Source organism: Variovorax saccharolyticus (assembly GCF_030316765.1).
Taxonomy (GTDB): domain Bacteria; phylum Pseudomonadota; class Gammaproteobacteria; order Burkholderiales; family Burkholderiaceae_C; genus Variovorax; species Variovorax saccharolyticus.
Genome location: NZ_JASZYT010000018.1, coordinates 1 through 53796 on the forward strand (window position 1 = coordinate 1; position 53796 = coordinate 53796).

The following is a 53796-nucleotide window of genomic DNA, read 5'->3' on the forward strand; positions in this document are numbered from 1 at the left end:
AGGGCATACCGCCCACCACCGCTGAGACGTCGGGGTTGCATCGGCGTTGGAGACGTTGCGGATCTTTGAACACCCCCGCACCGCTTGCGGGGCGCCCCTCCAGCGACAACGACAACGACAACGGAACTCATGCCGCAGCCCTCTGCCCGAACCGCCGCCCCAGCCGATCGAACGCGAGATAGATGACCGGCGTGGTGAACAGGGTCAGCACCTGGCTCACCACCAGCCCGCCGAAGATCGCCAGCCCCAGCGGCCGGCGCAGTTCCGCACCCTCGCCCCATCCCAGCATCAGCGGCAGCGCCGCGAACAGCGCCGCCAGCGTGGTCATCAGGATCGGCCGGAAGCGCAGCAGCGCCGCCTGGTGAATCGCCTCCAGCGGCCCCTTGCCCTGGTTGCGCTCGGCGTCGATCGCGAAGTCGATCATCATGATCGCGTTCTTCTTCACGATGCCGATCAACAGGATGATGCCGATGATCCCGATCACGCCGAGGTCGTTGCCGGTCAGCATCAGCGCCAGCAGCGCGCCGACGCCGGCCGAAGGCAAGGTCGACAGGATGGTCAGCGGATGGATGTAGCTCTCGTAGAGCACGCCCAGCACGATGTACACGCACACCACCGCGGCCAGGATCAGCCACAGCTGGTTGGTCAGCGACTTCTCGTAGGCCCCGGCCGCGCCGAGGAAGGTCATGCTCACGCCCGCCGGCAGCGCGATCTCCTTGGCCGCGGCGCGGATCGCCGACACCGACTTGCCGAGCGACACGCCCGGCGGCGTGTCGAAGCCGACCGTCGCGGCCGGATACTGCGCCACCCGTGTCACTTGCAGCGGCGCGAACTGCTCGCGCACCGTGGCCAGCGCCGACAGCGGCGTCGCGGTGCCAGCACCGGTGCGCAGCTGCAGGTTGCCGAGGCCCTCGGGCGAGGACAAGGCCTCGCGCTGGGCCTCGAGGATCACTCGGTACTGGTTGGTCTCGGTGAAGATGGTCGAGACGATGCGCTGGCCGAAGGCACTGTAGAGCGCGTCGTCGACCGAGCTCGCCGTCACCGACAGCCGCGACGCCGTGTTGCGGTCGATGTCGACGTAGGCCGACAGGCCCTTGGCGCCTGCATCGGTGGTCGGATTGCGAACCTGCGGCACGCTGCGCAGGCGCTCGACCAGCTTCTGCGCCCACTCGTTCACCGTGGTCGTGTCGGCGCCTTCGAGCGAGACGCGGAACTCGGTCGGCCCGGTCTCGGCGTCGATGGTCAGGTCCTGCGTCGGCTGCAGGTAGAGCGACACGCCCGCGGCGCCCTCGCGCACCCGGTCGCGCAGCCGCTGCATCACCACGGCCTGGTCGTCGTGCCCCGGGCGCAGGTTGATCAGGATGCTGCCGGTGTTGAGCGCCATGTTGTTGGCGGCGTCGACGCCGACCACCGAACTCAGGCTGCGCACGTCCGGATCGGCCAGGATGATGTTGGCCGCGGACTGCTGCAGTTCGGCCATCCGCAGATAGGACACATCCTGCGCGGCCAGCACGCGGGCCTTGAGCTGCCCCGTGTCCTGGGTCGGGAACAGGCCCTTGGGAATCACGACGTAGAGGGCCACCGTTAGCGCCAGCGTCAGCAGCGCCACCAGCAGCGTCAAGGGCTGATGGCGGAACACCCACTGCAGCCAGATGTCGTAGCGCGCGATCACGCGGTCGAAGAAGCGCTGCACCGCGGCACCGAAGCGCCCGCCCTCCTCGGCCTGCGGCCTGAGCCAGCGCGCCGACATCATCGGCACCAGCGTCAGCGAGACCACGGCCGAGATCAGGATCGTGATCGCCAGCGTCACCGCGAACTCGCGGAACAGGCGGCCCACCACGTCGCCCATGAACAGCAGCGGAATCAGCACCGCGACCAGCGAGACCGTCAGCGAGATGATGGTGAAGCCGATCTGCGTCGCGCCCTTGAGCGCGGCCTGGAACGGCGGCTCGCCCTTCTCGAGGTAGCGCGCGATGTTCTCGATCATCACGATCGCGTCGTCGACCACGAAGCCGGTCGCGATGGTCAGCGCCATCAGGCTCAGGTTGTTGAGGCTGTAGCCCAGCAGGTACATCAGGCCGCAGGTGCCGATCAGCGAGATCGGCACCGCGATGCTGGCGATCACCGTGGCGCGCACGCTGTGCAGGAAGAAGAAGATCACCAGCACCACCATCACCACCGCCAGCGCGAGCTCGAGCTGCACGTGGCGCACGGAGGCGCGGATGCCGGTCGTGCGGTCGCTCAGCACCTCGACCTTCAGCGCCCCCGGCAGCGAGGCCTCCAGCTCGGGCAGCAGCTTCTTGATGCCGTCGACCGTGCCGATCACGTTGGCGCCGGGCTGGCGCTGCACGTTGAGGATGATGGCCGGATAGAGCTTGCCGTCCTGCTCGCCCTGCTGGGCGCTCGAATGGCTGCCGGCCCAGGCGCCGAGCTGGGTGTTCTCGGCGCCGTCGATGACGCGCGCGACGTCGGTCATGCGCACCGGCGCGCCGTTCTTCCAGGCGACGATCAGGTTCTTGTAGTCGGCCGCGGTCACCAGCTGGTCGTTGGCATTGATCGTGTAGGCCCGCTTCGGGCCGTCGAAGCCGCCCTTGGCGCTGTTGGCGTTGGCCGCCGTGATCGCGGTGCGCAGCGTGTCCAGGCCGATGCCGACCGCGGCCAGCGCATTGGTGTTGGCCTGGATCCGCACCGCCGGACGCTGGCCGCCCGACAGCGACACCAGCCCGACGCCGCCGACCTGGCTGATCTTCTGCGCCAGCCGCGTGTTGACCAGGTTCTGCACCTCGGTCAGCGGCATGGTCTCGGAGCTCACGGCCAGGGTCAGGATCGGCGCGTCGGCCGGGTTGACCTTGGCATACACCGGCGGCGCCGGCAGGTCGGCCGGCAGCAGCGAGCCGCCGGCATTGATGGCCGCCTGCACCTGCTGCTCGGCGACGTCCAGCGTCTGGTCGAGAGCGAACTGCAGCGTCACGATCGAGACGCCGGTGGCGCTGGTCGAGCTCATGCGGTCGAGGCCGGCCATCTGGCCGAACTGGCGCTCCAGCGGCGCGGTCACGGTGCGGCTCATGACCTCGGGGCTGGCGCCCGGGTAGAGCGTCTGCACCTGGATCGTCGGGTAATCGACCTGCGGCAGCGCTGCCAGCGGCAGAAAGCGGAAACCGACCAGGCCCGCGAGCACGATCGCGAGCATGAGCAGCGCGGTCGCGACCGGCCGCTCGATGAAGGGACGCGAAGGACTCACCACGCCCCCTTACTGCGGGGCAGGCCGCTGCCGGCGGCCCTCGCCGCGCGGGCCGGAGGCGCCGGGGCGCGGCGCGGCGGCCGGCTTGTCGCCCTGCAACTGCACGCGGGCGCCGTCCTTCAGGCGGTCGCCGCCTTCGGTGACCACGTCCTCGCCGGCCTTCAGGCCTTCGGTGATCGCCACCACGTCGACCGTGGCCTCGCCGCGCTTCACCGGACGCACCGACACCGTCCGGTCTTCATTCACCACGTACACGAAGGTGCCGTTGGGGCCGATGCGCACCGCGGTCACCGGCACCACGATCGCGTTCACGGTGCGCAGCACCATCTGCACATTGACGAACTGGTTCGGGAACAGCGGCGTGCCGGCGTTGGCGAAGCGCGCCTTGGCGCGGACCGTGCCGGTGCTGGTGTCGACCACGTTGTCGAGCGTCGAGAAGGTGCCGGTGTCGAGCACCGCGCTGCGCACCCGGTCGAGCGCCTTGACCGGCAGCGGCTCGCCCTTGGCGAGCTGGGCCTGGATGTCGGGCACGCGGTCCTGCGGCACCGCGAACTGGACGTCGATCGGGTTCATCTGCGTGATCACCGCGATGCCGGTGGTGGCGTTGGCGGTCACCGTGTTGCCCGGGTCGACCGTGCGCAGCCCGATGCGCCCGGTCACCGGCGCCGTCACGCGGGTGTAGTCCAGGTTGAGCTTGGCGGCCGCTTCGGCCGCGCGATCGGTGGTCACCGTGCCTTCGAGCTGCTTGACCAGCGCGGCCTGGGTGTCGACGTCCTGGCGCGCGATCGAATCCTGCGTCAGCAGCGTGCGGTAGCGCGACAGCGTGACACGCGCCGCCTCGAGCTGCGCCTCGTCGCGCACCCGGTTGCCCTGGGCCTGCATCAGCGCCTGCTCGTAGGGGCGCGGGTCGATGCGGGCCAGCAGCTGGCCCTTGCTGACGGTCTGGCCTTCGGTGTAGAGCACCTCGGTCAGCACGCCGCCGACTTGCGGCCTGAGCGTGATGGTGGTCAGCGGCGTGACGGTTCCGAGGGCGTCGATCAGGATCGGCATGTCCATGCGCCGGGCCGCCGCATGACCGACCGTGGAGCTGGCGCCACCGAAGTTCGGCCGGCCGCCGACCGGCTCGCCCGAGCGCTTGATCAGCCACCAGGCTCCGCCGCCCAGCCCCAGCACCACCGCCAGCGCCACCAGGCTGCCGATCCAGCGCCGCCGTCGAGAGGGAGCAGGAAGGGTCGCTGGGAGGTTTTCGGGGGCGGCTTCGGGATGGGGGGACGACATCGGTGAATGGGCTTGTATGCGGCAGCCCGTAGTGGAGCGCCGAATCGTAGCGCCCAGCCCTTACGAACCGTAAAGCCTCGGTAAAGCCGAGGTTGCCGCCTTGCGTCCGGCGATCTCCGGATGCAACTGGCGCCGCCCGGGAGCAGTTCGTCGCATGGCCGTGGCGGGCGCGGCGGGCGCTCGGCACAGTCCGCCCATCGTCCTTCAGGAGCACGTCATGCTGACCCAGGTCTTCCAGCACACCCCGAAGTGGGTCTACATCCTTTTTGCCACCCTGCTGTGGCTCGGCGCCAAGCAGTTGCTGGCCGGCAGCGTGAGCCTGGTCCGAGTGACGCTGCTCCCGATCGCCATGACCGGCCTCGCGGTGTCCGGCATCGCCACGGCCTTCGGCGACGCACCGCTGGCCCTGCTGGTCTGGTGCTGCGCCGCGCTCGTGTCGCTGGGCCTCGTGATGCAGCGCGGCGTCGCGGCGACCACGCGCTACGACGCGGCCGCGCGCCGATTCCAGGTTGCCGGCAGCGCGGTGCCGCTGCTGTTGATGATGGGCATCTTCTTCACCAAGTACACCGTCGGCGTGCTGCTCGCGATGCACCCCGAACTGGCCCGCCAGCCAGGCTTCGCCCTTGGCATCAGCGCGCTGTACGGCCTCTTCACCGGCGTCTTCACGGGCCGCGCGATGCGCCTCTGGAAACTCGCGATCGGCACGGTCCGCGCAGCCAGCGTCGCGCGCGGCGCGGCGGCCTGATAGGGTCGACCCGCATCGCCCGCGCCTGTTCCTTCGCAACAATTCCGATCCAGGACCTCCACCATGAAGAACCCCTCCGATCCCCAAGCCGTCGAGCGCCTGGCCCGCCGCCGCGCCGGCGCCAAGATGGGCTGGTACGTCCACGCCGTGGCCTACCTGCTGGTCAACCTGCTGCTGGTCGGCCTCGCCGCCTCCCTCGGACAGCGCTGGGCCGTATTCCCGCTGCTCGGCTGGGGCCTGGGCCTGCTGATCCATGGCGCCGTCGTGTTCCTGGTCGCGCCGGGCGGCAATCTCTACGAGCGGCTGCTGGCGCACGAACGCAAGGCGCTCGGCGCCGGAGACCCCTGGTGAGCACGACCCGGCGCCACAATTTCACGCGCAAGAACCTCAGGGACGTGCTGCGGCACGGCCTCAACACCGCGATCTTCTGCTGCGTGATCGCGATCGCCCTGGCGCTGTCGGGGCGCGGTGGATGGGGCTACCAGTTCGTCTATTCGCTGTCGATCGGACTCATCAGCTGGCTCATCATCGACCTCGGCCGGCTGGCGCTCAGCACCGACCCCGACAAGCCCTGGCCGGGCCCCGCCAGGGCCGTGCCGCTGATCGCCGTGGGCATCACCGCCGGCTTCCTCGGGGGCAATGTCATCGGCGACGCCTGGAGCGGCGCACCGCTGCTGGAGTTCTGGAGCTTCGCGCCCCACAAGTTCGCCTCCACCCTGATCATCACCGCGCTGGCCAGCGTCGTCATGTGCTACTACTACTACAGCCGCGGCAAGAGCAAGTACCTCGAGGGCGCGATCGCGCTGGCACAGCGCGACGCCGCCGATGCGCGGCTCAAGCTGCTCGAAACGCAGCTCGAGCCGCACATGCTGTTCAACACGCTGGCCAATCTGCGGGCGCTGATCACGACCGATCCGGCCCGCGCCGTCGAGATGCTCGACCGCCTCAACGCCTATCTGCGGGTCACGCTCAGCGGCTCGCGGGCGCTGTCGCATCCGCTGGCGGCTGAATTCGATCGCCTGTCCGACTACCTGAGCCTGATGTCGGTGCGCATGGGCAACCGCCTGCGCTACACGCTCGACCTCCCCGAAGACTTGCGCGAGGTGCCGGTGCCGCCGCTGATGCTGCAGCCGCTGGTCGAGAACAGCATCCGCCATGGGCTCGAGCCCCAGGTGGAAGGCGGCGAGATCCGCGTCCAGGCACGGCGCGACGGCAAAAAGCTGTGCATCGAGGTGCGCGACACCGGTGCCGGCATGGACACCGCAGCACTCACGGCCGACGGCGGCGGCTTCGGGCTGGCGCAGGTGCGTGAGCGGCTGGCGACGGTCTACGGCGCCGAGGGCCGGCTCGCCCTGACATCCCCGGAAAGCGGTGGCGTCTGTGCCACCATCCTCCTGCCCCTTGCGAAACCATGAACCCGACCGCCCTGATCGCCGAAGACGAGCCCCTGCTGGCACAGGCCCTCTGCGCCGAACTCGCCGCCGCCTGGCCCGAACTGGAGCTGGTGGCGACTGTAGGCGACGGCCGCAGCGCCGTGCGCGAGGCCCTGGCCAGACTGCCGCAGGTGCTGTTCCTCGACATCCGCATGCCCGGGCTCGACGGGCTCGGGGTGGCCGCCGAACTCGCCGATGCCTGGCCGGCCGACGAAGCGCCCATGCCGCAGCTGGTCTTCGTGACCGCCTACGACGAATACGCGGCCAAGGCTTTCGACGCCCAGGCCATCGACTACGTGCTGAAGCCGGTGCAGCCCGAGCGGCTGCGGCGCACGGTGGCGCGCCTGCGGCAGGCGCTCGAGGCCCGCGAGCCTGCCGCCGCCAGCGCCGAAGAAGCGCTCGCCAGCACGCTGGCGCAATGGCAGAAGGCGCTGGCCGCCGCCGGCGCTCCCGGCCCGGGCGGCACCGGCGCGCCGCTCAAGTTCATCACCGCCAGCGAGGCCGGCGGTTCCACGGTGCGCATGGTTCCCATCGACGAAGTGCTGTACTTCGAAGCCGCCGACAAGTACGTCCGCGTGTTGACCGCCACGCACGAGTACCTGATCCGCACGCCGCTGAAGCAATTGCTGCCGCAACTCGACCCGGAGGCCTTCTGGCAGGTGCATCGGGCCGTGGTGGTGCGCAGCAGCGCCATCGAGGCGGTGCATCGCGACGAGGCCGGCCGCCAGCACCTGAGCCTGCGCGGCCGCGCCGACAGGATTCCGGTCAGCCGGCTCTACGCCCATCTGTTCCGCGCCATGTGAGCAGCCCGGCGCCAACAGTGGCGGGCAGAAAAAAACCGGCCTCCAGGGCCGGTTTTTTCATGATGTGACAGCAAGAAGATTCGGTGTCGCTGTCGCTCAGCGGTAGTAGCGAACGTGGCCTCGGCCGTGACCGTGTCCACGGTAGTAGCCGGGTGCCGGACGGTAGTAGGCCGGCGGCGGTGCGTAGTACACGGGAGCCGGACGGTAGTAGACGCGCGGCGCCGGACGGTAGTAGACCGGCGGCGGCGGATAGTAGACCGGCGCCGGCGCCACGTACACCGGGGCGGGTGCGTAGTAGGGCTGCGGCGTGGCAACCCCGATCGCCACGCCCGGGACATTGACGCCGACCGACCAGCCGACCGCGGCATTGGCCGAAGCGGCGGCGAACAGCGCGCCGGCGGCAACGGCCCCGGCAGCGGCCCACTTGAAGAATTTGGTGCGAATGACGCTCATCATGGAACTCCTGTTGGGGCGGGTGTTGGCCGCCCATGTGTGTATTCAACGCTTGAGGTGTGAAGGCCGTGCACGTCGCTCTGTGAAGAAGGTTGCCAAAGGTAACGCCCCCGGAGCCCCACCTAGAATGGGGAGATATGACTTCCCCTGCAGACAACGACAGCACCAAGCCGAGCAATTTCCTGCGCCACGTGATCGAAAACGACCTCGGTCAGGGCCATTATTCCACTCGCAAATGGGGCGGCTCCCCCGGGGACGCCGCCCACCACGCCCAGGGCATGCAAGACCCGGCCAAGGTCCGCATGCGCTTCCCGCCCGAACCGAACGGCTACCTGCACATCGGGCACGCCAAGAGCATCTGGCTCAATTTCGAGCTGGCGAAGGAGTACGGGGGCGTCTGCCACCTGCGTTTCGACGACACCAATCCCGAGAAGGAAGAGCAGGAATACGTCGACGCCATCCGCGATGCCGTGCAATGGCTGGGTTACGACACCCGCTTGGCCGACAACCCGAGGCAGCCGGGCGCGGTCGATGAGCATGTGTACTTTGCAAGTAACTACTTCGACTTCATGTACCGCGCGGCGGAATACCTGATCGGCGCCGGCCTGGCCTATGTCGACGAGCAGAGCGCCGAGCAGATCCGCGCCACCCGCGGCGACTTCAACACGCCCGGCACCGACAGCCCGTTCCGCAGCCGCACGCCCGAAGAGAACCTGGCGCGCTTCCGCGCCATGCGCGACGGCCAGCTCGACGATGGCGCCGCCGTGCTGCGGGCCCGCATCGACATGGCGAGCCCCAACATCAACATGCGCGATCCGGCGCTCTACCGCATTCGCCGCGCGACCCACCACAACACTGGCGACACCTGGTGCATCTACCCGATGTACACCTTCGCCCATCCGATCGAGGACGCGCTGGAGCAGATCACGCACAGCTTCTGCACGCTCGAGTTCGAGGACCAGCGGCCCTTCTACGACTGGCTGCTCGACCGTCTGGCCGAGGGTGGCCTGATCGCCTCGCCGCACCCGCGCCAGTACGAGTTCGCGCGGCTCAACGTGACCCATGTCATCACCAGCAAGCGAAAGCTGCGCCAACTGGTCGAAGAGGGGCACGTCGACGGCTGGGACGACCCGCGCATGCCGACGCTGGCCGGCCTGCGCCGCCGCGGCTACACGCCCGAGGCGCTGAAGCTGTTCTGCGAGCGTTCGGGCGTCACCAAGTCGGGCGGCTGGATCGACTACGCGAGCCTCGAGGCCGCGCTGCGCGACACGCTCGATCCGATCGCGCCGCGCGCGATGGCGGTGCTCGACCCGGTCAGGCTGGTCATCAGCAACTGGGACGAGCTCATGGGCGCCGCCTTCCTCGACGACTGCACGGCGCCGGTGCACCCGCATCACCCGGAGCGCGGCCAGCGCCGCTTCAAGATCGGCCGCGAGGTCTGGATCGAGCGCACCGACTACGAGGACGTGCAGCCCAAGGGCTTCTTCCGCCTGTTCCCGGGCAACAAGGTGCGCCTGAAGTACGGTCACACGATCGTCTGCACGGGTGCCACCCGCGACGCCTCGGGCAGGCTGCAGGAAGTGCAGGCCACGCTGGTGCCCGACTCCAAGAGCGGCACGCCGGGCGCCGATGCGATCAAGGTCAAGGGCAACATCACCTGGGTGGCGGTCGCGGATGCGCTGCCGGCCGAGGTGCGCCTGTACGAGCGGCTGTTCGCGGCCGCGCAGCCGGGCAGCGGCGAATTGCTCGACGAGCTGAACCGCGACAGCCTGCAGACCAGCCAGGCCTTCGTCGAGCCCTCGCTGGCCCAGGCGGCGCCGGGCGGCGCCGGCTTCCAGTTCGAGCGCCACGGCTATTTCGTGGTCGATGCCAAGGCGGCGACCGCGGGCCAGCGCGTCTTCAATCGCGCGGCCGGCATGCGCGACAGCTGGGGCAAATGAGCCGCACCATGCACCGCCGCTCCTTCGTGCTGGGCTCGGTGGGCCTGCTGGCGCTGCCGGCGCCCGGCGCCGGTGCCGCGCCCTCTTCCGCCAAGGCGGCCACGGTCTGGCCGCACGACGCGCAGGTGCCGGGCGGCGTGGCGCGCCTGTCGCTCGGGCCCTCCGCGACCCGGCCGGAGGCCCGCACCGAAGCCGGCATCCCGCTGCTGGTGCTGGGCGACCCGATCGCGTGGACGGCGCTGGTCGGCATCCCGCTCGCGGCCATGCCCGGCAAGGCCCGCATCACGGTGCGCGCCGGCGATGGCGCCGAGCGGCAGATCGCCTATGCGATCGCGTCCAAGCAGTACAGCGAACAGCGCCTCAAGGTGGCGCCGGGCACGGTCGATCTCTCGCCCGCCGACCAGGCGCGCTACGAACGCGAGCGCGCCCACCTCGCGGGCGTGATGGCCACCTTCAGCGATGCTTCGCTGCAGGACCTGGAGATGCGGGTTCCGGTGCCGGGCCGGCGCTCCAGCTCCTTCGGCCTGCGCCGCGTCTTCAACGGCCAGTCGCGCAATCCGCACAGCGGCATGGACATCGCAGCCGCCACCGGCACGCCGGTGCTGGCGCCGCTGCCGGGCAAGGTCATCGATACCGGCGACTACTTCTTCAATGGCGGCACGGTCTGGCTCGACCATGGCGGCGGCCTGCTCACGATGTACTGCCATCTGAGCCGCATCGATGCGAAGGCCGGCGAACTGCTGCAGACCGGCGAGCGCCTGGGCGCGGTCGGCGCCACCGGCCGCGTGACCGGGCCGCACCTGCACTGGTCCGTGATGCTGAACCGGGCGATGGTGGACCCGGCGCTGTTCATTGCGGGTTGAGGCTCACAACGGCCGTGTCAGGTAAACCGCCTCGCGCCCCACGATCACCCTTTGCGCCGGCATGAAGATCGTGCAGTCGTCGCATGGCGCACGGATCTCGTCCGGGCCCTGCGTGGCGATCAGCTCGCCCTTGGCGAAGGTCTCGAAGCCGATCAGCGGCCGCACGAAGCGGAAGTCCTCGAACTTGATCATGTGCGTCTGCAGCAGCTCGAAGCGGCGCTGCGCTTCGAGCTCGGGCGTTGCCCCTTCCCGGTCGATCAAGCCGAAATGCGCCAGGAAGCGCAGCGTCACCTCGGTCGCGAGATCGGCCGCACTCTGCTTGAAATGCTGGCCGCACTCGACCACCATCGCAGCGCCCGGCGCATCGGCGCCCGCGTGCAGGCCATGCTGGATCAAGGGCGTGCCCGATCCCAGCCCGCTCGGCATCACCAGGTGCACCGGCGGCAGGCCGATCGCCATCGCCACCCGGGCATTGCGTTCGAAGTCGGGATAGACCCAGAACGGCACCACGTCCTGGCTGGTCGAATGGATGTCGAGGATGTGGTCGGCGGCGGCCACCACCGGCCGCAGCTCACGCGCGCGGCGCAGTTCGGGACTGTCCTCGGGGCCATCGAGCCACTCGTCGGACCAGACGCGGTTGAGGTTGTGCACGATCTGCCGGTTGTCGAAAGGCTTCTCGGGATCGAAGGCGTTGTAGGCCTCGACATGGGCGAAGCTGACGGTCAGCGTGCCGATCTTCGGCCGCACGCCGCTGTCGAGCAGGTGCGCGGCGGCCACCATGCCGCAGATCTCGTTGCCGTGGGTCAGCGCGTTGACCAGCACGTGCGGACCGGGCTTGCCGGATTCGAAACGGTGCACGTAGTCGATGCCGGTGTTGCCCTCGCGGTAGGCGGAGATGTCGCGTGGAAGGACTTCGAGAGCGGCTTGGGTCTGGATCATGTGAAAGTTCTTTGGCTGCGGGATGACGGGCCTCAGCGAACGCTGTCGGCCATCTGCTGGCGTCGATTCTCACCCTGGCGCGCGAACATCCAGCCGGGATACTCGGGCGGCAGCCGGCTCGCCTGGTCGAGCTGCGCGAGCTCGCCTGCGCTCAAGCGCACCTGCGTCGCGCCCAGGTTGTCGGCCAGCTGCTCGGGGCGCCGGGCGCCGACGATCACGCTGGTGACCTGCTTCTGGTGCAGCAGCCACGCCAGCGCGACCTGTGCCACCGAGACCCCGTGCGCCTCGGCGATCGGCCGCATGGCGTCGACGCAGTCCCAGGCTCGGTCCTTGTCGACCGGCGGGAAATCGAAGGTGGCGCGGCGGCTGCCTTGCCCGCCCTGCGGCTCGCGCCCGTACTTGCCGCTCAGCAGTCCGCCGGCGAGCGGGCTCCAGACCATCAGGCCGACGCCTTCGCTCTGGAGCATCGGGACCAGTTCGCGCTCGAGGTCGCGGCCGGCGACCGTGTAGTAGGCCTGCAGCGATTCGAAGCGCGCCAGTCCCCAGCGTTCGGCAATGCCCAGCGCCTTGACGATCTGCCAGGCCGCCCAGTTGGAGACGCCCACATAGCGCACATGGCCGTCGCGCACCAGCTGGTCGAGCGCCCGCACGGTCTGCTCGATCGGCGTGGCGGGATCGAAGCCGTGGATCTGGTAGAGGTCGATGTGCTCGAGCTGCAGGCGCTTCAGGCTGGCCTTGACGCCGTCCATGATGTGACCGCGCGAGGCGCCGCGCGCGTTCGGGCCCGACCCGGTCTCGCCGAAGACCTTGGTGGCGACCACCACGCTGTCGCGCGGCACCTGCAGGTTCTTCAGCGCCTGGCCGGTGATCTGCTCCGACAGGCCGCCCGCGTAGATGTCCGCGGTGTCGATGAAGTTGATGCCGGCGTCCAGCGCCTGGCCCACCAGCCGCTCGGCATCGGCCTGCTGCAGGTCGCCGATCTGGCTCCAGATGCCCTCGCTGCCGCCGAAGGTCATGGTGCCGAGGCAGAGCTCGGAGACGAAGAGGCCGGTGCGGCCGAGAGGGTTGTGACGCATGCTGGAACTCCTGGACGATCGATGAGAGCGCGGGCGGGCCGCGCCGGACAAGCCCGCCAGCATAGGGGCCCGCGCGAATTCCTGCAGGCGGACGCTACGGCGCGTCGGCTTCCTCCGCAGGCCCGTCCTCGCGCCGGCCCGACCCCTTCTTGCGCGCCCGCGCCGCTTTCTTCGCCGCCCGCTCGGCATCGATCAGCTGCCCCGCGGCCAGCCATTGGGCGAACTCCTCGGGCGTCTCGAGCGTGATGCGGCCGATGTTGCCGCTGCGGAATTCGTTCATCACGATCTCGGCCGTCTTCTGCAGATTGACCCGGCCCTTGCCGAGCAGTGCGCCGCGCTTGCGGCCGATGGCTTCGAGCACCTGCTCGTCGCTCAGCGCACCGATCGGATCGATCTTGAAGCGGGCCTCGACCAGGCCCGCATAGTGCCCCTTGAGGTAGTCGAGCAGTTCGAGCGCGACCTCTTCCTCGTCGAAGGCGTTGCGTCCGATGGCGCCGCTGGCCGCAAGGTTGTAGCCGCTCTTGGCGACGATGATGCGCGGCCACAGCATGCCGGGCGTGTCCCAGAGGTAGAAGTCGTCGGCCAGCGTGATGCGCTGCTCGAGCTTGGTGATGCCGGCTTCGTCACCGGTCTTGGCCTTTCGGCTGCCGGTGAGCGTGTTGATCAATGTCGACTTGCCGACGTTCGGAATGCCGCAGATCAGCACCCGCATCGGCTTGGCCATGCCGCCGCGCGAAGGCGCCAGCGCATGGCAGGCGTCGATGAGCTGGCGCGCCGGCGTGGTCTGGCTGGCGTCCAGCCCGATCGCCCGGGTGTCCGGCCGGGCGTTGTAGTGGGCCAGCCACAGCGCGGTGCACGCCGGGTCGGCCAGGTCCTGCTTGTTGAGCACCTTGAGCCCCGGCTTGTGGCCGGTGAGTTCGGCCAGCATCGGATTGGCGCTGGAGCCGGGCAGGCGCGCGTCGAGCAGCTCGATGACGACGTCGATGTCCTTGATCCGTTCGGCGATGGCCTTCTGGGTCAGGTGCATGTGACCGGGGAACCACTGGATGGCCATCGGGGAACTTCTTTCTCTTGCTGCGGATTCGAGGCGCCATTGTCGCCGGGCCGCGCGTGTGGTCGTTCGGCCCTCGGCCGCGTTGCCCAAATGCTTACGTACGCCGGCTCCCGATGGGCGCAAAGTAGAGGCTTGCAGAAAGGACACCGCATATGCAGATTCAAGTCAACACCGGCAACGGCATCGAGAACAAGGACACCCTGGAACGCTGGGCCGACGGCGAGATGCGGCAGGCCCTGGCCCGCTTCGCCGCCGACGTGACGCGCGTCGAGATCCACCTGAGCGACGAGAACCATGCGGCCAGCGGCAGCGCCGACAAGCGCTGCACCATGGAGGCCCGCCTGGCCGGCCACCAGCCGCTGGCTGTGAGCCACCATGCCAGCGGTCTCGACGAGGCCTTCCGCGGCGCCGCCGACAAGCTCAAGCGCACCCTGGAAAGCACCCTCGGCCGGCTGTACGGGCACCGTGACCGCGACTCGATCCGCAAGGACGGCGACGCGGTGGTCGAATAAGGGTCGCCGGACGATGCAGGAACCACATCGCTGGCAGTTCTTTCGCGCCGGGGGCGTCGACCAGGTGGCCTTTCGCAGCGGGGCCGACATCGCCCGCATCGGCGAACTCGACCAGAAGCTCTGGGTGGCCCTGGCCTGCCCCACGCGCGGCATCGAGTTCGACACCCGGACGCTCGACCTGATCGACACCGACCACGATGGCCGCATCCGGCCGCCCGAGCTGATCGCCGCCTGCCGTTGGGCCTGTGCGCAGCTGCGCGACGCCGATGGGCTGCTTGCCGGCAGCGACACGCTGGCCCTCGATGCCTTGGCCGACGACCCGGCCGCATCGATCCCGCTCGCCGAAGAAGCCCGGCGCGTGCTCGCGCTCGCAGGCAAGGAGGGCGCGACCCACATCTGCCTGGACGACGTGACCCGCCGCGCCGAGCTGCTGGCCGCGATGCGCTTCAACGGCGATGGCGTCGTCACGCCGGACACCGCCCAGGACGACGAGGCGCTGCAGCGAACGCTGCTGCGCATCATGCAGACCCATGGCAGCCTCAAGGACCGCAACGGCCGCGAAGGCATCGACAGGGCCCGCGCCGAGGCCTTCTACGCCGAGGCCGAGGCGATGCATGCCTGGCAGGCCGGCGATGGCGCATCGACCTGCCAGGGCGGCGGCATGCTCGAAGCGGCCGAGGCGGTCGCCGCGGTTCGCGACAAGGTCGACGACTTCTTCGCCCGCTGCCGCGTGGCCGCCTACGACATCCAGGCGGTGCCGGCGCTCAATGCATCGAGCGAAACCTACGAGGCGCTGGCGACCCAGGAGCTCAGCCTGCAGGCCGACGGCATCGCGGCGCTGCCCTTGGCGCCGATCAGCCCCGGCCGCAGCCTGCCCTTGCGGGAGGGCGCGAATCCGGCCTGGGCCGCGGCGCTCGACGCGCTGCGCGCCAAGGCCCTGGTTCCGTTGATGGGCGAAGAGGTCGCCGCACTCGATGAAGCCTCGTGGATCGAGTTGCAGCGCGTCCTGGCGCCCTGCCGCGACTGGCTGGCCCGCAAGCCCGTCAACACGCTGTCCGCGGAGGACGGCGCCGGCATCGCACGCCTGCTCGACAGCCGCGCCGCGGTGATGGCGCTGATCGACGAGGACGCCAGCGTCGAGCGCCACAACGCGCGCCTGGTCGACCTCGAGAAGCTGCTGCGCCTGCAGCGCGACCTGCTGCGGCTGCTGAACAATTTCGTCTCCTTCAAGGAGTTCTATCGCCGCGAGGGCGCGATCTTCCAGGCCGGCACGCTCTACCTCGACGGCCGCAGCTGCGACCTCACGGTGCAGGTGGCCGACGCCAAGCAGCACGCGGTGCTGGCCGGCCTCGCCAAGACCTGCCTGGCCTACTGCGACTGCACCCGCGAAGGGCAGAAGATGGGCATCGTCGCGGCCTTCACCGCCGGCGATGTCGATTTCCTGTTCGTCGGCCGCAACGGCATCTTCTACGACCGCCAGGGCCGCGACTGGGATGCCACCATCACGCGCCTGATCGAGAACCCGACCAGCGTCGCGCAGGCCTTCTTCTCGCCCTACAAGAAGTTCGTGCGATTGATCGAGGAGCAGGTTGCCAAGCGCGCGGCAGCCAGCGAAGCCAGCGCCCAGGGCTCGCTGGGCACGCTGGCCAGCACGCTCGCGAACGCCGACCGGGCCATCGCCCCGGCCGCGCCGGCGGGGGCCGCGCCGCCGGTCCGGCTGCCGGCCGGCGGCCGCATCGATGTCGGCACGGTCGCAGCGATCGGCGTCGCGATGGGAAGCATCAGCGCGGTGCTGGTGGCGCTGTTCAGCAAGTTCATCGATCTGGGCCAGTGGATCCCGATCGCGGTCGTCGGCATCGTGCTCGCGATCTCCGGGCCGAGCATGCTGATCGCGTGGCTCAAGCTGCACCAGCGCAGCCTGGGCCCGATCCTCGATGCCAGCGGCTGGGCCATCAACGGGCGCATGAAGGTCAATGTGCGGCTCGGCGCTTCGCTGTCGAAGACCGCGCAGATCCCGCGTCATGCGAGGCGCTTCGTGCACGACCCCTATGCCGACCGGCGCGGCGTGGCAGCAGCGCTGGCCGCGCTGGCCGTGGTCGTGGGGGCCGTGGTCGTGGTGTGGCAGTTCGGGCTGCTCGACGCGCGGCTGCCGGCCGCGTTGCAGCATGCGCCCTCCGCCGCGGCGACGCAGCAGGCCAGCTAGGCAGCGCCGTCAGCGCTTGCCGGCGTTCGCCATCGCCTTTCCAACTTCGTTGCTGCCCTGCGCGGCGCCGCTCTGCGGCACGATCTCGCCTGCGCGGTCGCTGACCTCGGCCAAGCGCTGGGCGAGCTGTTCGGGTGCATCGCCGCCAAGGCCGATCCAGCTGCCCTGGGTCAGCGTGACATGGGCGGCCTCGAAGCTGCCCGCGCCGGCACAGAGGATGGTGCGGTTGGGCGCATCCTGCGCGGCCAGCACCAGCATCGCGGGCACCACGGCCTCGGGCTTGAGCGCCTCGAGCACCGCCTCGGGCATCAGGTCTTCGGTCATGCGCGTGGCTGCGGTCGGCGCCAGGCAGTTGACGCGGATGTCGTTCTTGGCGCCTTCGATCGACAGGGTCTGCATCAGCCCCACCAGCGCCATCTTGGCGGCGCCGTAGTTGCTTTGTCCGAAGTTGCCGTACAGGCCGGAGGACGAGGTGGTCATCACGATGCGGCCGTATTTCTGCTCGTTCATGAGCGCCCAGACCGCCTTGGTGCAGTTCACCGCGCCCATGAGATGGACGTCGACGACCAGCCGGAAGTCGGCCAGGTCCATCTTGGCGAAGCTCTTGTCGCGCAGGATGCCGGCGTTGTTGACCAGGATGTCGACCCGGCCCCAGGCCTCGACCGCCTGGGCCACCATCGCCTGCACGGCCTCGAAATCGGTCACCGAGGCGCCATTGGCGATCGCCTCGCCGCCGGCCGCCTTGATCTCGTCGACCACGGCCTGGGCGGCGCTGACCGACCCGCCGGAACCGTCGCGGGCACCGCCCAGATCGTTGACCACCACCTTGGCGCCGCGCGCCGCCAGTGCCAGCGCATGCTGGCGTCCCAGCCCGCCGCCGGCGCCGGTCACGATGGCCACGCGGCCCTTGAAGTCGATGCTGCTCATGCTTTCAGTGCTTTCGTAGGAGTCGTTGACGCGACGCGTTTTAACCCAGAAAGCGGCCCGAGCGGGCCCGGAATGCCCTCGGATCAGTCGTTTCGGCGACTCAGGCGCTCGCAGTAGTCGAGCAGCTGGTCGATCTCGGCCGACTTGTCGAAGAAGGCGTCGGCGCCCAGTGCCTTGGAGCGGGCGCGGACATCGGGCGTGGCGTAGTTGCTCAAGACCAGCACCTTCTGGTGCGGTGCCCGGTGGCGGCAGGCGTCGACTACGCCGAGGCCATTGCCCTGGTCGAGGAACAGATCGACGATCGCCAGGTCCCAGTTCTCGCCGTGCTTGCGCAGCCAGCTCACGGCCTCGTCTTCGCCGCTGGCATGCGCCACCACGGTGGCATCGGCGATCTCCTCGAGAAAGCCGACGAGGTTGTCCCGGATGATGGGGTTGTCTTCGACCAGATAGGTCTTGAAAGTCATGATGGGGCGGCCAACAAAGTATGTTTGTGTCTTTGTTGCCATCATCCCGACTGCCGGGCCCACGCGGGTGGGCCTGGGCGGCCAACGCGGGTAGGCAGCCACCTACCCGGCGCGTCCGCTCAGAGGGAGGCGCGCTGGCTCACCGGCCCCGCAGGCGCATCGACCCAGTGGTTCTTGAAACCCAGGCGCGCCGGCGAGACGTACTGCTCGCGGTAGATCTCGAAGGGCATGCTGTCGCTCGCCTCGGTGCGCTTCTGCGCATCGATCGAGGTCTGGGTCATGCGCTCGAACAGTTCGCGCTGCGCATCCGGGAACGGCAATGCCAGCAGTTCGGTGCGCGTCTGCTCGGAGCGGGCCCGCACGAAACCGACGAAGGAATCGTTGTGCGCCCGGCTCATGGCCTCCAGCACGCGGGCCGAGGGCAGCACGGCCGGGTCGCCCAGCGCCGCCGCGGCCGCCCGCACCGCATCGGCGTGCTGCGTGCCGCCGCCATGCGCGGCGTCGAGCGCCTCGGCGATCGGTGCGAACTCCTCCAGCAGCTCGCCGCCCCACTCGGTCAGCGCGGCCTCGCGTCCGCCGCGGCGCAGCAGCAGGCCGGGCTCGCGTCCACGCGCGGCCGTCAGGTGCTGGTTGTGGGCCAGGTCGGCGATCTCCTCGCGGGTGTCGGGCGGGCTGTCGCTCAGCAGGCAGTGCAGCAGGAAGACATCGAGGAAGCGCATGGTCCGGGCATTGATGCCGACCGGCTCGAAGGGGTCGAGGTCCATCAGCCGCACCTCGACGTACTCGACGCCCCGTTCGCGCAGCGCGTGCAGCGGCCGCTCGCCCGGGTAGATCACGCGCTTGGGACGGATCGTGCCGTAGAACTCGTTCTCGATCTGCAGCAGGCTGGTGGCCAGCTGGTTGTAGTCGCCCCCCAGGTTGCGGATGCCGATCGCCTCGTAGGCCGGCCAGGGCCGGGTCAGCGCGTCCTGCAGCGAGGCGCCGTAGCCGTCCAGGCTGTTGTAGCTCACTGCCAGCGAGGCCTGCGCCTCGCTCTGGTAGCCCAGCCGCCCCATCCGCAGCGAGGTGCCGTGCGGCATGTGCATGCTGCCCTCGCCGAGCGGCTGCAGCTCGTGCGGCCGGCCGTCGACGAAGCTCGAACACAGCGCCGGCGAGGCGCCGAACAGGTACAGCAGCAGGAAGGCGTGGCGGCGGAAGTTGCGGATCAGCGCGAAATACTGCTCGCTCGACACCTCGGGCAGCGACCAGTTGTAGTGGATCCCCGAGATGGTCTGCATGCGCCGCCCGTAGCGGTGGCTCAGCCCCATGCGGTAGACGCTCTTGGCCCGGCCGACGTTGGACGAGCCGTAGCGCCCGATCGGGATGGTTTCGTCGGTCGGCAGGCCGCAGGGCATGCTCGACACCCACAGCCGCTCGTCGCCGGCCTCGTCGAGCACACGGTAGGTGTACTGGTGAACCCGCACCAGTTCTTCGAGCGCGGCCTCGACGCTCAGGTGGGCGCCGGTGATGAGTTCGAGCTGCGATTCGCTGAAATCGGTCGTGATGTGGGGATGGGTGAGCGCCGAGCCGAGCGCCGCGGGATGCGGCGTCAGGGCCAGCTTGCCATCCGGTTGCGCCCGCAGGCTTTCCTTCTCGATCCCGCGCCGTACCCCCCGGAGCCGCGCAGGCGAGAGCGCGTCGAGGCGCTCCTTGAAGTTACTCATTTAGTTATCACCCATCGTTCTTTTGTGGGGACGGAAGGTAGCATGCCCGGAAAAGGCGCGCAGGCGGACTGAAATCCGCCGTTCGGCTCAGGCGAGTACTCGGAGCAAAAAGCGGTTCAGGTCGGCGATTTCCTCCATGCAGACCGAATGCTCCATCGGATAGTCGTGCCATTCGAGCGCGTAGCCCAGCGCCTGGAGCGCGTCGCGGCCATGGATGGCGCGGGCCATCGGCACCACGCCGTCGCGCTGGCCGTGGGCCTGGAAGATCGGCGTCTGCTGGTTGGCCGGGCTGCGCTCGGCGGCGGTCGTGTCGGCCAGCGGCAGGTAGCCCGAGAGGCCGACGATGCCGGCCAGCCGCTCCGGATGGCGCAGGCCGGTCATGAAGGACATCGCGCAACCCTGGGAGAAACCGGCGATCACGATGCGCGAAGCCGGGATGCCGCGGGATTTCTCGTTGGCGAGCAGCGCTTCGATGGCGGCCTGCGAGCGGCGCAGACCGGCCTCGTCCTCGCGCTTGGCCAGGTCGGGGCCCATGATGTCGTACCAGGCCGGCATCCGGTAGCCGCCGTTGACCGTGACCGGGATCACCGGCGCGTTCGGGAACACGAAGCGCACCGGGCCGACCGCCGACAGGTCGAGTTCGTTGGCGATCGGCACGAAGTCATTGCCGTCGGCGCCCAGGCCGTGCATGAGGAGGACGGTGGCCGTCGGGTTCGGGCCGGTTTCGATTTCGATGGGTGGATTTGACATGGCCCCGAAGTTACCGCAGAAATCGCCCCCGGGCCCGACAGGACGGGCGCCCGGCCGACGCCGGAGGCGGCCGCGCGGTCCTAGGATCTGCCTTCAAGCGAAGGAAAAAGCATTGACCTCCTCCCATGATTCCGCGGCGCTGGCCGCCCTGCTCGTCAAGCCGAAATTCGGTGGTGCCGCCCTGGTCTGCGGCGACTGCGAACAGCGCAGCGACGGCCCGTCGAAGCTCAGGTCCAAGCAGGTGCGCAAGGTCTTCAAGCGCGAACTGCACCGGCTGCCGCTGCGGCTGCGCGTGGTCGAATGCAGCTGCCTCGGCATCTGCCCGAAGAAGGCGATCGCGGTGGCGGTGCTCGCGAACGGGCGGCCGCTGGCGGCAGAGGTCCATTCGGAGGAGCAGGCCGAGCTGGCGGCCGCGGGGTTCGCCCGGTCTCTTGGATAGCGGGGCCGGTTTCCCCGGGGCCCGGCAGAATGGCGGTCGACACGCAAAGACCCACGCCGGGTCGCGCGCCGCCCGACCCCACCGACCCTTCGCCAACCGACATGCACAGCTCCGCCGCCTCCCGCCATTTCTCCGGCACCTACGCCGAGGCCCGGCGCAAGTTCCTGGATGCCGCCGCCGCCGCCGGCGCCGAGATCGAATCCTTCGTGCTCGATGCCCACCGTGGCGCGCTCGGCGAGACCCTGGCCACCGATGTGGCGCGGATCGGTGCCGCCGACGCCACCAGGCTCCTGATCGTCAGTTCCGGCACGCACGGCCCCGAGGGCTTCTGCGGCTCGGGCTGCCAGGTCGCGACCCTGCACGACGCCGAACTGCTGGCGCGGCTGGCGCAGGCCGGTGTCGCGCTGCTGCTGGTGCATGCGGTGAACCCGCACGGCTTCTCGCACCTGCACCGCACCAACGAGGACAACATCGACCTGAACCGCAACCACATCGACTTCGACGCGCCGCTGCCTGCCAACGCCGCCTATGCGGAGGTCGAGCCCTTCGTCCTGCCGGCCACCTGGCCGCCGAGCGCCGCCGACGAAGCCGCGATGGCCGCCTACATCGACCAGCACGGCATGCGGGCCTATCGCGCCGCGGTGACGACCGGCCAGTACGGATCGCCCGACGGGGTGTTCTATGGCGGCACCGCGCCGTCGTGGAGCAACCGGTGCGTGCGCGCGATCCTGCGCAAGTACGCGGCGGCCGCCAGCGACATTGCCTGGATCGACATCCACACCGGCCTCGGCCCCTACGGCCACGGCGAGAAGATCTATCCGGGCCGCAATGCGGTGGCCGACCTGGCGCGCGCAAGGGCCTGGTGGGGTGCCGACGTCTTCGCCCCGTTCGAAGGCAACTCGGCTTCGGCCGACGTCTCGGGGCCGGTGGTGTCGACGGTCTACGACGAGTGCCCCCAGGCTCGCGCCACGATCATGGGCCTGGAGTTCGGCACCCTGCCCGACCTCGAAGTGCTGAACCGGCTGCGCGCCGATACCTGGCTCAGGCGCCATCCCGAAGCGCCGGCGGCGCAGCAGCGCGCGATCCGCCAGGACCTGCGCGACGCCTTCTACTGCGACAACGACGAATGGAAAGGCATGGTCATGGGCCAGACGCGCGTCGTGCTGCTGCAGACGCTCGAGGGATTGAAGGCGTCCTAAGACATGGCCCCCACGCTCCCCCACTGCGTGTGGGTCGCTGCCCCCCGAGGGGGCCGCAGGCCGCCTTGGGGCGGCCCGGCGCCGGCCTGAACCGCCTCAGGAGAACTTCGGCGCGCGCCGCTCGCGCAGCGAAGCCACGCCTTCACGCACGTCGGGTCCCGCGAAGCCCATGAACTCTAGCGCCAGCGAGGCGTCGAAGGTCGGCCCGGCCTGGCGCAGCCAGTTGTTGAGCGCGTACTTGGTGAAGCGGATCGCGCTCTGGCTGCCGGCCGCCAGCCGGTCGGCCAGCTCGTAGGCCCGCGGCAGCAGGTCGGCCTCGTCGACCGCCAGCGAGACCAGCCCGATGCGCTCGGCCTCCTCGCCGCTCACCGGTTCGCACAGCAGCAGGTGGTACTTGGCCTTCGCCATGCCGCACAAGAGCGGCCAGACGATCGCCGCGTGGTCGCCGGCGGCGACGCCCAGGCGGGTGTGGCCATCGACGATCTTCGCCGTCCTGCTGGCGATCGAGATGTCGGCCAGCAGCCCGGCCACCAGTCCGGCGCCGACCGCCGGCCCGTGCATCGCGCTGACGATCGGCTTGTCGCAGTTGACGATGTTGTAGACCAGGTCGCGCGCCTCTCGCCAGACCCGGGTGCGCACGGCATCGTCGACGGCCATCTGCTCGACCATCGCGAGGTCGCCCCCGCCCGAGAAGCCCATGCCCTCGCCGCGCAGCACGGCGCAGCGCACGCTGTCGTCGGCCCCCACATCGCGCCAGATCTCGGCCAGCTCGCGATGGCCGTCATGCCCGGCGGTCGGCAACTTGCCGTTCGCCGCGCGCATCTGGATGTCGAGCACCGCGCCGGCCTCGCCGCGGCGGCTGATCGACAGGGTCCGATAGTGGGCGTAATCCATGGTGCCGCTCCTGAAGTGATCAGAGCTTGGCCGCGAGATCGCGGCACTGCTGCAGGTTGGTGTTGAACTTCGCCGCCATGCCGGGCTCGCAGGCCGAACTGGTGGTCATGATCCGGCACATGCCGACGACCAGGAAGTCCGACACCGCATCGGTGCACATCGGGAAGCGCGCCAGCGCGGGGTTGTCGCGCGTCTTGAAGCCCCAGCTGTCGGAGAAGCCCAGCATGCGGCCCATGGCGTCCTCGAAGTAGTCGCGGTCGCGCGCCGCGATGGCGGCCTCCATCGCCGGAAGCTCGCCGCCCAGGAAGCTCATCGCGGCCGCGGGAAATCGGTTGGCATCCACCTGCGCTCCCACGCCGGTGGCGGCGACGGCTAGCAGCAGCGGCGCGGCGATGCGCCCGAGGGTGGCAGGAAGGCGGGTGAGAAGGCGAAGGAGGTCCATGGGTTGCGGTCTGGCGATGGCTTCGAAGGCCGCCCGGCACGGGCGGCCGCTGGAAGCGTATTTGAACCGAAACCCGGACCGCCGGACTACCAGCTCAGGCGCATGCCGATCGAGCCCTGCACCGAGGACTTGACCTTGGCGTCGCCGCCCGCGTTGTAGAGCTGCCCGACTTCGCCGTAGAGCGTGACGGCGGGCGTCAGCGCCAGCGTCATGCCCCCCGCCAGTTCGGTCGAGGTGTAGCCGGCCGCGCTGGCGATCGGCGTGCTCGCCGCCGGACCGATGAAGGTCGCGACGTCGGTGCCGGAACTGGCGCGGTAGACGTTGAATCGGGCATAGGGCTGCAGCCGGCCGGCCGCGGTCGCGACCTCGCCCTTGACGCGCACGCCCAGGCGACCGATCCATCCGCCATTGGCATCCTGCGTGACCAGCGCGCCGCCGATCAGCACGTTGTCGAAGCTGTTGCTCTGCCGGATCAGCTGGGCCTGCGGCTCGATCGTCCAGCCCTCGGCCAGCGCGAAGGACTTGCCGGTCTCGATCGAGGCCGTGAGGCTGTTCGACTTGCCGTCGATGTTCAGGTTGCCGTTGGGCTGCACGGTATAGCGGTGGCGGCCGCCCTGCAGCACGGCATCGGCATAGAGGCCGTCGCTGCCGAGCCAGGTCGCGTAGCCGCCGAAGTAGCGCGACTGCAGGTCGTTGCTGCCGACCGCCGCGATCAGTCCGCGGGCGTTGCCGGCGACGTCGGCGTTGCCGTCCAGCGAGCCGACGAAGATGCCGGCGCGCCAGTTGCCGCTGGCCAGCAGGTCGGTGCCAGCCTGGACGCCGCTGACGTGGCCCTGGCTGTGCGCCGCGGCGACGCCGGCCTGCCGGATGTCCAGGTCGCTGTAGATCGCCCGCGCCCAGGCCTGCCGCCCGCCGCCTGGATCGCCGGCGGCGGCGCCGGCCGCGGGCGACAGCTCGTCGCCGACACGCCGGTGCAGATTGCCCAGCATCGCCAGGTCGGCCTGCCGCAGTTGCGCCGGCAGGGCCGCGAACAGCGGCACCTCGGCGCGGTAGGTCGGCACGCTCACCGGCGGCAGCGGCTTCGGCTGCGCCGCGCCGCCGTCTTCCAGCACCGGCGGCACCGTGGGCAGGGTCGGGGTGGTCGGAGTGGTCGGCACCAGCGTGGTCGTCGAGCGCAGGTACCAGTTCTCGCCGGCACCCGTCGCATCGGCCGCATAGAGGCGGTACTCGAAGGCGCCGGCGTCGACATGGCCGTTGGCCAGGGCGAAGGCATCGCGCGTGGTCTGCGCGGTCGTGGTGGCGCCGCCCAGGGCACTCACCACCTCGATGCCGTTGCCGGTGGTCTGGCCGCCGAGGCCGCCGAGGTTGGTGACGCGCACGGTCGTCTTGCCGCTGGCGCTGGCACCCGCGCCATTGAGCACCAGGCGATCGCTGAGGCTGCCGCTGCCGCCGAGCACCGTGCCCAGGCCCAGCACGCCGCCATTGCCGACATAGGCGCCATTCACGGTCAGCGTGCTGCCCGCCGCCGTGCCCAGCAGCGTGACCGTGCCCGCGTTGCCGAGCGATGCAACGCTCTGGTTGAAGCCGCCCGTATCGAGCGTGGCGCCTGTCGCCACCGTGTGGGCCGACGAGGCGCTGAACGCCCCGGCAGCGCCGGCCTTGAGCGTGCCCGCGTCGACCCGCGTGGCGCCGCCGTAGCTGTTGGCGCCCGACAGCACCGAGGTGCCGCTGCCGATCTGGCGCAAGCTTCCGCTGCCGCTGATCGCGCCCTGCAACTGCAGGGTGTTCGAGCGGTTCAGGATCAGCGCGGCGTCGTTGCGGATGTCGCCCGTCACGCTGCCGCTGGTGCCGCCGGCGCCGAGTTGCAGGGCGCCGTGCGTGATGGTCGTCCCCCCCGCGTAGCTGTTGTCGGCCGTGAAGATGGTGGTGCCGGTCCCGAACTGCGTCACGCGGCCGCTGCCGCTGATCGGCGCGCTGAAAGTCACGGCGTCGGAGCGGTTGATGACCAGCGCGGCGTTGTCGACGATCGGCCCATCGACCTTGCCGGCCGCGAGGCCAGTGCCCAGCTCCAGAGTGCCGGCGCTGATGGTGGTGGTGCCGGTGATGGCCTGGTCGCGGGTCAGCGTCAAGGTACCGGCGCCGGTCTTCTCGATGCCGCCCGATCCGGTCAGCAGGCCGGTGTAGCTGGCGGCTGACGCCGACTGCACGAAACGCACGATCCCGTTGTCGGTGATCGCCAGCGGCGCAAAGCCGGCCGTGGTTTCGAGCGTGCCGGGCGCATCGACCGTCATGCTGCCGGTGTAGGCGCTGGCGCTCGTGCCCAGCACCAGCGTGCCGCCGGCCACGCGGGTGCTGGTGATGCCCGAACCGGGCAAGTTGTTCATGTAGGTCCAGGTCCCGCTGTCTTCCTTGACCAGGTTCTGGAAGTTGACGAAGCCCTTGCTGAAGCTATCGACCCCGGTGCCGGCCAGCGCCAGCGTGTTGTTGCCGCCGCGGCCATCGATGCCGTCGCGGATGAACGAGCCATTGTGAATGGTCAGCCGGTCGTCGCCGTCGGCGAAGGTCAGCGCCCCCAGCACCTGGCCCTTGTTGACGAAATCCAGCGCCATCGTGCCGCTCACGCCCATGATGTTGCTATAGGGAATGGTGGACTCGATGACGCCCGTTGCGCCATTGATGATGGTGTTGCGGCCGCTGGTCGCCTCGAACCAGAAGGCCCCGCCACCGGCGCCCGAGCGGATTTCGCCGTTGTTGACGATCACGTTGCCGGTGCCGATCGGGTTGATCGCCTCCGCCGTGCCCGACGAGCCGAGCGAGAGCACCTTGGCGCCCTGCCCGATCGTCAGGGTGTTGTTCGAGTGCAGTTCGATGGTGTTGGCGCCCGTGCCGTAGAAGCTGTTGGAACCGTCGAGGGCCGCATTCTGGACCGTCCCGCGAACCTCGATGCTGGAGCCGCTGCCGATGCTGATGGCGGTCTGGTTGCCGACGCTGACCAGCGCGCCCGGGTTCACGATCACCGAAGTGCCCGCCGGCGTGTCCGGGCCCAGTCCGATCCTGTCCTCGTGCGGAGCGCCCACCGCGCAGGTGATCACGCTGCCGCTGGTCGTGCAGGCTGCCGCCGCGGCGCCGCCGAAGCCCAGCAGGGCCACGGCGACCGCCGCCGGCAGGCTGGTGGCGGTCTTGCCGGCCCGGGGGGCCAGTTCCGAGGCGACGGCCCAGACTTGGAGCGAGGAGTTCCAGACGACACTGAAAACGCGGTTCATGCAGTTGTTCTTCCGAAAGAAAAGAGGCCCGCAGGCGAAAACTAATACTTACGACTGTAGTCATTAGGTACTCTTTTCAAGGAGGAACAAGTTCACAGATTGCGCAAAAATGGTGCGAAAGTACTAAGAAACGCTATGGTTCAGATAGCTGAAAAGTGGCGTTCCCCGTGCAATCCAGGGTAGATGCACCGAAATCGGGACGGTTTTCAAGGGCGCAGGAGCGGCGTCACACGGATGTGACGGTACGCCGGAGGCCTAAACTCGGACCATGGCTTCCAGACGACCCACCCGCAGCCCGCGCATGATCGAACGCGGCGTGCTGTGCATCCTCATCGGCGCCGCCGTGCTGATCGCCCCGCAATTCCTGAGCTCGCCGGGCTGGCGCGAGACCATCGCCGGCGCCCACGTGGTGGGCTGGTTCGCCCTGGTGCTGGGGATCGCGCTGGTGGTCGTGGCCCTGGTGCAGAGGACCAGGGGCAAGGACCGCTGACTCAGCGGGCCCGGCGCACCCGCTTCACGCCTTCGACCGCCGCCAGCACGATGCTGCCGGCGACGACCCCGACGGCGGCATTCGCCCCCATCGAGCCGAGCCCGCCCAGGAGGCCGCCGGCATTGGCGGCCCAGGCCTCCACGGCGTGGCCGAGTGCCGGCACGCCGTGCACCAGGATGCCGCCACCGACCAGGAACATCGCCGCCGTGCCGGCGACCGACAGGCCCTTCATGAGCCAGGGTGCCGCCGCCAGGATGCCGCGGCCCAGGGCGCGCGAGCCGGCGCCTTCACGCTGGCTCAGGTAGAGGCCGGCGTCGTCGAGCTTCACGATGCCGGCCACGAGGCCGTAGACGCCCACGGTCATCACGAGCGCGATGCCGACCAGCACGGAAAGCTGCGTGACGAAGGGCTGGCCCTGCACGGTGCCCAGCGTGATCGCGATGATCTCGGCCGAGAGAATGAAGTCGGTACGCACCGCACCCTTGATCTTCTGCTTCTCGACCGCCACCAGATCGACGTCCTGGCTGGCCACGGCCTGCTCGTGCCGCGCCGTGTCGGCCGCGTGCTCCTGCTTGTGCAGGAACTTGTGGGCCAGTTTCTCGCAGCCCTCGAAGCACAGGAAGGCGCCGCCGATCATCAGCAGCGGCGTCACCAGCCAGGGCAGCCAGGTCCCGATTGCCAGCGCCGCGGGAACCAGGATCGCCTTGTTGACGAAAGAGCCCTTGCAGACGGCCCAGACCACCGGCAGCTCCCGGTTGGCCGAGACGCCCGACACCTGCTGGGCATTGAGCGCCAGGTCGTCGCCGAGCACGCCGGCGGTCTTCTTGGCGGCGACCTTGGTCAGCACGGAGACATCGTCGAGCACCGTCGCGATGTCGTCGAGCAGCAGCAGGAGACTGGTGGCCATCGAGTGCGCGTCCGCTCAGACGTCGCGCTTGAGGCGGATCTCTTCGATCTTCACGTCCCCGATGGCCGTGGTCTTGGCGGTCTTCATCTCGCGCTTGAAACCGGCCAGCTCGTGGAAGCGCATGGCGCGGTCGTTGCGCAGCGGCACCCAGATCGTGACCTTGGTGCAGCCCTCCTCCTCGAGGCCGTCGCGGGCGGCGTCCCACAGCGCGACACCCACGCCCTTGCCCCAATGCTCGGGCTTGACGTAAATGGCCCAGATCTCGCCGGTGGTCGACGGCGTCTTGGGATCGCGCGAGCGGTCGAAGCCGACGAAGCCGACGACCTCGCCGTCGAGTTCAGCGACCTGCACCTGCGGCTCGCTGAACTCGATGGCCTCGCGCCACTTGGCCTCGCGGGTGGCGGGCGCCAGGGCACGCAGCTGGTCCTCGGGCAGGATGCCGTCATAGGCAGCGCGGGCAGCGGCGGCGTGGACTTCGGCGATGGCTTTGGCATCGCGCTGGGCGGCGGGGCGAACTTCGTAGTCGGACATGAATGCGGGGATCGAAACGGAAAAGCCCATATTGTCGCCGCGCAGGACGCGCGGGCTAAACTTGCCGCCGCATTTGCATCGCACTATCCCGGAGAACCCCATGGCCAAGAGTCAGCAGCGCAGCAACAAGGAAGCCAAGAAACCGAAGAAGGACACCTCGCCGCCGAAGCCGCCGGGTGCTGCGGTCGAGCCGGTGCGCACGATCACGACCGCCGTGATCCCGCGCGGCAAGCTCAAGAACAAGTGAGCCAGGCGTGAGCAGCGGGGAGTCCGGCCCGAACGAACCGCCGCAGAAGCAGGCGCGCAACCCGCTGCACGGCCTCACGCTGGAAGCCATCGTGACCGCGCTGCAGGCGCACTACGGCTGGGCCGGCCTGGGCGAGCGCATTCCGCTGCGCTGCTTCACCAGCGACCCGAGCGTGGCCTCCAGCCTCAAGTTCCTGCGCAAGACGCCGTGGGCGCGCGAGAAGGTCGAAAGCCTCTATCTCTTCATGCTGCGCGACCAGCGCCGCCAGCAGTCCTCGGCGCCGCGCTCCTGATGAAAGCCGATATCGCACCCGGCGGCTTCAGCTTCGACTGCGGCCCCGGGCTCACCCTGCTGCAGGCGGCCGATGCCGCCGGCATCGAACTGCCGAGCTCCTGCCGCAACGGCACCTGCCGCACCTGCCTCTGCAGGCTGGTCGAGGGCAGCGTCCGCTACCGCATCGAATGGCCCGGCGTCAGCGCCGACGAGAAAGTCGAGGGCTGGATCCTGCCCTGTGTGGCGGAGCCGATGGGCGACGTGAGGCTGGAGGTGCCTTATGCGGTTTCCTTGATCAGTTGAGGGGCTGATCAGTTGAGGACAGAGCAAAAACTGCTGCGCAGTTTGTTGGTCTGTCCCGCAAGGTCTCAGGAAGCCTTCACCAACCGGTCGCGCTGCGCCAGCGACGGGAAGAGGCGGAACCAGGCCAGCGCCACCAGCACGGTGCCGACGCCGCCCGCCACCACCGAGCCCACGGGTCCGAGCAGAGCCGCCGTGGCACCCGACTCGAATTCGCCGAGCTGATTGCTGGCGCCGATGAAGATCGAGTTCACCGCGCTCACGCGGCCGCGCATGGCATCGGGCGTCTCCAGCTGCACCAGCGTCTGGCGGATCACGACATTGACCATGTCGGCGCCACCCGAGACCGCGAGCGCGACCAGCGAGACCGCGAAGCTGCGCGAGAAGCCGAACACCACCATGCAGACGCCGAACAGGCCGACCGCCATCAGCAGCGTGCGGCCCACATGGCGCTCGATTGGCCGTCGCGTCAGCAGGATCGACATCGCGAGCGCGCCCACCGCCGGCGCCCCGCGCAGCAGCCCGAGGCCCCATGGCCCGGTGTGCAGGATGTCCTTGGCATAGATCGGCAGCAGCGCCACGGCACCGCCGAGCAGCACCGCGAAAAGATCGAGCGAGACGGCGCCGAGCACCGGCTTGCGGTTCCAGATGAAGTCGACGCCCGCCAGCACGGTGCGCAGCGTCACGGGCTCGCGCGCGGGCGGCATGTGCGCATAGCGCAGTCGCAGCACCAGCGCCGCCGCCAGCACGAAGAAGGCCACCGCGGCGCCGTAGACCACGCCCATGCCGGCCACGAACAGCAGGCCGCCGAGCGCGGGACCGCCGATGATCGCGCCCTGCATGCCGGCCGAGCTGAAGGCCATCGCGCGAGGCAGCATCATCGGCGGCACGAGCAGGGGCGTCAGCGCCTGCTGCGCCGGCATCTGGAAGGCGCGCACGGCGCCCAGGACCAGCGACAGGCCGAGCAGCAGGCCGCGGCTGTCGTGCCGCAGCTGCACCGCGAGGAGCAGCACCAGCGCCACCGCGCCTTGCACCGAGAAGCAGGCGGCGACGATGCGGCCGCGGTGCCGGCGGTCGACCACGTGGCCCGCCAGCAGCGCCAGCAGCAGGGCCGGCACGAACTGGTAGAGGCCGACCAGGCCGAGGTCCCAGGCGCTGCCGGTGAGCTCGTACATGTGCCAGCCGATCGCGACCAGCAGCATCTGGCTGGCCGCGGTGCCGAAGAGCCGCGCCACCCAGAGCCGCATGAAGGGCCGCTCGCGCGTGAGATCGGAAAAACTGGCGGGACGAGCGGATGCGGGGGCGACGGACATTGGCTTCGAGGATAGCCGAGCCATCCAGGGCCTGTTCGCGCCCTAGACTCGGCCTTGCGATGACCGAACTGCAGACGATCCACGAAGACCCCCACCTGCTGGTGCTCGACAAGCCGGCCGGCCTGCTGTGCGTGCCCGGCCGCAGCGAGGACAAGCAGGACTGCCTGAGCGCCCGGGCGCAGCGCCGCTGGCCCGATGCGCTGGTGGTGCACCGGCTCGACATGGCGACCAGCGGCCTGGTGCTGATGGCGCGCAGCCCCGGGATGCAGCGGGCACTGGGCGACGCCTTCGCCGCGCGGCAGGTGCACAAGCGCTATGAGGCAATCGTCGACGGCCTGCTGCCGGCCGGCGACGACTGGTCGCTGATCGATGCGCCGCTGATCGCCGACTGGCCGCGCCGGCCGCTGCAGAAGATCGATCCCTCAGGCAAGCCCAGCCAGACCCGCTGGCGCGTTGCGCGGGCCCTGCCCGAACGCCATGCCAGCCACCTGTGGCTGGAGCCGCTGACCGGCCGCAGCCATCAGCTGCGCGTGCACCTGCTGTCGATCGGGCATCCGATCCTCGGCGACGCGCTCTACGGCAGCGAGGAGGTGCGGCAACGGGCGCCGCGCCTGCTGCTGCACGCGACCGCGCTCGAATTCAGGCACCCGGCCGACGGCCGCTTGCTGCGCCTGGAGAGCCCGCCCCCGTTCGCCTGAGACCGTCCTCAGCTGAGATCGCCCCGCACCACCAGCACCGGGCATTTGGCGTCCTGGAGAACGCGCTGCGTGACACTGCCGAGCAGCAGTTTCTCGATGCCCGTGCGCCCATGCGAACCCATGACGATCAGGTCGGCGCCGATCGCGATCGCGGTGTCGACGATGCCCTCGTGCACCACATGGCCGTCGATCACGCGCTGGTCGCTGTGCAGGCCTTCGGCGGCCAATGCCGCGACGCCGCGCGCCAGCGCCGCATTGGCGCTGCTGGTGGCGGCCGCGAGGTATTCGTTCTGGCCCAGCGCGTAATCCGCGCCGACGCCGATGAAGGGGTAGTTGTCCACCACATGGATGAGCGTGATGCGGCTGCCGAACGCCAGCGCCAGCCCACTGGCCTTGCTGACGGCGAGCATCGAGGTTTCGGAGCCGTCGATCGGGACCAGGATGTGATTGAACATGGCAGACCTCTTTGGTTCTCTACAGGGTTCGAGCGCTCGAACCGGGCCCCGAATTTACATCCAAGGCACGGCCATCGGTTGTAGGACGACTGCGGAGCGGCAGCGCCGGAGTCAGTCGCCCTGGAAGCCGCCGCTCCTGCAGGTGACGACCAGCGTATCGCGCCATCCCGGCTCGCCTTCGATCAGGGGCTGGATCGGCGTCGACTCATGGATCACGCGGGCATCGTCGAGCAGCAGCAGGGTCCACGGCTCGGTCAGCGTGAAGCGCTCGCCGCGCCGGCCGCTGGCCTCGAACACCCGCGTCTCGCCGCCCTTGATGTTGTGGCGCCCGACCAGGGCCACGGCCACCAGGTCGACGCCGTCGCGGTGGGCGCCCTCGGGCGTCGGCCGGCCGATGCCGTCGGCGGTGTCGATGCGGAACTGGTGCGCCTCGACATACCAGCGCTGCGCGCCGCGCATGCCGCTGGCCACCTCGCCGAGTCCGCGCATCAGCTGCTGCCAGGCCGGCTGTGCCACGGTCGCGGCCTCCATCGGCGCGAACCAGCGCTGCATGCCACCATGCAGGGCGTTGTATTCGACCGGTTGCCAGTGCGCCCGGTGCGGCGCCTGTTCGAGCGCCCCGCCATCGACCGTGAAGCAGGCATGACGCCGCGTGCGATAGCGTCCGCCGTCCTTCAGGTATTCGTCAGGCGGCAGCTGGGCCCAATCGCCGTGCAGGGCCTCGAACTGCGCCAGCGGCGTGCTCAGCCAGTCGGCCACGCCCTGCGGGCTCAGCACCGCATAGCCATCCTGGCGCAACGTGGGAACGAGGCGGTCGGGCGGCGTGAAAGGAGGACTGAACGCAAGGCTCACTCCGTCACCTTCACGTCCTTCCAGAAGGCGACGCGGTTCCTGACCATCTCGGCCTCGGGCTTGGGGTCCGCGTAGTACCAGGCCGCATCGGCATGCAGCTCGCCGTTGACCAGCAGCGAGAAATAGCTCGCCGTGCCCTTCCAGGCACAGGTGGTCTTGTGATTGCTGAAGGTCACGTGGTCGCGGTTGAGCGACTCCATGGGGAAATAGTGGTTGCCTTCGACCAGCACCGTGTCGTCGCTCTCGGCCACGGTGACGCCGTTCCAAACTGCTTTCATCAGGATTCTCCGGGGTGCCCACCCGAACGGGGGCATCACGCTATTGTGCCGCGGGCGCCTGCAGCCAGTGGACGCTGAACAGGCGCTGCGGGTCGGTCCAGACCGCGGCCGGCCGGAAGCCGGCCTTGACCGCCAGCGCGCGCAGGCCCTCGACCGTGAACTTGTGGGAGTTCTCGGTGTGCAGCGTCTCGCCTTCTTCGAAGCGGAAGCGCTGGCCGTCGAGCATCACCTCCTGCACCCGGCGGCTCACCAGGTGCATCTCGATGCGACGCAGGGGCGAGTTGTAGAAGGCCGCGTGGGTGAAGCCGGCCAGGTCGAAGTCGGTCCCCAGTTCGGCGTTGGCGCGGCGCAGCAGGTTGAGGTTGAAGGCCGCGGTCACGCCCTGGGCGTCGTTGTAGGCCGCATGCAGCAGCGCCGGGTCCTTGACGAGGTCGATGCCCAGCAGCAGGCCGCCGCCGCGCAGCAGCCGGTGCGCGAGCTGCAGGAAGGCCAGCGCCTCGTCGGGCGAGAAATTGCCGAGCGTCGAGCCCGGGAAGAAGCCCACACGCTGGCCGGCGCCCTTCTCGCGCGCCGGCGGCAGCACCAGCGGCATCGTGTAGTCGGCCACCACGGGCTGCACCGCGAGGCGCGGATAGTCGGCGCGCAGGCGCTCGGCGGCAGCCTCGAGATGAGCCCCCGAAATGTCGATCGGCACGTAGCGACGCGGCGACTCGAGCGCATCGAGCAGCAGCCGAACCTTGGTCAGCGAGCCGGCGCCGAACTCGATGATCTCGGCATCGGGCCCGATCTGGGCCGCGATCTCGCCGGCGCATTCGGTGAGGATGCGCAGCTCGGTGCGCGTCGGGTAGTACTCGGGCAGTTCGCAGATGCGATCGAACAGCGCCGAGCCCTCGACGTCGTAGAAGAACTTCGGCGAGATGCTGCGCGCATCGAGGCTCAGGCCCGCGAACAGCTCGCGCGCGAAGTCGGACAGCGGCGCGGCCCGCTGCGCGGCGCGAAAGGCGTGGAGATTGAAAGCAGGAGTGCCCATCAGAGGTCCTTGGCGAGCCGCAGCCCCGAGAACTGCCAGCGCGCGGCCGGCGGGAAGAAGTTGCGATAGCTGGCCCGCGTGTGCCCCTGCGGCGTCGCGATGCTGCCGCCGCGAAGCACCAGCTGGCCGACCATGAACTTGCCGTTGTATTCCGCCGCGATGCCGGCCAGCGGCCGGAAGCCCGGATAGGGGTCGTAGGACGAGCGGGTCCATTGCCACACGTGGCCGCTCATCTGGGTGATGCCGGGCGCCGCGTGCGCGGCCTCCCATTCGAATTCGGTCGGCAGCCGCGCACCGGCCCACTCGGCGTAGGCCGCGGCCTCGAAGAAGCTCAGCTGGGCCACCGGCGCCTCGGGCTCCAGAGGCCGCGCGCCATGCAGGCCGAAGACCTGCCAGCCCGCTGGGACGCCCTGCGAGGCCAGACGCGGGTCGTCGGGCGCAAGCCAGTAGGCTGGTGCGCGCCAGCCCTGCGCCTGCACCGCGGCCCAGCCGTCGGAGAGCCAGAGCTCGGGTCGCTGGTAGCCGCCATCGGCGATGAACTGCGCGAAGTCGCCGCAGCTCACGAGCCGGTGCGCGATCGCGTGCGGTCGAAGCAGCACCTCGTGCCGCGGCGTCTCGTTGTCGAAGCAGAAGCCCGGCGCGCCATGGCCGACCTCGACCACGCCGCCGGGCCGCGCCAGCCAGTGCACCGGCGGCGCCGAGGCGGCGAGCCGCAGCGCCGGGCCGGCCGGCGCGCGATAGGCCGGCAGCAAGGGGTTGCACCAGAGCGCATGCAGGATGTCGGTGAGGATCAGCTCCTGGTGCTGCTGCTCGTGCTGCAGGCCCAGCGTGAGGATCGGCTCGATGGTCGCCCACTCCACCTCGCCGGCGCGCTCGAGCAGGGACAGCACCGCGCGATCGACGTGGCGCCGGAAGTCATGCACCTGGTCGATCGAAGGCCGCGTGAGCAGACCGCGCTGCGGCCGCGGATGACGCGGCCCCAGGGCTTCGTAGTAGGAATTGAAAAGGTAGTGGAAGCGCGGGTCGAACACCTGGTAGCCGCTCGCGTGCGGCTGCAGCAGCACGGTCTCGAAGAACCAGGTGGTGTGCGCCAGGTGCCATTTGGTCGGGCTGGCGTCGGGCATCGACTGGATGCACTGGTCCTCGGCCGACAGGGGCGCCGCGAGCGCGAGGCTGTGGGCGCGCACGTCCTCGAAACGCTCGCGCAACGCCTCAGCCGCCGGCAGCTTGGGCCGGATCAAGTTCATGGGATCTCCAGGTTTTGCTTGACGCTTTTTAGCCCATGCTGACGGGCGCATGCCGTAGGACAAGGTCGCGCCGGGTCGCGGTGCGGAACGGCGGCGCGGCAGAACGCGCCACTTTGGCACAAGTCGCCGGAGCCTGCCAGGGGTCTGCGTATCATCCTGCGGATGAGCAATCCCCCGACGACGACGTCCTCCGGACGCCCCCGCGTCCTGATCCTCGGCTGCGGTTTCGGCGGCCTGGAGGCGGCCCGCAAGCTGCAGAAGGCCGATGTCGAGATCACGATCGTCGACAAGACCAACCACCACCTGTTCCAGCCGCTGCTCTACCAGGTGGCGACCGCGGGGCTGGCGGCGCCATCGATCGCCGCCCCCATACGTCTGCTGTTTCGCAGCCAGCCCAACGTCACGACGCTGCTGGGCGAAGTGACGCAGGTCGATCCCGCCACGCGCACTGCGCATCTGGCCGACGGCAGCCGCCTCGAGTGGGACCACCTGATCGTCGCCGCCGGGTCGACCCACAGCTACTTCGGCAACGACGCCTGGGAGCCGATGGCGCCGGGACTGAAGACCCTGGCCGACGCCTTCGAGATCCGCCGCCGCGTGCTGGTGAGCTTCGAGGCGGCCGAGGTCGAGACCGATCCGGTGCGGCGGCGCGCGCTGCTGACCTTCGCGGTGATCGGCGCCGGCCCGACCGGCGTCGAGATGGCCGGCACGCTGGCCGAGATCGCGCGCCACACGCTCGAAGGCGAGTTCCGCCGCATCGACCCCAGCAGCGCCGAGGTGCTGCTGATCGAAGGCGGCCCCCGCGTGCTGCAGGCCATGCCCGAGTCGCTGAGCCAGCGCGCCCTGGAGCAGTTGCAGAAGCTCGGCGTGCAGGTCAGGCTAAACGCGCGTGTCACCTCCATCGACGCCACCGGACTGCAGATCGCCTCCCCTTTCAGCGACGGCGGCGCCGGTCTCGGCAGCCACCGCATCGACTGCGGCTGCGTGGTCTGGGCCGCCGGCGTCGCGGCCTCGCCGCTCGGCCGGATGCTGGCCGCGGCCACCGGTGCCGAGACCGACCGCGCCGGCCGGGTCAAGGTCCTGCCCGACCTCAGCCTGCCGGGCCGGCCCGATATCAGCGTGGTCGGCGATCTCGCGGCCGCGATGAGCCACCAGCCCGGCAAGGAGCCGACGCCGGTGCCCGGCGTCTCGCCCGGCGCCAAGCAGATGGGACGCGCCGCGGCCTCGAATGTCCTGCGCCGCATCGCAGGCCAGCCGACCGAAGCCTTCCGCTACCGCGACTACGGCAACCTCGCCACCATCGGCCGCAACTCGGCCGTGGTCGACCTCGGCACGCCCTTCGGCCCGATGCGCTTCTCGGGCAAGCTGGCCTGGCTGTTCTGGCTGTTCGCTCACATCTACTTCCTGATCGGCTTTCGCAACCGCTTCGTCGTGCTGATGGACTGGGCCAGCGCTTACTGGAGCTTCCAGCGCTATGCGCGGGTGGTGGCCGACGTCCGCGCCAAGGAGAAGACCGAATGACACGCATCGAACAGAAGCTCCAGCGCCTGGGACTCGCGCTGCCGCCCCCCGCCGCGCCGCCGCCGGGCGTGCTGCTGCCCTTCCCGCCGGTGCGGCTCGTGGGGCGCCGGGCGCTGGTCTCCGGCCACGGACCGCTCGCCGCCAGCGGCGGCTTTGCCGAGCCGCTCGGCAAGCTCGGGCGCGAACTCACCGTGGAGCAGGGTTTCCAAGCCGCTCAGCTGACCGGGCTGGCGATCCTCGCGAGCCTGCAGCGCGCCCTGGGCGACCTCGACCGCATCACGGCCTGGGTGCGGGTCTTCGGCATGGTCAACGCCGCGCCGGGCTTCATGCGCATGCCGGAGGTGATCAACGGCTTCTCGACGCTGATCCTCGAACTCTACGGACCCGAGGCCGGAGCGCACGCGCGCAGCGCGGTCGGCATGGCCGAACTGCCCTTCAACATCCCGGTCGAGATCGAGGCCGAGGTCGAATTCGAATAGACGGAGCGCTTTCCACGTGCCAGAACGATCTTCTTCCGCCGCTCGCAACGCCCGCTCCGCGGCACCCGCGGACGACCCGCCGACGCCGGCCGAAGGCGGCCCGACGCGCAGGCGCGCGCGGCGCGAGCATTCGGACCTGCTCGAGACCCGCATCCTTGCAGCGGCGATCGAGGAGTTCTCGGAGCACGGCTTCGCCGGCGCCCGGATCGAGCGCGTCAGCGCGGCCGCCGGCACCGTCGACCGGATGCTGTATTACTACTACGGCAACAAGGAACGCCTCTACCAGGCGGTGCTGGCGAAGATCTACGAAGACATGATCGCCGCGCAGCGGGCGTTCGTGACGCCCGACGATCCGGTCGAAGGCATGCGGCAGCTGGTGATGCATTCCTGGGACCACTACCAGTCCCACCCTCACCTGGTGCGCCTGCTGATGAACGAGAACCTGCTGCACGGCAGGCACATCCGCCAGTCGGCACAGCTGGAGCGCACCACGCTGCCGCTGGTGCAGACGGTCGAGACCCTGCTCGCCAGCGGTCAGGCCCGGGGCGTGTTCAGGCAGGACGTGTCGTCCGAGCACGTGCTGATGACGATCATGTCGCTCGGCTTCTTCTACGTCTCGAACCAGTACACCTGCTCGACCTGGATCGGCGCCGACCTGATGAGCCGTCCACGGCGCGCGGCATGGCGCAAGCACATCTGCGACGTGGTGCTCGGCATGCTCGCGAATCGCGACGCCCCGCTGCCGGCGACTGCAGCGCCGAAGACCCGGCGCAAGCCCGCCGCCGCCGCGAAGAAGTGATCAGTCCGGCGCCGATGCCGCCCAGGTGTCGCGCACGAAACCCGCGATGGCGGCGTTCTGGCCGATCAGCGAGAAGCGCGCGTTGTGCGCGTAGTCGGGCAGGTTGATCATCTCCGTCGTGATCCAGCGCAGCGGCGAATCGGCGTGGCTGCGGTGGTGGGCGAGCACCTTGCGCACCACCTCGCGCGTGCATGCCAGCGCCTCCGGCTTCCAGTCCGAGTGCCATTCGCCGGCCGCCGGCTCGGCGAAGGGATAGAGGATGCCTCGACCCGGTTCGCCGGCAGCGTAGGGAAAGATCGAATGCTCGGGCACGGCCGCGACCGCGCTTGCGGGGTCGTTGATCGACCAGAGATTGCGCGGCCCGTTCGGCGCCACGCTGCGCACCTGCAGCCAGCGCACGATGCCCATCTCGAGCCACTGGTCGACGAAGTTGCCGCGCTGCAAAGGGTCCAGCACGGCGCGGCCGTCGGCGACATCCTGCGTCAACCCGCAGATCGCGAGCTCCTGCGGATTGCCGATCTTGAAGATCGCATGGCTGTAGTCGAGCGTGAAGCGGAACGGAATGCCCCGCCGCTGCACCGCCTGCGCCACCGGAGCGATGCGGCGCGGGTCCTCGCTCCACATGTTGACGTGCAGTTCGAAGGCCGGCTCGACGCCGAGCGCCATGCCCTGGTCGTAGGCGCGCAGGTAGAAGTCCACCACCTCGTCGTCGGCGATCGGGCGGCCGTCGGCGGCGTGCCAGTACAGCATGATGTTGTGCGTCGCCGCGCCGATGTCCGAGGCCAGGCGAAGCTTCTCGGCCAGCAGGGGCTCGTCGCGGCCCAGCGCATAGAACCAGCTCGCGGTGTGCACCGGAAGGCCGAAGCGCTCGATGCAGCGCAGGTAGGCGTCGACCTGGCCCGGCAGCGGCAGACGATCGAAGAAGTCGAAGGCGCCGGTCTCCCGCACCAGCCTGAACTGCTCCTCGATCGGCGGCTCGACCAGCGACACCGGCGCCGCGAGCGAAGAAGCCTGCGCGCCCCTGCCGTTGCAGCCGATCGGCGGCAGGGTCCCGGCTGCGGCACTCATGGCGCGTTGCGCAGCTTGCGGATCTGCTCTTCGGGCGGCTGCAGTTTCGCGCCGTCGACATAGCTGCCCGAAGGCATCACGCCCTTGCCGTCCTGCACCGCCGTGCGGCCGACGAAGATGCCCAGCGTCGACTGGTTGTCCTGCGGCCGGAAGACCACCGGGCCGAAGGGCGAGCCGAACTGCAGTCCCTTGAAGGCCGCGATGAGCTTCTCGGTATCGGTCGAGCCGGCCTTCTGGACGCCGGCGGCGATGGCCTTCACCGTGGCATAGCCGACGATCGAGTTGAGGCGCGGATAGTCGTTGTACTTCTTCTGGTAGGCGGCCAGGAAGGCCTTGTGCTCGGGCGTGTCGATGTTGGCGTAGGGATAGCCCGTGACGATCCAGTTGACCGGAGCGTCGCCCTTGAGCGGGTCGAGGTATTCGGGCTCGCCGGTCAGCAGGCTCACGACGTCGCGGCCCTCGAACAGGCCCCGGGTCTTGCCTTCGCGCGCGAGCTTGGTGAGGTCGCTGCCGAACATCACGTTGAAGATCGCGTCCGGCTTGGCGTCGGCCAGCGCCTGCACCACCGCGCCGGCGTCGATCTTGCCGAGCGGGGGCGCCTGCTCGGCCACGAACTCGATGTCCGGCTGCACCTTCTTCATGCCCTCCTTGAAGGCGGCCACGGCCGCCTGCCCGTACTCGTAGTTGGGGTAGACCACCGCCCAGCGCTTCTTGCCCAGCTTGGCGGCCTCCCCGATGACCGAGGAGGCCAGCGCATGGGTGCCCGAACGCAGCCGGTAGGTGTAGCGATTGCCGTTGTCCCACACGACCTTGTCGCTCAAGGGGCCCGAGGCCAGGAAGAAGACCTTCTTCTGCTTGGCGAAGTCGGTCAGCGCCAGCCCGACATGGGACAGGGTGACGCCGGCCAGGATGTCGACGTTCTCGCGCGACAGCAGTTCCTCCGCCATGCGCACCGCGTCGCCGGGATTGCCGTTGTCGTCTCGAAACACCGTCTCGAGCTTTCTGCCGAGCACGCCGCCCGCGGCGTTCACTTCCTCCTGCGCCAGCAGCCAGCCCTGCTTGTAGGGCACCAGGTTCTGCGGCAGGGCCTTGTAGCTGTTGATCTCGCCGATCTTGATCGGCGCCTGCGCGGCGGCACTGCCGCCGGCGATGCAGACAGAGGCCGCCAGCAGGCGGGCGGACACGGAGAGCGCGGTTTTCATGGCGGGGGGTCCTTTCTGGCGAGAGCGTGGGGTTCGGGGCGGGGGAGCGTCGGGGCTCGAATCAGTTCTTCTCGGCGGCCATCTCCTCGACGATGCGGCGCATCTTGATCGACGAGCCGTCGAGCCCGAGATGGATGCGATGCCACTGGCGCGGCTTGTCCTCGTTGCGCTGTATCGCCTCGAGCACGCGCTTGTCTTCGTTGAACGCCAGCCGCAGGTTGCTGCGCAGGCGTTCGTCGATCTGCGGATCGGCGGGCGAGTTCTTGATGCAGAGCCAGTGCTGTACGCAGCTGCGCTGGTCGATCGGCGTGATGAAGTGGCAGGCGTACATCTGGATGCAGTCCTCGCGATTCCCCTCCGGCGCGCCGGTGCCCGTGCGGGCCGAGCCGAAGTCGATCACCGCGATGCTCGGCGCGTGGTAGTGGTAGTAGTGCCAGCGGTCCACATTGCCCCCGAAGTCCTTGAGGCCTTCGAAGATCGGAATGAGCGGCCCGTCGATGACCCAGCGCCAGGTCACGACCTTGTTGCCCTGGCGTTCGTGCTGCACCCGCGTCTCCTCGCGGCCTGCGCTGGCGAGCGTGCTCTGGTGCACGTAGACGACGTGCGTCGGATCGCACAGGTTGTCCGCCAGGCTCAGGTAGTTCGACTGCACCAGCAGCGCATCGCCCTCGACCACGCTGTAGCCCGCGTCGTCGTACTCCGGCAGGTGGAACACCTGGCTGCGATCGGCCCGCGCCGGCTCGCCCATCCACACCCAGACCATCCCCATGCTCTCGGCCGTCGGGTAGCTGCGCACGCGGAAGCTCTCGGGCGGGCGCGCCATGCCCGGGGCGATGACGCAGCGGCCGCTGCAGTCGAAGGTCAGGCCGTGGTAGCCGCACTGGATGGCGTCGCCATGCAGCCGCCCGATCGACAGCGGCGCCAGGCGGTGCGGACAGGCGTCTTCCAGCGCCGCGACGCTGCCCTCCTCGGTACGGTAGATCGCGAGGTCTTCCTCGAGCACGCGCCGGGTGACGATGTCGCGTCCGATGTCTCTCGACCAGGCGAGCGGATACCAGGCGTTGTAGGCATAAGCAGTCATGAACGGTCCTCGAGTGCCGACGGGTTGTCTGGAGCGGGATACGCAGAAACCGTGCCAGCGTTAAGTAAGTAACTTCTCCATTTGAATGGAGAACATACTTAATTTTGGGGCGAAGGACCACCGGGTTTGCACCGGTCACGGGCGTTCCATGGGTTCCATGCCTGGGGCGGGCTCACGCCGGGGGCGTCATGCATCGCGTCGAGGGGCATCCTCGGGCGGCAGCGCACACCCGCCCCGGGTGTGCGTCCTGGCTGCGGAAACCGCAGCGCCTGTTCCTTATTTGGAGCCGCTTTCGGCTTCCTGCAGCAGCCGCCACATCACCTTGCCGCTGCCGCTCTTGGGCAAGGCGTCGACGAACTGCACCGCGCGCGGGATCTTGTAGACCGCCATGTTCTCGCGGCACCAGTCGATGATCTCCTGCTCGGTCGTCTCCTTGTGAGTCGGGCGCAGCACCACCACCGCCTTGACCGACTCGCCGCGATAGTCGTCCTTGGTGGCGATCACGCAGGCCTCCTGGATCGCAGGATGGCGGAACATCAGCAGCTCGACCTCGGCCGGCCAAACCTTGAAGCCGCTCGCGTTGATCATGCGCTTCAAGCGGTCGGTCATGAAGAAATAGCCGTCCTCGTCCATCCGGCCCATGTCGCCCGAGCGGAAGAAGCGCTTGCCTTCGAACTCGACGAAGGCGGCGGCCGTGGCGTCGGGCCGCTTCCAGTAGCCCTGGAACACTTCCGGGCCGTGGATGATGATCTCGCCCGATTCGCCGACCGGCATTTCGACCAGCGTGTCGGGGTCGACCACCCGCGCGTCGGTGCCCATGTAGGGGATGCCCAGGCATTGCTGCTTCGGGTTCTCGAACGGGTTGGCGTGCGAGGGCGCGGCGGTCTCGGTGAGGCCGTAGCCCTCCTGGTACCTGAGTCCGAACTGCTCGAACAGTCGCTGGGCGACGGCCTGCGGCATCGCGGCACCGCCGCCGCCGATGTAGCTCAGGCTGCTGAGGTCGTAGCTGGCGAAATTGGGGCTGGCCATCAGGTCGATGACCATGGTCGGGATGTTGGTCCAGCTCGTCACCTTGCGGCGCGAGATCAGCCGCCCGGCCACGTCGCGATCCCAGCGCGGCATGATGACCAGCGTGCCGCCGATCAGCACCGTCGTGTGCATCATGCTGACCACGCCGGTGATGTGGAACATCGGCACCACGGCCAGCACCACCGCCTCGGCCGAACCCAGGCCCCAGAGCTGGCTGGCACAGGCGTTGTGCATCAGGCTCGAATGGTGGTGGATGCAGCCCTTGGGCAGGCCGGTGGTGCCGCTGGTGTAGGGCAGCAGCGCCATGTCGTCGGCACCGACCACGTGCTCGGGCGGCGCATGGCCGGCCGCCAGCGCGTCGGTCCAGCGCATCACGGCGCCGCCCTCGAGGGTGGGCAGCGGATGCTGCGTCAGCAGCCAGTCGCGCCAGGCCGCAGCCGGCGCCTCGTCGCCCGCGACCTCGGCATCGAAGGCGTCGGTGAACTGGGTGACGATCATGTGCGCGAGCCGGTCCTTGGGATCGAGCGCATTGCTGGCCTTGGCGAGTTCGGGCGCGAGGTCGCCGGTGGTGATCGCGAACCTGGCGTCGGGGTCGAGGATGTAGTGCTTGAGCTCCTCGGCCCGGTTCATCGGATTGACCGGAACCACCACCGCGTTGGCGCGCAGGATCGCGAAATGCGCGATCACCAGCTGCGGGCAGTTCTGCATGTCGAGGATGACGCGGTCGCCGCGCCGCACGCCCAGGGCATGCAGGGTGCCGGCCAGCCGCTCGGCCTGGGCCGCGCACTCGGCATAGCTGATCTCGCTGCCGAAGAAGACCAGCGCGGGCTTGCGCGGGTAGCGCGCGGCGTTGACCGCCAGGTTGTGCCACAGCGAGGTCGCGGGCACGGTGATCGAATGGGGCAGGCGCTGGGGCCAGAACTTGTAGTGCGGTCGATCCATACAGTCTCCTGAGAGCGTGAGAGCCTACGATGCCGCCCCCATCGCCGCATCGGGGAAGCCCCCACGGCCGTCACCTGGGCGACTCGCGCGCCGAGCCCTTCGGGTCAGCCGCAAATACCACCATCGACCGACAGACGCGAGGCCCGATCTGCCGTAAAAGAGCAGGCTCTCAAACCACTCGACCAGGAGTTTCCATGGCAGCAGACAAGCACGCGAGCGTTCACTGGGAAGGCGCCGGCAAGACCGGCAAGGGCCTGATCAGCACCGAGACCGGGGCGCTCAAGGACTATCCCTACGGATTCGCCAGTCGCTTCGAGGACGACAAGCGCGGCACCAACCCCGAGGAGATCCTGGGCGCGGCGCACGCCGGCTGCCTGACCATGGCCTTCGCCTTCGCACTCGAGGGCGCCGGGCTCACGGCCACCTCGATCGACACCAAGGCCGCGGTACGGCTGGCCAAGGACGGCCCGGGCTTCAAGATCGACCGCATCCAGCTCGAACTCGAGGCGGTGGTGCCCGGCATCGACGACGCCAAGTTCCAGCAGCTGGCGCAAGGCGCCAAGGAAGGCTGCCCGTTGTCGAAGGCGCTGGCCAGCGTGCCCGAGATCAGCTTCAAGGCCACGCTCAAGAGCTGAGGCCGGGCGGCCGCCGGGCGCTGCTTATGATCTCCTCACCAAGAGGAGACATCCCATGAACTTCGCCCGCAAAGGCATCGCTGCGCTGCTGTGGCTGACGGTCTCGGCCGCCGCCATGGCGGCCTTTCCCGACAAGCCGGTCAAGGTCGTCATCGGCTTCCCGGCCGGTGGCCCGCTCGACCAGCACGCCCGCCTGCTCACCGACCGGCTGCAGGCGGTGCTGGGCCAGCCCGTGATCGTCGACTACAAGCCGGGCGCCGGCGGCTCGGTCGGCGCCGAGGCGGTGGCCAAGAGCGCCCCGGACGGCTACACCCTGATGCTCGCCAACACCGGCGTGGCGGTGATCAACGGCGCGCTGTACGCCAAGCTGCCGTACAACACGCTGCGCGACTTCACGCCGATCGCCCGCACCGCGATGCAGCCGCTCGCCCTGCTGGTGACGCCCAAGCTGCCGGTCACCAGCCTGCGGCAGTTCATCGACTACGCGCGCGCCCGGCCCGGCCAGATCAACTACGGTTCGGCCGGCAACGGCGGCATCAGCCACCTGGTGCCCGAGATGTTCAAGAGCGCGACCGGCCTCTACATGGTTCACATCCCCTACCGCGGCAGCGCGCCGGCCTTCACCGACCTGATGGGCGGGCAGGTGCAGTTCATGGCCGAATCGATCCCGCAGGCCGCCAATTACCACAAGCAGGGCAAGGTGCGCGCGCTGGCCGTGACCAGCGCGGCCCGCAACCCGGCATTGCCCGATGTGCCGACCGTGATCGAGGCCGGCATCAAGGGCTTCGAGGTGGTCGGCTTCTACGGCTTTTTGGCCCCCGCGGGCACCCCCAAGGACGTGGTCGCCAGGCTCAGCGATGCGTTCAGGCAGGTGCTGACCAGCCCCGAGGTGCGCGAGCGCATGGTGAGCCAGGGCGCCGATCCGGCCTTCCTGGGGAGCGAGGACTTCGCCAGGTTCCTGGCCTCGGAGACGCCGCGCTGGGACCAGGCGGTGAAGGCCTCAGGCGCCAAGATGGACTGAGCCCTACACCTTTCGGGGGCTTCTGAATGCGTGGACATGTAGTCAAAATGGGTTACATGGAACATCTCTATTTTTCCCGCCGGCCCACGCCCGATGGCCTGTTCGGCCAGCGCCGCTTCCGCTTGCCGCCCGAGCCCGCTTCGCCGAACGAGGCCGCCTCCCTCGAGCGCCCTCTTCCGCCGCGCCCGCTGAGCCCGGCCGAACTGCTCCGGGTCGCCCGGGCGTGGAGGCAGCGCGACGACGAGCCGTCGGTCCGGGTCGCATTGGCGCTGGAATCCGTGGCGGCGCGCCGCGCCCCGCCGCCGGACACCACGCCGACTGCGACGGCGGCGGAGCCGAAGTCGGTGGTCCGGAAGATCTCTGAGTTCATGGGGCTCTAGCACCGGCAGGTAACAGTCGTGATCCGACGAATTTTTCACACCCGAAAGCGCCAGACGGCGCGAAAATCGGGGTGTTAGTTCATTGCTGCAAGTGCAATCAAGGTTCGGCCCGCTTCGTGCGGGCCTTTTTTTCGCCCGGGGCCCAGGCTTGCATACAAGCAGGCATGAAAGCTGCTGGTATGCAGCGCCATGTCCATCACCGCTCCCGAAATCAGTGCACGCATCGTCGAAGCGGTGATGGCGCAGAAGCTCGCGCCCGGCGCCCGCCTGGGCGAACAGCAGCTCGCGATGCTGTTCGACTGCAGCCGCACCATCGTGCGCGAGGCGCTGACCCGGCTCGCCGCGCGCGGCATCGTCACGGTGAGCGCGCGCCGCGGCTGGTTCGTGATCGAGCCCTCGCAGGACGAGGCGCGCGAGGCCTTCGAGGCCCGCCGCGTCATCGAGTCGGGCCTGATCCGCAGCGCCGGCGCCATCGGCCGCGACGCGCTGCGGGCCCTCAAGGCGCACCTCAAGCGCGAGAAGGCGGCGCTCAAGGAAAGCGACATCGGCAACCGCAGCTACCTGCTCGGCGACTTCCACGTCTGCCTGGCCGAATGCCTGGGCAACTCGCTGCTGGCCGACACGCTGCGCGACTTCACCGCGCGCACCACGCTGATCGCGATGCTCTACCAGTCCTCGCACGATGCGGCGCAGTCCTGCGAGGACCACGTGCGCATCGTGGCGGCGCTCGAGCGCGGCGACACCGCGGCCGCCGAATCGCTGATGAGCGAGCACATCGGCACCGTGCAATCGGCACTGCGGGTGCAGACCCCGGCCGACCCGCTGGCCCAGTTGCGGGACGCGCTGGCACCGATACAGGGCACGGCCGCCGACCCCAGAGAAGAGGCACGGCTCTTGCGAGCCGGCCTCCCCGGAAAGAGCCGGAAGGCGGCCGCGCCCGAACCTTCACCCGACGATTCATCGACCTACCTAGGAGCCCTGTTATGAAGCAAACCAAGCGCAGCTTCGCGCTCGCCCTCGCCGCGGCCGCGATGTTCGCCACCGGCATCTCGCATGCCCAGAGCGCACTCGACAACGTGATGAAGGCCAAGCTGATCAAGATCGCGGTGCCCACCGACTATCCGCCCTACGGCTCGGTCGACAAGACCATGACGCCGCAAGGCCTCGACGTCGAGATGGCGCAGCTGATCGCCAGCAAGCTGGGCGTCAAGGTCGAGCTGGTGCCGGTGACCAGCGCCAACCGCATCCCCTACCTGCAGACCCGCAAGGCCGACCTCGTGATCTCCACGCTCGGCAAGAACGCCGAACGCGAGAAGGTGATCGATTTCTCGGCCGCCTATGCGCCCTTCTTCCAGGCGGTGTACGCAGCCAAGAGCGCCAACATCAAGAGCTTCGCCGACATGGGCGGCAAGACGGTCGCCGTGACGCGCGGCGCGATGGAAGACCAGGAACTCGCCAAGGTCGCACCGGCCAGCCTCGAGTACAAGCGCTTCGAGGACAACAACGCCACCATCGCCGCCTTCGTGGCCGGCCAGACCCAGACCCTGGCCACCAGCGCCGCGGTCGCCGGCGACATGATGCAGAAGAACCCGCAGCTCGGCGCCGAGTACAAGCTGCTGCTCAAGGACAGCCCCTGCTTCATCGGCATCGCCAAGGGCGAGGACCCGCTGAAGGCCAAGGTCAACGAGATCATCGCCAACGCCAAGAAGGACGGCACGCTCGACACGATGGCGAAGAAGTGGCTGGGCCGTCCGGCCGGCGACCTTCCGGTCTGAACGCGACGGCCTCCCATGGGCATCGAATTCGACTTCGGCGCGGTCCTCGGCCAGTGGCCCCTTCTGGTGCGGGGCGTGGTCTGGACGCTCGGGCTCACGGCGATCGCGACCGTGATCGGCATGGTGGTCGGCGTGGCCTGCGCCTGGGCCCGCGCCAGCGGCCCGACCTGGCTGCGCTGGGTGGTCGGCAGCTACGTCGAGCTGATCCGCAACACGCCTTTCATCGTGCAGCTGTTCTTCATCTTCTTCGGCCTGCCGGCGGCCGGCTTCAAGCTGTCGCCGGAAGTGGCGTCGGTGATCGCGATGGTGCTGAACCTCGGCGCCTATGCAACGGAGATCATCCGCGCCGGCATCGAGGCCACGCCGCGCGGCCAGATCGAGGCCGCCGTGAGCCTGGCGCTCAACAAGGTGCAGGTGTTCCTGCGCGTGGTGCTGCCGCCGGCGATGAAGAAGGTCTGGCCCGCGATGGTGAGCCAGATCATCATCGTGATGCTGGGTTCGGCCGTGTGCAGCCAGATCTCCACCGAGGAACTGAGCTACGCGGCCAACCTGATCCAGAGCCGCAACTTCCGCGCCTTCGAGGCCTTCATCATCGCCACCGTGATCTACCTCGCGTTGTCGGTCGCTGCCCGCCGCCTGCTCAACTGGGCCGGCCCCAAGTACTTCTTCGGCAGGTGACACGCCCATGACCGATTTCTCCCTCTGGGACATCCTGCGCAACCTGCTGCTGGCGCTGCGCTGGACCGTGGCGCTGTCGCTGATCGCCTTCGTGGGCGGCGGCGTGGTGGGCGGGCTGCTGCTGTTCGCGCGGCTGTCGGGCGGTCCGGTCGCCGATCGGCTGATCGGGCTCTACGTGCAGGTCTTCCAGGGCACGCCGCTGCTGATGCAGCTGTTCCTGGCCTACTTCGGCATCGCGCTGTTCGGCATCGACGTCTCGGCCTGGACCGCGGCCTCGGTGGCGCTCACGCTCTACACTAGCGCCTTCCTGACCGAGATCTGGCGCGGCTGCGTGGCTTCCATTCCGAAGGGCCAGTGGGAGGCCTCGGGCAGCCTGGCCCTCAGCTTCGGCGAGCAGATGCGCCACGTGATCCTGCCGCAGGCCACGCGCATCGCGGTGGCGCCGACGGTCGGCTTCCTGGTGCAGGTCATCAAGGGCACGGCCCTGGCCTCGGTGATCGGGTTCATCGAGCTCACCAAGGCCGGCAGCATGATCTCGAACGCCACCTTCAAGCCCTTCGTGGTGTTCAGCTGCGTCGCCCTGCTTTATTTCGTGCTGTGCTTTCCCGTGAGCCTGTACGCCAAGAATCTCGAGAGGAAGATCAATGTCGCTCGTCGCTGAAGCCCCTGCATCCGAAGCCGCACCGGCGGCCAGATTGTCCGCCGCGCCCATCGTGCGCATCACGGCGCTGCGCAAGTCCTATGGCAGCAACGAGGTGCTCAAGGGCATCGACCTCGAAGTCCGGCGCGGCGAGGTGATCGCGATCATCGGCAAGAGCGGCTCCGGCAAGAGCACCCTCCTGCGCTGCATCAACGGCCTCGAGGTGTTCCAGGAAGGCTCGCTCACGGTCGACGGCAAGCCGCTGCTGCACGAGAGCGCGATGGCGATGCGCGAGCTGCGCCAGCACGTCGGCATGATCTTCCAGAGCTTCAACCTGTTCCCGCACCTGACGGTCGGACGCAACGTGATGCTGGCGCCGACCCTGGTCAAGAAGCGCAGCAGCGTCGAAGCCGCCTCGCAGGCGCGCAAACTGCTCACCCGCGTCGGCTTGGCCGAGAAGTTCGATGCCATGCCCGACCAGCTCTCGGGCGGCCAGCAGCAGCGCGTGGCGATCGCCCGCGCGCTGGCGATGGAGCCGGCGGTGCTGCTGTGCGACGAGATCACCTCGGCGCTCGACCCCGAGCTGGTGGGCGAAGTCCTGCGCGTGGTGGAATCGCTGGCGGTCGAGGGCATGACCCTGCTGATGGTCACGCACGAGATGAGCTTCGCGCGCAAGGTCAGCGACCGCGTGATCTTCATGCACCAGGGCCGGGTGCACGAGATGGGGCCGCCGGCGGAGTTGTTCGGCAGTCCCAAGACGCCCGAGCTGCAACAGTTTCTTTCATCCTTGCACGATTGAAGCGGGCGGCCGGGAACCCCCGGCCTGTGGCAAGCTCCGAGCGCTATGCCACTTCGCACGTCTCAATCCTCCCGCCGCCGGCTGCTGGGCGCCCTGCTGGGCGGCGTCGCCCTTTCAGCGCCGCTGGCCGCCCTGGCCGGCTTCAACTTCTTCACCAGCGAATACACCGCCAGCCGCGACGAGCTGCAGGCGCAGGTCGCGAAGCGCTTCCCGGTGCAGCAGCGCTACGCCGAGATCTTCACGGTGTCATTGCGCGACCCGCAGCTGTCGCTGGACGCCCGCAACAACCGGGCGGCGATCACGGCGGTGCTGACCATCGCCAGCCCGCTGCTGAAGCCGTCCTCGGTGGAAGGCCTGGTCTCGGTCAGCAGCGCGCTCAAGTACGACGCCGCGGCGCGTGCCCTGCGGCTCGACCGCCCGCAGGCCGACCGGATCGAGCTGCAGGGCCTGAGCGGCCGCGATGCCGAGCGCCTGCAGCAGATCGGCGCCGTGGTCGCGCAGGAACTGCTGCGCGACCAGCCGCTGCGCACCTTCAAGCCCGAGGAACTCACCGTCGGCCGCAAGACCTACGAGATCGGCGACATCACGGTGCAGGACGACGGCATCACCGTAGCGCTGAAATGAAACATCTCCCGAAGCGCCTGCGGCCCGGACCCTTGCTGTGGATCGCGTCGGCGCTGTTGCTGGCCGGCTGCGCGGCGCCGGCGCCCAAGCAGCAGCGCGCTATCGACCTCCAGGCCCATCGCGGCGGCCGCGCGCTGGCGCCCGAGAACACGCTCAGCGCCTTCTCGAACGCGATCGAGATCGGCGTCACCACGCTGGAGCTCGACATCGGCCTGAGCGCCGACGACGTGGTCGTGATCTCGCACGACACCCTGCTCAATCCCGAGCACACGCGCGACGCCCGCGGCAACTTCCTGAAGGCCAAGGGACCTTCGATCCGCTCGCTCACGCTGGCGCAACTGCAGACTTACGACGTCGGCCGCATCGATCCCGCGAGCAGCTACGGCAAGCCCTTCCCGAAGCAGCTGTGGAGCGACGGTGAGCGCATCCCGACGCTGGCCGCGCTGTTCGCGCGCGTCGACCAGCTCGGCGCCTCGAAGCTTCGCTTCAACATCGAGACCAAGCTCGATCCCGCCCTGCCGGAAGAGACGGCCTCCCCCGAGCAGATGGTCCGTGCGCTGCTGGCCGAGATCGACAAGGCCGGCATGGCGCAGCGCGTGACGGTGCAGAGCTTCGACTGGCGCTCGCTGGCCCTGGTCGGCCAGGCGGCGCCGCAGATGCCGCGCGCCTACCTCACGAGCGCCCGCACCCTCAAGGACAGCCGCTGGACCGCCGGCTTGCGGCTCGAGGATTTCGGCAGCGCGCCGCGGCTCGTGAAGGCCGCCGCGGGCGCGACCGGGGCGCCGCTGATCTGGTCGCCCGCCTACAACGACCTGACGCCGGCGCAGGTGCAGGAGGCGCATGCGCTCGGCCTCGCGGTGCTGCCCTGGACCGTGAACCAGCGCGCCGACATGGCGCGGCTGCTCGACTGGGGCGTCGACGGCATCATCACCGACGACCCGGCGATCCTGCGCGACCTGCTGGGCGAGCGTGGCGTGGCGCTGCCGGCCAAGCGCGGGCGCTGAGGCGCGGCCGATAATCGCGGCCGATGCCTGAACACTCTTCCCCCACAACGCCGGGCGCCGGCGCCATCACCGATGTCGCCGGCATCGAAGTCGGCCACTACAGCGACCCGCGCCGGCCCACCGGCTGCACCGTGATCCTCGCGCGCGAAGGCGCGGTCGCGGGCGTCGACGTGCGCGGCGCGGCACCCGGCACCCGCGAGACCGACCTGCTGGCCCCGGGCAACCTGGTTCAGCAGGTCCATGCCGTGATGCTGGCCGGCGGCAGCGCCTGGGGCCTGGCCGCCGCGGATGGCGCCATGCGCTGGCTCGAGGAGCGGGGCGTCGGGCTCGACGTCCGCTTCGGCACGCTGCCGATCGTCCCGGCCGCCGTGCTGTTCGACCTGCCGGTCGGCGACGCCCGCATCCGGCCCGACGCCGATGCCGGCTATGCCGCCTGCGCGGCGGCTTCCCGCGCGGCGCCGGCCGAGGGCAACGTGGGCGCCGGCAGCGGCGCGCTGGTGGGCAAGCTGTTCGGCATCGATCGGGCCATGAAGGGCGGCATCGGCACCGCATCGGTCACGGTCAACGGCGTCACGGTCGGCGCGCTGATCGCCTGCAACGCGCTCGGCGACGTCATCGACCCGAACACCGCGCAAGTCGTCGCCGGGGCGCGCACGGAGGATGGCAGCGCCCTGCTCGACATCCGCCGCGCCCTGCTGCGCGGCGACTTGCCGAAGCCGCTCCTGGCCGGCACCAACACCACGCTGGGCGTGGTCGCCACCGACGCGGTGCTGTCCAAGGTGCAGGCCAACCGGCTCGCCGCGGTCGCGCACGACGGCCTGGCGCGGGCGATCAATCCGGTCCACACGATGAGCGACGGCGACACGCTGTTCGCGCTGGCGACCGGCCGCGTGCCCCTGGAGGGCGACGCGCCCGGCATGACGGTGCTCGGCACCATGGCGGCCGAAGCGGTGGCGCTGGCGACCGTGCGCGCGGTGCGCGCGGCACGCTCGGTGCGCATCGGCGACAGCTATTTTCCGGCCGCCGCGGACCTGTCCTGAACGCCCCTGACGGAAGACATAGCGCAAAGGGCAGCGGCGTGCGCCGACACGACGCCGATCAGCAGCAGCGCGCCCAGCCCCGCATACAGCAGCAGCTTGACCGGCGAGATCAGGGTGAACAGGTCGCGGCCGGCGATCAGCAGCAGCAGCGCGACCGCGAGCGACGCCACGAGCATCCTGGCGGCGAACAGCAGACGGATCTTGAGCTTCTTCATGATCCCGTCATTGGGCCCGCACATCGCGCTGCGCTCAATAAGACGGGCGGACGAATTGACGCCTCGGCCAGGCCTTGGTATGCGCGGGCAGCGCGCGCGCCCGGCATGCGCTTTGTAACCAGCCGGGCGCGGAAAGCACAGACAATCCCGCTGCCGCGTCCGCGGCGTCCTCGAGCCCTGTTCCAAACCGCTGCCGCATGCCCCAAGCCATCCGCCTGTTCCTGTTGTCGATCCGCGACCTGATTGCCTCCGCCGGGCCCGTCATCTTCCTCGTCATCGCCTTGCTGGTCGCCGCCTACTGGTGGCTGCAGCCGCAGCCGCCGAAGCGGGTCGTGATGGCCACCGGCCCCGCCGGCAGCGCCTATGCCGGCTTCGGCAAGCGCTACGCCGAAGCCCTCAAGACGCATGGCATCGAGGTCGAACTGAAAGCCACCGATGGCTCGCTGGACAACCTCGAACTGCTGCGCAGCGACGCCGCCGACGTCGCCTTCGTGCGCGGTGGCAGCACCGATCCGGTGAAGGACGAGCAAGGTGGACTGACCTCGCTCGGCAGCCTGTTCTTCGAGCCGCTGTGGTTCTTCTACCGCACCGACGCTGCGAAGCGGATCGATCGCAAGACCGGCACGCTGACTTCGCTGCCCCAGCTGAAGGGCTTGCGCATCAACGTCGACAAGGCCGGCAGCGGCGTGCCCGACATCATGGACCGGATGTTCCGCGCCAACCACATGGACCCGGCCACGCTGGACCTGTCGAACCTCGAGCAGACGCCCGCCACGGAAGCGCTGCAGGCCGGCCTGCTCGACGTCATCGTGCTGGCCTCGGCACCGCAGTCGCCGCTGGTCCAGAAGCTGCTGCGCGCGCCCGACATCCAGCTGATGGACTTCGCCCAGAGCGACGCCTATTCGCGGCGCTTTCCCTTCCTGCAGCCCGTGACCCTGCCGCGCGGCGTGGTCGACCTCGCGGCCGACCTGCCGTCCCACGATGTCTCGCTGCTGGCCGCCACCACCTCGCTGCTGTCGCGCGAAGAAACCCACCCCGCGCTGCGCCAGCTGTTCGCGCAGACCGCCCAGACCCTGCACGGCGGCGCGGGCTGGTTCAACCGGGCGCGCGACTTCCCCAACACCCGCACCAGCGAACTGCCCGTGAGCCCCGAGGGCGATCGCGCGATCAACGGCACGCCGCCGTTCTGGCAGCGCTACCTGCCGTTCTGGGCCAGCAACCTCGTGGAGCGCATGTGGCTGGTGCTGGGCGGCCTGCTGGTGCTGATGCTGCCGCTGTCGCGCGTGGTGCCGCCGCTCTACCAGTTCCGCGTGCGGCGCCGCGTGTTCCGCTGGTATGCGCGGCTGCGCGAGGTCGAGCACAAGCTGGACGCCGGGGCCGGCGACACCGATGCGCTGCTGAAGGAACTGGCCGAGCTCGATCGGGTGGTCAACAAGGTCGCGGTGCCGCTGTCCTATGCCGACGAGCTCTATGCGTTGCGCAACAACATCCACGCGGTGCGCAAGCGGGTGTTGGCGAGCGGGTCGCGCGACGGCGCGACTGCCGATGCTGCGACTGCCTCGGCCTGAAGGCCGTCACTGGGTCTGAATCCGCAACAACTTGCCGTTGCTGCTGTCGGTCAG

Annotated in this window: 57 protein-coding genes (1 of these 57 only partly in view); 30 read left to right on the forward strand and 27 right to left on the reverse strand. The window is 69.4% G+C overall.

Going from position 1 to position 53796, the window contains the following annotated elements; genetic code table 11:
- Positions 1 to 127: 127 nt before the first annotated feature.
- Together QTI45_RS33450 and QTI45_RS33455 are read right to left on the reverse strand one after the other, a co-directional pair.
- Positions 128 to 3241 carry an efflux RND transporter permease subunit gene (locus QTI45_RS33450; RefSeq protein ID WP_286657401.1) on the reverse strand — a complete coding sequence of 1038 codons (3114 nt, stop codon included), beginning with the start codon at positions 3239 to 3241 and terminating at the stop codon, positions 128 to 130.
- A gap of 9 nt (positions 3242 to 3250) precedes the next feature.
- On the reverse strand, positions 3251 to 4519 hold the full coding sequence (locus QTI45_RS33455; protein WP_286657402.1) for an efflux RND transporter periplasmic adaptor subunit: 1269 nt from the start codon (positions 4517 to 4519) through the stop codon (positions 3251 to 3253).
- 154 nt (positions 4520 to 4673) lie between these two features.
- Here QTI45_RS33455 and QTI45_RS33460 point away from each other — a divergent pair, with 154 nt between their 5' ends.
- From QTI45_RS33460 to QTI45_RS33475, 4 genes are all read left to right on the forward strand, one after another.
- A complete protein-coding gene (locus tag QTI45_RS33460; RefSeq protein WP_353621376.1) occupies positions 4674 to 5264 on the forward strand; it encodes a DUF6622 family protein in 591 nt (196 codons plus the stop codon).
- A 63-nt stretch (positions 5265 to 5327) separates the two neighbouring features.
- A complete protein-coding gene (locus tag QTI45_RS33465; protein ID WP_286372628.1) occupies positions 5328 to 5615 on the forward strand; it encodes a 2TM domain-containing protein in 288 nt (95 codons plus the stop codon).
- Entirely contained in the window at positions 5612 to 6679 is a 1068-nt protein-coding gene (locus QTI45_RS33470; protein ID WP_286657404.1) for a sensor histidine kinase, read from the forward strand. Before QTI45_RS33465 ends, QTI45_RS33470 begins: the two co-directional genes overlap by 4 nt.
- Positions 6676 to 7500, forward strand: a complete 825-nt coding sequence (locus QTI45_RS33475; RefSeq protein WP_286657405.1) for a LytR/AlgR family response regulator transcription factor — start codon at positions 6676 to 6678, stop codon at positions 7498 to 7500. Before QTI45_RS33470 ends, QTI45_RS33475 begins: the two co-directional genes overlap by 4 nt.
- A gap of 96 nt (positions 7501 to 7596) precedes the next feature.
- Here the strand turns inward: QTI45_RS33475 and QTI45_RS33480 are convergent, their stop codons facing one another.
- A complete protein-coding gene (locus tag QTI45_RS33480; RefSeq protein ID WP_286657406.1) occupies positions 7597 to 7953 on the reverse strand; it encodes a hypothetical protein in 357 nt (118 codons plus the stop codon).
- 137 nt (positions 7954 to 8090) lie between these two features.
- Here QTI45_RS33480 and QTI45_RS33485 point away from each other — a divergent pair, with 137 nt between their 5' ends.
- Both QTI45_RS33485 and QTI45_RS33490 read left to right on the forward strand, forming a co-directional pair.
- Positions 8091 to 9893 carry a glutamine--tRNA ligase/YqeY domain fusion protein gene (locus QTI45_RS33485; RefSeq protein WP_286657407.1) on the forward strand — a complete coding sequence of 601 codons (1803 nt, stop codon included), beginning with the start codon at positions 8091 to 8093 and terminating at the stop codon, positions 9891 to 9893.
- 8 nt (positions 9894 to 9901) lie between these two features.
- The gene (locus QTI45_RS33490; protein WP_286657408.1) at positions 9902 to 10756 is read left to right on the forward strand and encodes a M23 family metallopeptidase; all 855 of its coding nucleotides are present in this window, start codon (positions 9902 to 9904) and stop codon (positions 10754 to 10756) included.
- Positions 10757 to 10759: 3 nt separating this feature from the next.
- Here QTI45_RS33490 and QTI45_RS33495 read toward each other — a convergent pair whose 3' ends face one another.
- The 3 genes from QTI45_RS33495 to ylqF all read right to left on the reverse strand — a co-directional run bounded on the left by QTI45_RS33495 (position 10760) and on the right by ylqF (position 13825).
- A complete protein-coding gene (locus QTI45_RS33495) occupies positions 10760 to 11695 on the reverse strand; it encodes a M14 family metallopeptidase (protein WP_286657409.1) in 936 nt (311 codons plus the stop codon).
- Positions 11696 to 11727: 32 nt separating this feature from the next.
- On the reverse strand, positions 11728 to 12771 hold the full coding sequence (locus QTI45_RS33500) for an aldo/keto reductase (protein ID WP_286657410.1): 1044 nt from the start codon (positions 12769 to 12771) through the stop codon (positions 11728 to 11730).
- Positions 12772 to 12865: 94 nt separating this feature from the next.
- Complete coding sequence (ylqF, locus tag QTI45_RS33505; protein ID WP_286657411.1) at positions 12866 to 13825, reverse strand: ribosome biogenesis GTPase YlqF; 960 nt, start codon at positions 13823 to 13825, stop codon at positions 12866 to 12868.
- A 152-nt stretch (positions 13826 to 13977) separates the two neighbouring features.
- Here ylqF and QTI45_RS33510 point away from each other — a divergent pair, with 152 nt between their 5' ends.
- Together QTI45_RS33510 and QTI45_RS33515 are read left to right on the forward strand one after the other, a co-directional pair.
- Positions 13978 to 14337 (forward strand): HPF/RaiA family ribosome-associated protein, encoded by a 360-nt coding sequence (locus QTI45_RS33510; RefSeq protein ID WP_286372637.1) that lies wholly within the window; start codon positions 13978 to 13980, stop codon positions 14335 to 14337.
- Between the two features lie 13 nt (positions 14338 to 14350).
- Positions 14351 to 16540 carry a hypothetical protein gene (locus QTI45_RS33515; RefSeq protein ID WP_286657412.1) on the forward strand — a complete coding sequence of 730 codons (2190 nt, stop codon included), beginning with the start codon at positions 14351 to 14353 and terminating at the stop codon, positions 16538 to 16540.
- Positions 16541 to 16549: 9 nt separating this feature from the next.
- Here the strand turns inward: QTI45_RS33515 and QTI45_RS33520 are convergent, their stop codons facing one another.
- From QTI45_RS33520 to QTI45_RS33535, 4 genes are all read right to left on the reverse strand, one after another.
- On the reverse strand, positions 16550 to 17467 hold the full coding sequence (locus tag QTI45_RS33520; RefSeq protein ID WP_286657413.1) for an SDR family NAD(P)-dependent oxidoreductase: 918 nt from the start codon (positions 17465 to 17467) through the stop codon (positions 16550 to 16552).
- 83 nt (positions 17468 to 17550) lie between these two features.
- A complete protein-coding gene (locus QTI45_RS33525) occupies positions 17551 to 17931 on the reverse strand; it encodes a response regulator (RefSeq protein ID WP_286372640.1) in 381 nt (126 codons plus the stop codon).
- A 119-nt stretch (positions 17932 to 18050) separates the two neighbouring features.
- Positions 18051 to 19634 carry a glutamate--cysteine ligase gene (gene gshA, locus QTI45_RS33530; RefSeq protein WP_286657414.1) on the reverse strand — a complete coding sequence of 528 codons (1584 nt, stop codon included), beginning with the start codon at positions 19632 to 19634 and terminating at the stop codon, positions 18051 to 18053.
- 87 nt (positions 19635 to 19721) lie between these two features.
- Entirely contained in the window at positions 19722 to 20384 is a 663-nt protein-coding gene (locus QTI45_RS33535; RefSeq protein WP_286657415.1) for an alpha/beta hydrolase, read from the reverse strand.
- Between the two features lie 112 nt (positions 20385 to 20496).
- On the opposite strand from QTI45_RS33535, the gene QTI45_RS33540 reads away from it, so the two are divergent.
- Together QTI45_RS33540 and QTI45_RS33545 are read left to right on the forward strand one after the other, a co-directional pair.
- Entirely contained in the window at positions 20497 to 20823 is a 327-nt protein-coding gene (locus QTI45_RS33540) for a hypothetical protein (protein WP_286657416.1), read from the forward strand.
- A gap of 101 nt (positions 20824 to 20924) precedes the next feature.
- Positions 20925 to 22022, forward strand: a complete 1098-nt coding sequence (locus tag QTI45_RS33545) for a M14 family metallopeptidase (protein WP_286657417.1) — start codon at positions 20925 to 20927, stop codon at positions 22020 to 22022.
- A 96-nt stretch (positions 22023 to 22118) separates the two neighbouring features.
- On the opposite strand, the gene QTI45_RS33550 is transcribed toward QTI45_RS33545, so the two are convergent.
- The 3 genes from QTI45_RS33550 to QTI45_RS33560 form a co-directional block, all read right to left on the reverse strand.
- Entirely contained in the window at positions 22119 to 22916 is a 798-nt protein-coding gene (locus QTI45_RS33550; protein ID WP_286657418.1) for an enoyl-CoA hydratase/isomerase family protein, read from the reverse strand.
- 19 nt (positions 22917 to 22935) lie between these two features.
- Positions 22936 to 23358, reverse strand: coding sequence for a hypothetical protein (locus QTI45_RS33555; RefSeq protein ID WP_286657419.1), 423 nt, complete (start codon positions 23356 to 23358; stop codon positions 22936 to 22938).
- An 86-nt stretch (positions 23359 to 23444) separates the two neighbouring features.
- Positions 23445 to 26621, reverse strand: coding sequence for an autotransporter outer membrane beta-barrel domain-containing protein (locus QTI45_RS33560; RefSeq protein ID WP_286657420.1), 3177 nt, complete (start codon positions 26619 to 26621; stop codon positions 23445 to 23447).
- 268 nt (positions 26622 to 26889) lie between these two features.
- On the opposite strand from QTI45_RS33560, the gene QTI45_RS33565 reads away from it, so the two are divergent.
- A complete protein-coding gene (locus QTI45_RS33565; protein WP_286657421.1) occupies positions 26890 to 27111 on the forward strand; it encodes a hypothetical protein in 222 nt (73 codons plus the stop codon).
- A 1-nt stretch (position 27112) separates the two neighbouring features.
- On the opposite strand, the gene QTI45_RS33570 is transcribed toward QTI45_RS33565, so the two are convergent.
- Positions 27113 to 28018 carry a DUF808 domain-containing protein gene (locus tag QTI45_RS33570; RefSeq protein WP_286657422.1) on the reverse strand — a complete coding sequence of 302 codons (906 nt, stop codon included), beginning with the start codon at positions 28016 to 28018 and terminating at the stop codon, positions 27113 to 27115.
- A 15-nt stretch (positions 28019 to 28033) separates the two neighbouring features.
- A complete protein-coding gene (locus QTI45_RS33575; RefSeq protein ID WP_286372650.1) occupies positions 28034 to 28549 on the reverse strand; it encodes a GNAT family N-acetyltransferase in 516 nt (171 codons plus the stop codon).
- Positions 28550 to 28649: 100 nt separating this feature from the next.
- On the opposite strand from QTI45_RS33575, the gene QTI45_RS33580 reads away from it, so the two are divergent.
- Genes QTI45_RS33580 through QTI45_RS33590 form a run of 3 tightly spaced genes read left to right on the forward strand, consistent with a single transcriptional unit; the run spans position 28650 to position 29372 of the window.
- Positions 28650 to 28796, forward strand: coding sequence for a hypothetical protein (locus QTI45_RS33580; RefSeq protein WP_286372651.1), 147 nt, complete (start codon positions 28650 to 28652; stop codon positions 28794 to 28796).
- A gap of 7 nt (positions 28797 to 28803) precedes the next feature.
- A complete protein-coding gene (locus QTI45_RS33585; RefSeq protein ID WP_286372652.1) occupies positions 28804 to 29088 on the forward strand; it encodes a VF530 family protein in 285 nt (94 codons plus the stop codon).
- Positions 29088 to 29372 carry a 2Fe-2S iron-sulfur cluster-binding protein gene (locus QTI45_RS33590; protein ID WP_286372653.1) on the forward strand — a complete coding sequence of 95 codons (285 nt, stop codon included), beginning with the start codon at positions 29088 to 29090 and terminating at the stop codon, positions 29370 to 29372. Before QTI45_RS33585 ends, QTI45_RS33590 begins: the two co-directional genes overlap by 1 nt.
- 65 nt (positions 29373 to 29437) lie before the next feature.
- On the opposite strand, the gene QTI45_RS33595 is transcribed toward QTI45_RS33590, so the two are convergent.
- Positions 29438 to 30682 (reverse strand): MFS transporter, encoded by a 1245-nt coding sequence (locus QTI45_RS33595; RefSeq protein WP_286657423.1) that lies wholly within the window; start codon positions 30680 to 30682, stop codon positions 29438 to 29440.
- Between the two features lie 59 nt (positions 30683 to 30741).
- On the opposite strand from QTI45_RS33595, the gene QTI45_RS33600 reads away from it, so the two are divergent.
- Entirely contained in the window at positions 30742 to 31380 is a 639-nt protein-coding gene (locus QTI45_RS33600) for an RluA family pseudouridine synthase (RefSeq protein ID WP_286657424.1), read from the forward strand.
- An 8-nt stretch (positions 31381 to 31388) separates the two neighbouring features.
- On the opposite strand, the gene QTI45_RS33605 is transcribed toward QTI45_RS33600, so the two are convergent.
- The 5 genes from QTI45_RS33605 to egtB all read right to left on the reverse strand — a co-directional run bounded on the left by QTI45_RS33605 (position 31389) and on the right by egtB (position 35242).
- On the reverse strand, positions 31389 to 31835 hold the full coding sequence (locus QTI45_RS33605) for a universal stress protein (protein ID WP_286372656.1): 447 nt from the start codon (positions 31833 to 31835) through the stop codon (positions 31389 to 31391).
- Positions 31836 to 31946: 111 nt separating this feature from the next.
- Positions 31947 to 32687 carry a 2OG-Fe dioxygenase family protein gene (locus tag QTI45_RS33610; protein WP_286657425.1) on the reverse strand — a complete coding sequence of 247 codons (741 nt, stop codon included), beginning with the start codon at positions 32685 to 32687 and terminating at the stop codon, positions 31947 to 31949.
- Positions 32684 to 32965, reverse strand: coding sequence for a DUF427 domain-containing protein (locus QTI45_RS33615; protein WP_286372658.1), 282 nt, complete (start codon positions 32963 to 32965; stop codon positions 32684 to 32686). The genes QTI45_RS33610 and QTI45_RS33615 overlap by 4 nt, the downstream gene beginning before the upstream one ends.
- A gap of 40 nt (positions 32966 to 33005) precedes the next feature.
- The gene (egtD, locus tag QTI45_RS33620; RefSeq protein ID WP_286657426.1) at positions 33006 to 33995 is read right to left on the reverse strand and encodes an L-histidine N(alpha)-methyltransferase; all 990 of its coding nucleotides are present in this window, start codon (positions 33993 to 33995) and stop codon (positions 33006 to 33008) included.
- Positions 33995 to 35242 carry an ergothioneine biosynthesis protein EgtB gene (gene egtB / locus QTI45_RS33625; RefSeq protein ID WP_286657427.1) on the reverse strand — a complete coding sequence of 416 codons (1248 nt, stop codon included), beginning with the start codon at positions 35240 to 35242 and terminating at the stop codon, positions 33995 to 33997. Before egtB ends, egtD begins: the two co-directional genes overlap by 1 nt.
- A gap of 162 nt (positions 35243 to 35404) precedes the next feature.
- Here egtB and QTI45_RS33630 point away from each other — a divergent pair, with 162 nt between their 5' ends.
- The 3 genes from QTI45_RS33630 to QTI45_RS33640 are packed head-to-tail and all read left to right on the forward strand — an operon-like array spanning position 35405 to position 38041.
- Positions 35405 to 36763 (forward strand): NAD(P)/FAD-dependent oxidoreductase, encoded by a 1359-nt coding sequence (locus tag QTI45_RS33630; protein ID WP_286372661.1) that lies wholly within the window; start codon positions 35405 to 35407, stop codon positions 36761 to 36763.
- Positions 36760 to 37242 carry a RidA family protein gene (locus QTI45_RS33635; RefSeq protein ID WP_286657428.1) on the forward strand — a complete coding sequence of 161 codons (483 nt, stop codon included), beginning with the start codon at positions 36760 to 36762 and terminating at the stop codon, positions 37240 to 37242. The genes QTI45_RS33630 and QTI45_RS33635 overlap by 4 nt, the downstream gene beginning before the upstream one ends.
- Positions 37243 to 37258: 16 nt before the next feature.
- Complete coding sequence (locus tag QTI45_RS33640; protein WP_286657429.1) at positions 37259 to 38041, forward strand: TetR/AcrR family transcriptional regulator; 783 nt, start codon at positions 37259 to 37261, stop codon at positions 38039 to 38041.
- Here QTI45_RS33640 and QTI45_RS33645 read toward each other — a convergent pair whose 3' ends face one another.
- From QTI45_RS33645 to QTI45_RS33660, 4 genes are all read right to left on the reverse strand, one after another.
- Entirely contained in the window at positions 38042 to 39109 is a 1068-nt protein-coding gene (locus tag QTI45_RS33645; protein ID WP_286657430.1) for an IolE/MocC family protein, read from the reverse strand.
- Entirely contained in the window at positions 39106 to 40311 is a 1206-nt protein-coding gene (locus QTI45_RS33650) for an ABC transporter substrate-binding protein (protein ID WP_286657431.1), read from the reverse strand. The genes QTI45_RS33645 and QTI45_RS33650 overlap by 4 nt, the downstream gene beginning before the upstream one ends.
- Before the next feature lie 61 nt (positions 40312 to 40372).
- A complete protein-coding gene (locus QTI45_RS33655; protein ID WP_286657432.1) occupies positions 40373 to 41392 on the reverse strand; it encodes an aromatic ring-hydroxylating dioxygenase subunit alpha in 1020 nt (339 codons plus the stop codon).
- Positions 41393 to 41668: 276 nt separating this feature from the next.
- Positions 41669 to 43363 (reverse strand): long-chain fatty acid--CoA ligase, encoded by a 1695-nt coding sequence (locus QTI45_RS33660; protein ID WP_286657433.1) that lies wholly within the window; start codon positions 43361 to 43363, stop codon positions 41669 to 41671.
- Positions 43364 to 43557: 194 nt separating this feature from the next.
- Between QTI45_RS33660 and QTI45_RS33665 the strand changes: the two genes are divergently transcribed.
- The 11 genes from QTI45_RS33665 (at position 43558) to QTI45_RS33715 (ending at position 51959) form a co-directional block, all read left to right on the forward strand.
- A complete protein-coding gene (locus tag QTI45_RS33665) occupies positions 43558 to 43998 on the forward strand; it encodes an OsmC family protein (RefSeq protein WP_286372668.1) in 441 nt (146 codons plus the stop codon).
- 55 nt (positions 43999 to 44053) lie between these two features.
- On the forward strand, positions 44054 to 45019 hold the full coding sequence (locus QTI45_RS33670; RefSeq protein WP_286372669.1) for a Bug family tripartite tricarboxylate transporter substrate binding protein: 966 nt from the start codon (positions 44054 to 44056) through the stop codon (positions 45017 to 45019).
- Positions 45020 to 45066: 47 nt separating this feature from the next.
- Entirely contained in the window at positions 45067 to 45399 is a 333-nt protein-coding gene (locus QTI45_RS33675; protein ID WP_286657434.1) for a hypothetical protein, read from the forward strand.
- 189 nt (positions 45400 to 45588) lie between these two features.
- Positions 45589 to 46386 carry a GntR family transcriptional regulator gene (locus QTI45_RS33680; protein ID WP_286657435.1) on the forward strand — a complete coding sequence of 266 codons (798 nt, stop codon included), beginning with the start codon at positions 45589 to 45591 and terminating at the stop codon, positions 46384 to 46386.
- A complete protein-coding gene (locus QTI45_RS33685) occupies positions 46383 to 47174 on the forward strand; it encodes a transporter substrate-binding domain-containing protein (protein WP_286657436.1) in 792 nt (263 codons plus the stop codon). The genes QTI45_RS33680 and QTI45_RS33685 overlap by 4 nt, the downstream gene beginning before the upstream one ends.
- 15 nt (positions 47175 to 47189) lie before the next feature.
- On the forward strand, positions 47190 to 47852 hold the full coding sequence (locus QTI45_RS33690; RefSeq protein WP_286372673.1) for an amino acid ABC transporter permease: 663 nt from the start codon (positions 47190 to 47192) through the stop codon (positions 47850 to 47852).
- Between the two features lie 7 nt (positions 47853 to 47859).
- A complete protein-coding gene (locus tag QTI45_RS33695; protein ID WP_286657437.1) occupies positions 47860 to 48513 on the forward strand; it encodes an amino acid ABC transporter permease in 654 nt (217 codons plus the stop codon).
- Positions 48497 to 49291, forward strand: coding sequence for an amino acid ABC transporter ATP-binding protein (locus tag QTI45_RS33700; RefSeq protein WP_286657438.1), 795 nt, complete (start codon positions 48497 to 48499; stop codon positions 49289 to 49291). Before QTI45_RS33695 ends, QTI45_RS33700 begins: the two co-directional genes overlap by 17 nt.
- Positions 49292 to 49336: 45 nt before the next feature.
- Positions 49337 to 49915: a YceB family lipoprotein gene (locus QTI45_RS33705; RefSeq protein WP_286657439.1), complete on the forward strand. Its 579-nt coding sequence runs from the start codon at positions 49337 to 49339 to the stop codon at positions 49913 to 49915.
- Positions 49912 to 50919: a glycerophosphodiester phosphodiesterase gene (locus QTI45_RS33710; RefSeq protein ID WP_286657440.1), complete on the forward strand. Its 1008-nt coding sequence runs from the start codon at positions 49912 to 49914 to the stop codon at positions 50917 to 50919. The genes QTI45_RS33705 and QTI45_RS33710 overlap by 4 nt, the downstream gene beginning before the upstream one ends.
- A gap of 23 nt (positions 50920 to 50942) precedes the next feature.
- A complete protein-coding gene (locus QTI45_RS33715; RefSeq protein ID WP_286657441.1) occupies positions 50943 to 51959 on the forward strand; it encodes a P1 family peptidase in 1017 nt (338 codons plus the stop codon).
- Here the strand turns inward: QTI45_RS33715 and QTI45_RS33720 are convergent.
- On the reverse strand, positions 51929 to 52174 hold the full coding sequence (locus QTI45_RS33720) for a hypothetical protein (protein WP_286657442.1): 246 nt from the start codon (positions 52172 to 52174) through the stop codon (positions 51929 to 51931). The genes QTI45_RS33715 and QTI45_RS33720 overlap by 31 nt on opposite strands.
- Positions 52175 to 52371: 197 nt before the next feature.
- Between QTI45_RS33720 and QTI45_RS33725 the strand changes: the two genes are divergently transcribed.
- On the forward strand, positions 52372 to 53742 hold the full coding sequence (locus QTI45_RS33725) for a TAXI family TRAP transporter solute-binding subunit (protein WP_286657443.1): 1371 nt from the start codon (positions 52372 to 52374) through the stop codon (positions 53740 to 53742).
- A gap of 6 nt (positions 53743 to 53748) precedes the next feature.
- On the opposite strand, the gene QTI45_RS33730 is transcribed toward QTI45_RS33725, so the two are convergent.
- Positions 53749 to 53796: the 3' portion of a PQQ-dependent sugar dehydrogenase gene (locus tag QTI45_RS33730; protein ID WP_286657444.1), read on the reverse strand. The gene runs 1257 nt beyond the window's last position; the window shows 48 of its 1305 coding nt (coding positions 1258-1305); its start codon lies beyond the right edge, outside the window — the gene reads right to left on this strand; its stop codon occupies positions 53749 to 53751.

Bases quoted from the DNA above. Each gene is read 5' to 3' on its own strand.
- QTI45_RS33455 (WP_286657402.1), bottom strand. From the start codon at position 4,519: ATGTCGTCCCCCCATCCCGAAGCCGCCCCCGAAAACCTCCCAGCGACC.
- QTI45_RS33460 (WP_353621376.1), top strand. From the start codon at position 4,674: ATGGCCGTGGCGGGCGCGGCGGGCGCTCGGCACAGTCCGCCCATCGTC.
- QTI45_RS33465 (WP_286372628.1), top strand. From the start codon at position 5,328: ATGAAGAACCCCTCCGATCCCCAAGCCGTCGAGCGCCTGGCCCGCCGC.
- QTI45_RS33475 (WP_286657405.1), top strand. From the start codon at position 6,676: ATGAACCCGACCGCCCTGATCGCCGAAGACGAGCCCCTGCTGGCACAG.
- QTI45_RS33480 (WP_286657406.1), bottom strand. From the start codon at position 7,953: ATGAGCGTCATTCGCACCAAATTCTTCAAGTGGGCCGCTGCCGGGGCC.
- QTI45_RS33485 (WP_286657407.1), top strand. From the start codon at position 8,091: ATGACTTCCCCTGCAGACAACGACAGCACCAAGCCGAGCAATTTCCTG.
- QTI45_RS33490 (WP_286657408.1), top strand. From the start codon at position 9,902: ATGCACCGCCGCTCCTTCGTGCTGGGCTCGGTGGGCCTGCTGGCGCTG.
- QTI45_RS33495 (WP_286657409.1), bottom strand. From the start codon at position 11,695: ATGATCCAGACCCAAGCCGCTCTCGAAGTCCTTCCACGCGACATCTCC.
- QTI45_RS33500 (WP_286657410.1), bottom strand. From the start codon at position 12,771: ATGCGTCACAACCCTCTCGGCCGCACCGGCCTCTTCGTCTCCGAGCTC.
- ylqF (WP_286657411.1), bottom strand. From the start codon at position 13,825: ATGGCCATCCAGTGGTTCCCCGGTCACATGCACCTGACCCAGAAGGCC.
- QTI45_RS33510 (WP_286372637.1), top strand. From the start codon at position 13,978: ATGCAGATTCAAGTCAACACCGGCAACGGCATCGAGAACAAGGACACC.
- QTI45_RS33515 (WP_286657412.1), top strand. From the start codon at position 14,351: ATGCAGGAACCACATCGCTGGCAGTTCTTTCGCGCCGGGGGCGTCGAC.
- QTI45_RS33520 (WP_286657413.1), bottom strand. From the start codon at position 17,467: ATGAGCAGCATCGACTTCAAGGGCCGCGTGGCCATCGTGACCGGCGCC.
- QTI45_RS33525 (WP_286372640.1), bottom strand. From the start codon at position 17,931: ATGACTTTCAAGACCTATCTGGTCGAAGACAACCCCATCATCCGGGAC.
- gshA (WP_286657414.1), bottom strand. From the start codon at position 19,634: ATGAGTAACTTCAAGGAGCGCCTCGACGCGCTCTCGCCTGCGCGGCTC.
- QTI45_RS33535 (WP_286657415.1), bottom strand. From the start codon at position 20,384: ATGTCAAATCCACCCATCGAAATCGAAACCGGCCCGAACCCGACGGCC.
- QTI45_RS33545 (WP_286657417.1), top strand. From the start codon at position 20,925: ATGCACAGCTCCGCCGCCTCCCGCCATTTCTCCGGCACCTACGCCGAG.
- QTI45_RS33550 (WP_286657418.1), bottom strand. From the start codon at position 22,916: ATGGATTACGCCCACTATCGGACCCTGTCGATCAGCCGCCGCGGCGAG.
- QTI45_RS33555 (WP_286657419.1), bottom strand. From the start codon at position 23,358: ATGGACCTCCTTCGCCTTCTCACCCGCCTTCCTGCCACCCTCGGGCGC.
- QTI45_RS33560 (WP_286657420.1), bottom strand. From the start codon at position 26,621: ATGAACCGCGTTTTCAGTGTCGTCTGGAACTCCTCGCTCCAAGTCTGG.
- QTI45_RS33565 (WP_286657421.1), top strand. From the start codon at position 26,890: ATGGCTTCCAGACGACCCACCCGCAGCCCGCGCATGATCGAACGCGGC.
- QTI45_RS33570 (WP_286657422.1), bottom strand. From the start codon at position 28,018: ATGGCCACCAGTCTCCTGCTGCTGCTCGACGACATCGCGACGGTGCTC.
- QTI45_RS33575 (WP_286372650.1), bottom strand. From the start codon at position 28,549: ATGTCCGACTACGAAGTTCGCCCCGCCGCCCAGCGCGATGCCAAAGCC.
- QTI45_RS33580 (WP_286372651.1), top strand. From the start codon at position 28,650: ATGGCCAAGAGTCAGCAGCGCAGCAACAAGGAAGCCAAGAAACCGAAG.
- QTI45_RS33590 (WP_286372653.1), top strand. From the start codon at position 29,088: ATGAAAGCCGATATCGCACCCGGCGGCTTCAGCTTCGACTGCGGCCCC.
- QTI45_RS33595 (WP_286657423.1), bottom strand. From the start codon at position 30,682: ATGTCCGTCGCCCCCGCATCCGCTCGTCCCGCCAGTTTTTCCGATCTC.
- QTI45_RS33600 (WP_286657424.1), top strand. From the start codon at position 30,742: ATGACCGAACTGCAGACGATCCACGAAGACCCCCACCTGCTGGTGCTC.
- QTI45_RS33605 (WP_286372656.1), bottom strand. From the start codon at position 31,835: ATGTTCAATCACATCCTGGTCCCGATCGACGGCTCCGAAACCTCGATG.
- QTI45_RS33615 (WP_286372658.1), bottom strand. From the start codon at position 32,965: ATGAAAGCAGTTTGGAACGGCGTCACCGTGGCCGAGAGCGACGACACG.
- egtD (WP_286657426.1), bottom strand. From the start codon at position 33,995: ATGGGCACTCCTGCTTTCAATCTCCACGCCTTTCGCGCCGCGCAGCGG.
- egtB (WP_286657427.1), bottom strand. From the start codon at position 35,242: ATGAACTTGATCCGGCCCAAGCTGCCGGCGGCTGAGGCGTTGCGCGAG.
- QTI45_RS33630 (WP_286372661.1), top strand. From the start codon at position 35,405: ATGAGCAATCCCCCGACGACGACGTCCTCCGGACGCCCCCGCGTCCTG.
- QTI45_RS33635 (WP_286657428.1), top strand. From the start codon at position 36,760: ATGACACGCATCGAACAGAAGCTCCAGCGCCTGGGACTCGCGCTGCCG.
- QTI45_RS33645 (WP_286657430.1), bottom strand. From the start codon at position 39,109: ATGAGTGCCGCAGCCGGGACCCTGCCGCCGATCGGCTGCAACGGCAGG.
- QTI45_RS33650 (WP_286657431.1), bottom strand. From the start codon at position 40,311: ATGAAAACCGCGCTCTCCGTGTCCGCCCGCCTGCTGGCGGCCTCTGTC.
- QTI45_RS33655 (WP_286657432.1), bottom strand. From the start codon at position 41,392: ATGACTGCTTATGCCTACAACGCCTGGTATCCGCTCGCCTGGTCGAGA.
- QTI45_RS33660 (WP_286657433.1), bottom strand. From the start codon at position 43,363: ATGGATCGACCGCACTACAAGTTCTGGCCCCAGCGCCTGCCCCATTCG.
- QTI45_RS33665 (WP_286372668.1), top strand. From the start codon at position 43,558: ATGGCAGCAGACAAGCACGCGAGCGTTCACTGGGAAGGCGCCGGCAAG.
- QTI45_RS33670 (WP_286372669.1), top strand. From the start codon at position 44,054: ATGAACTTCGCCCGCAAAGGCATCGCTGCGCTGCTGTGGCTGACGGTC.
- QTI45_RS33675 (WP_286657434.1), top strand. From the start codon at position 45,067: ATGGGTTACATGGAACATCTCTATTTTTCCCGCCGGCCCACGCCCGAT.
- QTI45_RS33680 (WP_286657435.1), top strand. From the start codon at position 45,589: ATGTCCATCACCGCTCCCGAAATCAGTGCACGCATCGTCGAAGCGGTG.
- QTI45_RS33685 (WP_286657436.1), top strand. From the start codon at position 46,383: ATGAAGCAAACCAAGCGCAGCTTCGCGCTCGCCCTCGCCGCGGCCGCG.
- QTI45_RS33690 (WP_286372673.1), top strand. From the start codon at position 47,190: ATGGGCATCGAATTCGACTTCGGCGCGGTCCTCGGCCAGTGGCCCCTT.
- QTI45_RS33695 (WP_286657437.1), top strand. From the start codon at position 47,860: ATGACCGATTTCTCCCTCTGGGACATCCTGCGCAACCTGCTGCTGGCG.
- QTI45_RS33700 (WP_286657438.1), top strand. From the start codon at position 48,497: ATGTCGCTCGTCGCTGAAGCCCCTGCATCCGAAGCCGCACCGGCGGCC.
- QTI45_RS33705 (WP_286657439.1), top strand. From the start codon at position 49,337: ATGCCACTTCGCACGTCTCAATCCTCCCGCCGCCGGCTGCTGGGCGCC.
- QTI45_RS33710 (WP_286657440.1), top strand. From the start codon at position 49,912: ATGAAACATCTCCCGAAGCGCCTGCGGCCCGGACCCTTGCTGTGGATC.
- QTI45_RS33715 (WP_286657441.1), top strand. From the start codon at position 50,943: ATGCCTGAACACTCTTCCCCCACAACGCCGGGCGCCGGCGCCATCACC.
- QTI45_RS33720 (WP_286657442.1), bottom strand. From the start codon at position 52,174: ATGAAGAAGCTCAAGATCCGTCTGCTGTTCGCCGCCAGGATGCTCGTG.
- QTI45_RS33725 (WP_286657443.1), top strand. From the start codon at position 52,372: ATGCCCCAAGCCATCCGCCTGTTCCTGTTGTCGATCCGCGACCTGATT.